Annotated in this window: 65 protein-coding genes, 1 tRNA gene and 2 pseudogenes (1 of these 68 only partly in view); 45 read left to right on the top strand and 23 right to left on the bottom strand. The window is 62.3% G+C overall.

What is annotated here, in order from left to right:
- The 3 genes and pseudogenes from ACOJSJ_RS16325 to ACOJSJ_RS16315 all read right to left on the bottom strand — a co-directional run.
- Window positions 1-244, bottom strand: partial view of a hypothetical protein gene (locus tag ACOJSJ_RS16325; protein WP_420146012.1) — the 5' portion only. Its footprint begins 212 nt before the window's first position; only the first 244 of its 456 coding nucleotides appear in the window; it begins with the start codon at window positions 242-244; its stop codon lies beyond the left edge, outside the window.
- 35 nt (window positions 245-279) lie between these two features.
- A pseudogene (locus ACOJSJ_RS16320) lies at window positions 280-660 on the bottom strand (IS5 family transposase); the annotation flags it as partial.
- Between the two features lie 222 nt (window positions 661-882).
- Complete coding sequence (locus tag ACOJSJ_RS16315; protein ID WP_420146011.1) at window positions 883-1,452, bottom strand: alpha-ketoglutarate-dependent dioxygenase AlkB; 570 nt, start codon at window positions 1,450-1,452, stop codon at window positions 883-885.
- A gap of 58 nt (window positions 1,453-1,510) precedes the next feature.
- On the opposite strand from ACOJSJ_RS16315, the gene ACOJSJ_RS16310 reads away from it, so the two are divergent.
- The 4 genes from ACOJSJ_RS16310 (at window position 1,511) to ACOJSJ_RS16295 (ending at window position 2,547) form a co-directional block, all read left to right on the top strand.
- Window positions 1,511-1,714, top strand: a complete 204-nt coding sequence (locus ACOJSJ_RS16310) for a hypothetical protein (protein ID WP_420146010.1) — start codon at window positions 1,511-1,513, stop codon at window positions 1,712-1,714.
- Between the two features lie 84 nt (window positions 1,715-1,798).
- A complete protein-coding gene (locus ACOJSJ_RS16305; RefSeq protein WP_420146018.1) occupies window positions 1,799-2,056 on the top strand; it encodes a hypothetical protein in 258 nt (85 codons plus the stop codon).
- 7 nt (window positions 2,057-2,063) lie between these two features.
- Window positions 2,064-2,249, top strand: coding sequence for a DUF2256 domain-containing protein (locus ACOJSJ_RS16300; RefSeq protein WP_420146009.1), 186 nt, complete (start codon window positions 2,064-2,066; stop codon window positions 2,247-2,249).
- Window positions 2,250-2,253: 4 nt separating this feature from the next.
- On the top strand, window positions 2,254-2,547 hold the full coding sequence (locus ACOJSJ_RS16295; RefSeq protein WP_420146008.1) for a DUF3253 domain-containing protein: 294 nt from the start codon (window positions 2,254-2,256) through the stop codon (window positions 2,545-2,547).
- A gap of 7 nt (window positions 2,548-2,554) precedes the next feature.
- Here ACOJSJ_RS16295 and ACOJSJ_RS16290 read toward each other — a convergent pair whose 3' ends face one another.
- Window positions 2,555-3,664 carry an alpha/beta hydrolase family esterase gene (locus ACOJSJ_RS16290; protein ID WP_420146007.1) on the bottom strand — a complete coding sequence of 370 codons (1,110 nt, stop codon included), beginning with the start codon at window positions 3,662-3,664 and terminating at the stop codon, window positions 2,555-2,557.
- A gap of 627 nt (window positions 3,665-4,291) precedes the next feature.
- On the bottom strand, window positions 4,292-4,624 hold the full coding sequence (locus tag ACOJSJ_RS16285) for a polyhydroxyalkanoic acid system family protein (protein ID WP_420146006.1): 333 nt from the start codon (window positions 4,622-4,624) through the stop codon (window positions 4,292-4,294).
- Between the two features lie 133 nt (window positions 4,625-4,757).
- On the opposite strand from ACOJSJ_RS16285, the gene ACOJSJ_RS16280 reads away from it, so the two are divergent.
- Both ACOJSJ_RS16280 and ACOJSJ_RS16275 read left to right on the top strand, forming a co-directional pair.
- Window positions 4,758-5,120: a PilZ domain-containing protein gene (locus ACOJSJ_RS16280; RefSeq protein ID WP_420146005.1), complete on the top strand. Its 363-nt coding sequence runs from the start codon at window positions 4,758-4,760 to the stop codon at window positions 5,118-5,120.
- Between the two features lie 419 nt (window positions 5,121-5,539).
- Window positions 5,540-6,091: an opacity protein gene (locus tag ACOJSJ_RS16275; protein WP_420146004.1), complete on the top strand. Its 552-nt coding sequence runs from the start codon at window positions 5,540-5,542 to the stop codon at window positions 6,089-6,091.
- Window positions 6,092-6,149: 58 nt separating this feature from the next.
- Here ACOJSJ_RS16275 and ACOJSJ_RS16270 read toward each other — a convergent pair whose 3' ends face one another.
- The 3 genes from ACOJSJ_RS16270 to ACOJSJ_RS16260 all read right to left on the bottom strand — a co-directional run bounded on the left by ACOJSJ_RS16270 (window position 6,150) and on the right by ACOJSJ_RS16260 (window position 8,075).
- The gene (locus ACOJSJ_RS16270) at window positions 6,150-6,353 is read right to left on the bottom strand and encodes a hypothetical protein (RefSeq protein WP_420146003.1); all 204 of its coding nucleotides are present in this window, start codon (window positions 6,351-6,353) and stop codon (window positions 6,150-6,152) included.
- A 172-nt stretch (window positions 6,354-6,525) separates the two neighbouring features.
- Entirely contained in the window at window positions 6,526-6,861 is a 336-nt protein-coding gene (locus ACOJSJ_RS16265) for a TfoX/Sxy family protein (RefSeq protein ID WP_420146002.1), read from the bottom strand.
- 308 nt (window positions 6,862-7,169) lie between these two features.
- Window positions 7,170-8,075: a LysR family transcriptional regulator gene (locus ACOJSJ_RS16260; protein WP_420146001.1), complete on the bottom strand. Its 906-nt coding sequence runs from the start codon at window positions 8,073-8,075 to the stop codon at window positions 7,170-7,172.
- Between the two features lie 96 nt (window positions 8,076-8,171).
- On the opposite strand from ACOJSJ_RS16260, the gene ACOJSJ_RS16255 reads away from it, so the two are divergent.
- Together ACOJSJ_RS16255 and ACOJSJ_RS16250 are read left to right on the top strand one after the other, a co-directional pair.
- Window positions 8,172-8,501 (top strand): nuclear transport factor 2 family protein, encoded by a 330-nt coding sequence (locus ACOJSJ_RS16255; protein WP_420146000.1) that lies wholly within the window; start codon window positions 8,172-8,174, stop codon window positions 8,499-8,501.
- The gene (locus ACOJSJ_RS16250; protein ID WP_420145999.1) at window positions 8,498-9,286 is read left to right on the top strand and encodes an SDR family oxidoreductase; all 789 of its coding nucleotides are present in this window, start codon (window positions 8,498-8,500) and stop codon (window positions 9,284-9,286) included. Before ACOJSJ_RS16255 ends, ACOJSJ_RS16250 begins: the two co-directional genes overlap by 4 nt.
- Before the next feature lie 422 nt (window positions 9,287-9,708).
- On the opposite strand, the gene ACOJSJ_RS16245 is transcribed toward ACOJSJ_RS16250, so the two are convergent.
- Window positions 9,709-11,064: an alginate export family protein gene (locus tag ACOJSJ_RS16245; protein WP_420145998.1), complete on the bottom strand. Its 1,356-nt coding sequence runs from the start codon at window positions 11,062-11,064 to the stop codon at window positions 9,709-9,711.
- A gap of 59 nt (window positions 11,065-11,123) precedes the next feature.
- Here ACOJSJ_RS16245 and ACOJSJ_RS16240 point away from each other — a divergent pair, with 59 nt between their 5' ends.
- Both ACOJSJ_RS16240 and ACOJSJ_RS16235 read left to right on the top strand, forming a co-directional pair.
- The gene (locus ACOJSJ_RS16240; RefSeq protein ID WP_420145997.1) at window positions 11,124-12,080 is read left to right on the top strand and encodes a chromate resistance protein ChrB domain-containing protein; all 957 of its coding nucleotides are present in this window, start codon (window positions 11,124-11,126) and stop codon (window positions 12,078-12,080) included.
- Window positions 12,077-12,311 (top strand): annotated as a pseudogene (locus tag ACOJSJ_RS16235) (chromate transporter); the annotation flags it as partial. The gene ACOJSJ_RS16240 and the pseudogene ACOJSJ_RS16235, both read left to right, overlap by 4 nt.
- Window positions 12,312-12,898: 587 nt before the next feature.
- On the opposite strand, the gene guaA reads toward ACOJSJ_RS16235, so the two are convergent.
- The 8 genes from guaA to rpsM all read right to left on the bottom strand — a co-directional run bounded on the left by guaA (window position 12,899) and on the right by rpsM (window position 21,594).
- Window positions 12,899-14,458: a glutamine-hydrolyzing GMP synthase gene (gene guaA / locus ACOJSJ_RS16230; protein WP_420145996.1), complete on the bottom strand. Its 1,560-nt coding sequence runs from the start codon at window positions 14,456-14,458 to the stop codon at window positions 12,899-12,901.
- A gap of 70 nt (window positions 14,459-14,528) precedes the next feature.
- Window positions 14,529-15,752, bottom strand: coding sequence for a TCR/Tet family MFS transporter (locus ACOJSJ_RS16225; protein ID WP_420145995.1), 1,224 nt, complete (start codon window positions 15,750-15,752; stop codon window positions 14,529-14,531).
- 259 nt (window positions 15,753-16,011) lie between these two features.
- Complete coding sequence (locus tag ACOJSJ_RS16220; RefSeq protein ID WP_420145994.1) at window positions 16,012-16,605, bottom strand: hypothetical protein; 594 nt, start codon at window positions 16,603-16,605, stop codon at window positions 16,012-16,014.
- An 88-nt stretch (window positions 16,606-16,693) separates the two neighbouring features.
- The gene (locus tag ACOJSJ_RS16215) at window positions 16,694-18,823 is read right to left on the bottom strand and encodes a prolyl oligopeptidase family serine peptidase (RefSeq protein WP_420146017.1); all 2,130 of its coding nucleotides are present in this window, start codon (window positions 18,821-18,823) and stop codon (window positions 16,694-16,696) included.
- A 159-nt stretch (window positions 18,824-18,982) separates the two neighbouring features.
- Complete coding sequence (gene rplQ, locus ACOJSJ_RS16210) at window positions 18,983-19,405, bottom strand: 50S ribosomal protein L17 (protein WP_420145993.1); 423 nt, start codon at window positions 19,403-19,405, stop codon at window positions 18,983-18,985.
- Window positions 19,406-19,578: 173 nt separating this feature from the next.
- Window positions 19,579-20,640 carry a DNA-directed RNA polymerase subunit alpha gene (locus tag ACOJSJ_RS16205; RefSeq protein ID WP_420145992.1) on the bottom strand — a complete coding sequence of 354 codons (1,062 nt, stop codon included), beginning with the start codon at window positions 20,638-20,640 and terminating at the stop codon, window positions 19,579-19,581.
- 119 nt (window positions 20,641-20,759) lie between these two features.
- Window positions 20,760-21,149, bottom strand: a complete 390-nt coding sequence (gene rpsK / locus ACOJSJ_RS16200; protein WP_004208752.1) for a 30S ribosomal protein S11 — start codon at window positions 21,147-21,149, stop codon at window positions 20,760-20,762.
- Between the two features lie 76 nt (window positions 21,150-21,225).
- Complete coding sequence (rpsM, locus tag ACOJSJ_RS16195) at window positions 21,226-21,594, bottom strand: 30S ribosomal protein S13 (protein ID WP_007707977.1); 369 nt, start codon at window positions 21,592-21,594, stop codon at window positions 21,226-21,228.
- Between the two features lie 314 nt (window positions 21,595-21,908).
- Here rpsM and ACOJSJ_RS16190 point away from each other — a divergent pair, with 314 nt between their 5' ends.
- Entirely contained in the window at window positions 21,909-22,469 is a 561-nt protein-coding gene (locus ACOJSJ_RS16190) for a hypothetical protein (RefSeq protein WP_420145991.1), read from the top strand.
- A gap of 422 nt (window positions 22,470-22,891) precedes the next feature.
- Window positions 22,892-23,356: a hypothetical protein gene (locus tag ACOJSJ_RS16185; RefSeq protein WP_420145990.1), complete on the top strand. Its 465-nt coding sequence runs from the start codon at window positions 22,892-22,894 to the stop codon at window positions 23,354-23,356.
- 165 nt (window positions 23,357-23,521) lie between these two features.
- Here the strand turns inward: ACOJSJ_RS16185 and ACOJSJ_RS16180 are convergent, their stop codons facing one another.
- Window positions 23,522-25,036, bottom strand: a complete 1,515-nt coding sequence (locus ACOJSJ_RS16180; protein WP_420145989.1) for an acetyl-CoA hydrolase/transferase family protein — start codon at window positions 25,034-25,036, stop codon at window positions 23,522-23,524.
- A gap of 113 nt (window positions 25,037-25,149) precedes the next feature.
- On the opposite strand from ACOJSJ_RS16180, the gene ACOJSJ_RS16175 reads away from it, so the two are divergent.
- Window positions 25,150-26,028 (top strand): LysR family transcriptional regulator, encoded by an 879-nt coding sequence (locus ACOJSJ_RS16175; protein ID WP_420145988.1) that lies wholly within the window; start codon window positions 25,150-25,152, stop codon window positions 26,026-26,028.
- 7 nt (window positions 26,029-26,035) lie between these two features.
- On the opposite strand, the gene ACOJSJ_RS16170 is transcribed toward ACOJSJ_RS16175, so the two are convergent.
- The 3 genes from ACOJSJ_RS16170 to ACOJSJ_RS16160 form a co-directional block, all read right to left on the bottom strand.
- Window positions 26,036-26,305, bottom strand: coding sequence for a 3TM-type holin (locus ACOJSJ_RS16170; protein WP_420145987.1), 270 nt, complete (start codon window positions 26,303-26,305; stop codon window positions 26,036-26,038).
- 13 nt (window positions 26,306-26,318) lie between these two features.
- Window positions 26,319-26,858: a glycoside hydrolase family 108 protein gene (locus tag ACOJSJ_RS16165; protein WP_420145986.1), complete on the bottom strand. Its 540-nt coding sequence runs from the start codon at window positions 26,856-26,858 to the stop codon at window positions 26,319-26,321.
- A 194-nt stretch (window positions 26,859-27,052) separates the two neighbouring features.
- A tRNA-Pro gene (locus ACOJSJ_RS16160) sits at window positions 27,053-27,129 on the bottom strand.
- Between the two features lie 185 nt (window positions 27,130-27,314).
- Here ACOJSJ_RS16160 and yajC point away from each other — a divergent pair.
- From yajC to ACOJSJ_RS16120, 8 genes are all read left to right on the top strand, one after another.
- Window positions 27,315-27,650 (top strand): preprotein translocase subunit YajC, encoded by a 336-nt coding sequence (yajC, locus tag ACOJSJ_RS16155; RefSeq protein WP_420145985.1) that lies wholly within the window; start codon window positions 27,315-27,317, stop codon window positions 27,648-27,650.
- A gap of 8 nt (window positions 27,651-27,658) precedes the next feature.
- Complete coding sequence (gene secD / locus ACOJSJ_RS16150) at window positions 27,659-29,257, top strand: protein translocase subunit SecD (RefSeq protein WP_420145984.1); 1,599 nt, start codon at window positions 27,659-27,661, stop codon at window positions 29,255-29,257.
- Between the two features lie 21 nt (window positions 29,258-29,278).
- Window positions 29,279-30,268, top strand: coding sequence for a protein translocase subunit SecF (gene secF / locus ACOJSJ_RS16145; RefSeq protein ID WP_420145983.1), 990 nt, complete (start codon window positions 29,279-29,281; stop codon window positions 30,266-30,268).
- A gap of 8 nt (window positions 30,269-30,276) precedes the next feature.
- Entirely contained in the window at window positions 30,277-30,669 is a 393-nt protein-coding gene (locus ACOJSJ_RS16140) for an MTH938/NDUFAF3 family protein (RefSeq protein WP_420145982.1), read from the top strand.
- Between the two features lie 156 nt (window positions 30,670-30,825).
- Window positions 30,826-32,250 carry a M20/M25/M40 family metallo-hydrolase gene (locus tag ACOJSJ_RS16135; protein WP_420145981.1) on the top strand — a complete coding sequence of 475 codons (1,425 nt, stop codon included), beginning with the start codon at window positions 30,826-30,828 and terminating at the stop codon, window positions 32,248-32,250.
- A 140-nt stretch (window positions 32,251-32,390) separates the two neighbouring features.
- The gene (locus ACOJSJ_RS16130; RefSeq protein ID WP_420146016.1) at window positions 32,391-33,512 is read left to right on the top strand and encodes a Ppx/GppA phosphatase family protein; all 1,122 of its coding nucleotides are present in this window, start codon (window positions 32,391-32,393) and stop codon (window positions 33,510-33,512) included.
- On the top strand, window positions 33,509-34,192 hold the full coding sequence (locus ACOJSJ_RS16125; RefSeq protein WP_420145980.1) for an RlmE family RNA methyltransferase: 684 nt from the start codon (window positions 33,509-33,511) through the stop codon (window positions 34,190-34,192). The genes ACOJSJ_RS16130 and ACOJSJ_RS16125 overlap by 4 nt, the downstream gene beginning before the upstream one ends.
- 20 nt (window positions 34,193-34,212) lie before the next feature.
- On the top strand, window positions 34,213-35,721 hold the full coding sequence (locus tag ACOJSJ_RS16120) for a YifB family Mg chelatase-like AAA ATPase (protein ID WP_420145979.1): 1,509 nt from the start codon (window positions 34,213-34,215) through the stop codon (window positions 35,719-35,721).
- A gap of 195 nt (window positions 35,722-35,916) precedes the next feature.
- Here the strand turns inward: ACOJSJ_RS16120 and ACOJSJ_RS16115 are convergent, their stop codons facing one another.
- Both ACOJSJ_RS16115 and ACOJSJ_RS16110 read right to left on the bottom strand, forming a co-directional pair.
- Window positions 35,917-36,294: a bactofilin family protein gene (locus ACOJSJ_RS16115; RefSeq protein ID WP_420145978.1), complete on the bottom strand. Its 378-nt coding sequence runs from the start codon at window positions 36,292-36,294 to the stop codon at window positions 35,917-35,919.
- On the bottom strand, window positions 36,275-37,459 hold the full coding sequence (locus tag ACOJSJ_RS16110; RefSeq protein WP_420145977.1) for a peptidoglycan DD-metalloendopeptidase family protein: 1,185 nt from the start codon (window positions 37,457-37,459) through the stop codon (window positions 36,275-36,277). The genes ACOJSJ_RS16115 and ACOJSJ_RS16110 overlap by 20 nt, the downstream gene beginning before the upstream one ends.
- 456 nt (window positions 37,460-37,915) lie before the next feature.
- On the opposite strand from ACOJSJ_RS16110, the gene rpsL reads away from it, so the two are divergent.
- The 24 genes from rpsL (at window position 37,916) to rpmD (ending at window position 52,073) form a co-directional block, all read left to right on the top strand.
- A complete protein-coding gene (gene rpsL, locus ACOJSJ_RS16105; protein ID WP_311269162.1) occupies window positions 37,916-38,287 on the top strand; it encodes a 30S ribosomal protein S12 in 372 nt (123 codons plus the stop codon).
- A gap of 15 nt (window positions 38,288-38,302) precedes the next feature.
- Window positions 38,303-38,773 carry a 30S ribosomal protein S7 gene (rpsG, locus tag ACOJSJ_RS16100; protein WP_420145976.1) on the top strand — a complete coding sequence of 157 codons (471 nt, stop codon included), beginning with the start codon at window positions 38,303-38,305 and terminating at the stop codon, window positions 38,771-38,773.
- Window positions 38,774-38,935: 162 nt separating this feature from the next.
- Window positions 38,936-41,008: an elongation factor G gene (gene fusA, locus ACOJSJ_RS16095; RefSeq protein WP_420145975.1), complete on the top strand. Its 2,073-nt coding sequence runs from the start codon at window positions 38,936-38,938 to the stop codon at window positions 41,006-41,008.
- 136 nt (window positions 41,009-41,144) lie between these two features.
- The gene (gene tuf, locus ACOJSJ_RS16090; RefSeq protein ID WP_420145974.1) at window positions 41,145-42,335 is read left to right on the top strand and encodes an elongation factor Tu; all 1,191 of its coding nucleotides are present in this window, start codon (window positions 41,145-41,147) and stop codon (window positions 42,333-42,335) included.
- 207 nt (window positions 42,336-42,542) lie between these two features.
- Window positions 42,543-42,851, top strand: coding sequence for a 30S ribosomal protein S10 (gene rpsJ, locus ACOJSJ_RS16085; protein WP_007686587.1), 309 nt, complete (start codon window positions 42,543-42,545; stop codon window positions 42,849-42,851).
- A gap of 287 nt (window positions 42,852-43,138) precedes the next feature.
- A complete protein-coding gene (gene rplC, locus ACOJSJ_RS16080) occupies window positions 43,139-43,891 on the top strand; it encodes a 50S ribosomal protein L3 (protein ID WP_420146015.1) in 753 nt (250 codons plus the stop codon).
- A 3-nt stretch (window positions 43,892-43,894) separates the two neighbouring features.
- On the top strand, window positions 43,895-44,518 hold the full coding sequence (rplD, locus tag ACOJSJ_RS16075) for a 50S ribosomal protein L4 (protein WP_420145973.1): 624 nt from the start codon (window positions 43,895-43,897) through the stop codon (window positions 44,516-44,518).
- Complete coding sequence (locus tag ACOJSJ_RS16070; RefSeq protein ID WP_420145972.1) at window positions 44,511-44,828, top strand: 50S ribosomal protein L23; 318 nt, start codon at window positions 44,511-44,513, stop codon at window positions 44,826-44,828. Before rplD ends, ACOJSJ_RS16070 begins: the two co-directional genes overlap by 8 nt.
- Window positions 44,829-44,830: 2 nt before the next feature.
- A complete protein-coding gene (gene rplB / locus ACOJSJ_RS16065) occupies window positions 44,831-45,667 on the top strand; it encodes a 50S ribosomal protein L2 (RefSeq protein ID WP_004208720.1) in 837 nt (278 codons plus the stop codon).
- A 5-nt stretch (window positions 45,668-45,672) separates the two neighbouring features.
- Window positions 45,673-45,951, top strand: a complete 279-nt coding sequence (rpsS, locus tag ACOJSJ_RS16060; protein ID WP_420145971.1) for a 30S ribosomal protein S19 — start codon at window positions 45,673-45,675, stop codon at window positions 45,949-45,951.
- The gene (rplV, locus tag ACOJSJ_RS16055) at window positions 45,951-46,337 is read left to right on the top strand and encodes a 50S ribosomal protein L22 (protein WP_224550565.1); all 387 of its coding nucleotides are present in this window, start codon (window positions 45,951-45,953) and stop codon (window positions 46,335-46,337) included. The genes rpsS and rplV overlap by 1 nt, the downstream gene beginning before the upstream one ends.
- 4 nt (window positions 46,338-46,341) lie before the next feature.
- Window positions 46,342-47,037: a 30S ribosomal protein S3 gene (gene rpsC, locus ACOJSJ_RS16050; RefSeq protein WP_420145970.1), complete on the top strand. Its 696-nt coding sequence runs from the start codon at window positions 46,342-46,344 to the stop codon at window positions 47,035-47,037.
- A gap of 21 nt (window positions 47,038-47,058) precedes the next feature.
- Window positions 47,059-47,490: a 50S ribosomal protein L16 gene (gene rplP, locus ACOJSJ_RS16045; RefSeq protein WP_007686573.1), complete on the top strand. Its 432-nt coding sequence runs from the start codon at window positions 47,059-47,061 to the stop codon at window positions 47,488-47,490.
- A gap of 3 nt (window positions 47,491-47,493) precedes the next feature.
- Window positions 47,494-47,697: a 50S ribosomal protein L29 gene (gene rpmC / locus ACOJSJ_RS16040; protein WP_007707894.1), complete on the top strand. Its 204-nt coding sequence runs from the start codon at window positions 47,494-47,496 to the stop codon at window positions 47,695-47,697.
- Between the two features lie 13 nt (window positions 47,698-47,710).
- The gene (gene rpsQ / locus ACOJSJ_RS16035) at window positions 47,711-47,974 is read left to right on the top strand and encodes a 30S ribosomal protein S17 (protein ID WP_009820639.1); all 264 of its coding nucleotides are present in this window, start codon (window positions 47,711-47,713) and stop codon (window positions 47,972-47,974) included.
- Between the two features lie 276 nt (window positions 47,975-48,250).
- Window positions 48,251-48,619: a 50S ribosomal protein L14 gene (rplN, locus tag ACOJSJ_RS16030; RefSeq protein ID WP_056691686.1), complete on the top strand. Its 369-nt coding sequence runs from the start codon at window positions 48,251-48,253 to the stop codon at window positions 48,617-48,619.
- On the top strand, window positions 48,619-48,930 hold the full coding sequence (gene rplX, locus ACOJSJ_RS16025) for a 50S ribosomal protein L24 (RefSeq protein ID WP_420145969.1): 312 nt from the start codon (window positions 48,619-48,621) through the stop codon (window positions 48,928-48,930). The genes rplN and rplX overlap by 1 nt, the downstream gene beginning before the upstream one ends.
- Window positions 48,930-49,502 (top strand): 50S ribosomal protein L5, encoded by a 573-nt coding sequence (gene rplE, locus ACOJSJ_RS16020; RefSeq protein ID WP_420145968.1) that lies wholly within the window; start codon window positions 48,930-48,932, stop codon window positions 49,500-49,502. The genes rplX and rplE overlap by 1 nt, the downstream gene beginning before the upstream one ends.
- A 53-nt stretch (window positions 49,503-49,555) precedes the next feature.
- Window positions 49,556-49,861 (top strand): 30S ribosomal protein S14, encoded by a 306-nt coding sequence (rpsN, locus tag ACOJSJ_RS16015; RefSeq protein ID WP_007707881.1) that lies wholly within the window; start codon window positions 49,556-49,558, stop codon window positions 49,859-49,861.
- A gap of 12 nt (window positions 49,862-49,873) precedes the next feature.
- Window positions 49,874-50,269: a 30S ribosomal protein S8 gene (gene rpsH, locus ACOJSJ_RS16010; RefSeq protein ID WP_420145967.1), complete on the top strand. Its 396-nt coding sequence runs from the start codon at window positions 49,874-49,876 to the stop codon at window positions 50,267-50,269.
- Window positions 50,269-50,802, top strand: coding sequence for a 50S ribosomal protein L6 (gene rplF, locus ACOJSJ_RS16005; RefSeq protein WP_420145966.1), 534 nt, complete (start codon window positions 50,269-50,271; stop codon window positions 50,800-50,802). Before rpsH ends, rplF begins: the two co-directional genes overlap by 1 nt.
- 1 nt (window position 50,803) lies before the next feature.
- Entirely contained in the window at window positions 50,804-51,169 is a 366-nt protein-coding gene (rplR, locus tag ACOJSJ_RS16000) for a 50S ribosomal protein L18 (RefSeq protein ID WP_420145965.1), read from the top strand.
- Between the two features lie 2 nt (window positions 51,170-51,171).
- Window positions 51,172-51,888: a 30S ribosomal protein S5 gene (rpsE, locus tag ACOJSJ_RS15995; protein WP_420145964.1), complete on the top strand. Its 717-nt coding sequence runs from the start codon at window positions 51,172-51,174 to the stop codon at window positions 51,886-51,888.
- A gap of 5 nt (window positions 51,889-51,893) precedes the next feature.
- Window positions 51,894-52,073, top strand: a complete 180-nt coding sequence (gene rpmD / locus ACOJSJ_RS15990) for a 50S ribosomal protein L30 (RefSeq protein WP_420145963.1) — start codon at window positions 51,894-51,896, stop codon at window positions 52,071-52,073.
- Window positions 52,074-52,161 lie beyond the last annotated feature (88 nt).

Genomic DNA, 52,161 nt, shown 5'->3' with positions numbered 1-52,161 from the left:
CAGTCGCATCTCGGGCGGCATTACGGCTGAAATGGGGATCGCCGAAATATTCCCCAGGGGAAAATGCCAAAACTGCGGCGACGAGGTTGGGATTATCTGCTGCGGCGCGTAAGCTGAGGGAAGCGGAATAGCTGCTGCCAAACAGGATGACCGGCGGTCCTTGTAGGCGGACCCGGTTTAATGCAGCCTCTATATCGGGAAGTGCATCGACGTAATTCTGATCCGATTTCCGGTATTTATTCACGGTACGGTTCGGACCGTAGGGGCAGGACTCATTGATCAGAGCCAGAAGATGACGGTCGCGGCGAGAGCTACGGCGGAGAAGAAGGCTTTCGGGCACCGATCGTAGCGTGTCGCGACCCGCCGCCAGTCTTTCAGGCGGCCGAGCATGATCTCGATGCGGTTGCGGCGTTTGTAGCGACGCTTGTCGTATTTGACGGTCTTGCTGCGTATTTCTCGGCCCGGGATGCAGGGCGTGATCCCCTTTTCCTGCAAGGCGTCGCGGAACCAGTCGGCATCATAACCTCGGTCGGCCAGCATCCACTGCGCTTTGGGCAGACTGTCGAGCAACGCCGCCGCGCCCGTGTAATCGCTGACCTGCCCGGCGGTCATGAAGAAGCTGATGGGACGACCGTTCGCATCGGTCACGGCATGCAGTTTCGCCCAGCGCCACCTTGACGCGATCGACCGCTTCATGCGCGGCTGTCTCTGCGGCATGATCTCCTTCGCGCTTGGCTGCGCCGACGGCACGGCGCGCTTTCATCAGTTCCTTGACCAGACGTTTGCGCACTCCCGGTCCTAGCGCCGGGTCGTTCGTGCGCCAGAGCCTCCCGCGCACCACGAAGTAGCGTCCGTCCGGTGTGGTTGGATAGGATCGGTCGCTCAAGCCATGCGGCCCTTGTCCGACAGGCTGCGAAAGGTGATCGACCAGCGCGGCACCTCCATAGGCGCGATGCTATGTTCCCAAGCATGGCGCACTTCGCCCGAGAGATGATAGATGGAGCGCGGCGGCAGCATGGCCTTGGCGCGCTCGAACCCGGCGGCATTCCGACGGCGCAGGCTCAGGATCGCCTCGCTGCCGAGCGAAATGCCCACGACATGCTCGAACACCGGCCTGTCCCTGTGCCAGCCGATGCCCGCACCCGGATCGTAGCGGATCAGTAGCGCCTGGACGAGATCGTCTGCTGCGACTCCTGCGAAGTCGGCCGCACGGTCTCGAAGGTCAAGAAGCCATTCCGGCATCGGCTCGGCGGGCGCGAAGCGGACATGCTCGAAGTCGTAGTTCCAGCCATAGGAATAGGTAAGCCGCTTTCCCGTCCATTGTTGGAAACGGAAGGGGGAGAGGTCGCTGGCATCGATATGCGCGATGAGCGCGGCTTCCTGCGCTTTCGTCAGCGCATCGTCGCGTAGCGCAAGGCCTGGAACAGCGGGTGTGTCGAAGAGGTCGAACATAAAGGCGGAACCTCAAGCGATGTCGCACGCTCCTTTGGTCTCAACAAAGGAGCAGGATATGATCACAGAAATTATCGGTGCGATCATAGGGTCCAGGCTGGACCAGCGGGACGGCGACAGCGGCGCGAAGGGGGCCATCATTGGCTATTTCACCCCCCGCATTGTCGGCGCAGTGGTGAAGGTCGGTCTGCTGGCTGCTGTCGGCTACGGCGTCGTGAAGGCAGTTCAGGGCCTCACTTCAGAAAGTAACGCAAACTATTGACAACCCGGCGACAGTGCCGCTCGCGCCAATCTTTGTGGTTGCACGTCTTCGAAGCACGGAATGTGAGATCTTCAAGTGGTGGTCATGGAAGAGTATTATGCGCGTGGCCGCCGGGATGGCCTGCGGCTGGCATTGTCGATCCTGGCAGCAGAAGAAGCGAAATGGGCAGTTCTGCTGGGCGAGAGCCGATCGTGGCGAACCAATGCCACGCGCGAGGTGCGGCATAAAACATTGCAGGTTGCGCAACAGCGGCTGCGCACCGCGCTCAATCGCCTGACGCCCAAAATCGCCCAGGCCAAGGATCCCGAGGTTGCCTTTGCACTCGAAGATATTGGCCTTTGATCGTGCCATGACCCACCACAAGCTGAAACTTCCTTCGAAGATCTGCCTTGGGTGCGGGCGCCCATTCATCTGGCGCAAGAAATGGGATCGGGATTGGGAGCAGGTCAAATATTGTTCGGAACGCTGCCGCAGGCACGGCGGCTCGGCCAAGCCTGGGGGCGGACGCCTCAATCCGGCAACCGTCCGGGGCTGATCCCATGACAGCTGACATTGCCGTTGGGCTGAGAGAGGAAGTGCGCAGCACCGTCTTGCAGTTGCTAGAGCGCCGTACCGACCAAGCTACAATCTGTCCAAGTGAGGTAGCAAGGACGGTTGCCGGTAAAACGGGCGCTGATCCGAAAGGGCCGTCGTGGCGCGCGGCGATGCCAGTCGTCCACGCAACGATCGACCAGCTGGTGGCCGACGGGTTGGTCGAGCTGAGTTGGAAGGGAAAGGTCATTGCGTCACGCCATGGTCCCTATCGGATCCGCCGCGTGCAACCCGCAAGGTGAGACACGCTCACCGCATGAAGCCCGCGGCGCGCAGCGCGTCGTGAATGACTTTTTCGACCCCTGCCTTCCCTGAAGTGGTCGAGCGTGCGGGTTTGGGCGGCCACGCTTCCAGCCGACTTATCCTTGGTACCGGCAGAGCCGGTGTCCCCTCCTGGGCTTTTTCGACCGGTTGCGCGCGTTTGCGCTCCGTCCCGATATGCAGCAGGCCCCAAGATGATGCGATCCGGCGCGTGGATGAGATACCCGCTTCGAGCATGTGCGGCATCGCCATGCCACAAGCATCCTGCCCGGTCGTGGCCAGCGGCGTGCCGTGGCCCATATTGGCAATGCGATAATCCTCGACAAGCGGGCGCCCGGCTGCATCGTTCCAGGCGCGCCGGCGGTGCCCGACAATCTGCTCTGAGGCGTCCGGCGTTGGCTTGAGACCATGGACTGCCAGCCACTGGGCAAGAATAGCATCCGCGTTGGTGCTACTGACCGTCGCATCGGCGCTGCCATGCCATATCGAGATGCGTGGCCAAGGGCCATCATGGCTCGACGCACGCCGGACCCGGTCACCCAGATCCCCTGCGCTGAAGGCTGCCGCTCCGCGCATGGCTTCAAGTGCCTGCGGGATATTGGATGCCGATCCATACGGCAGGCCGGCGATGATCGCACCGCCAGCGAACACCTCCGGGTAGCTGGCGAGCATGACAGAGGTCATCGCGCCGCCTGCGGACAGGCCGGTCACGAATATGCGGGACGGGTCGGCACCATGGGTATCCACCATCGCGCTGATCATCTGGCGGATCGATTGCGCCTCACCCCGGTCCCGGCCGTTGTCAGCGGGACAGAACCAATTGAAACATAGATTGGGATTGTTCGCGCGCTGCTGCTCGGGAAACAGCAGCAGGAAACCATGCTCATCCGCTAATTGCGACCAGCCCGAGCCGCGATCATAGCCTCGGGCGTTTTGCGTGCAGCCATGCAGCACGACGACCAGCGGCGGTTTTTCGGCAATCTGCTCGGGAACATAGATCTTGGCGTTCAACGCCCCGGGATTGGTCCCAAAATCATCCATGTCTGCCAACCGGCTTGGATCACCGGCGCCAGCTTGGGCCGGGTGGTTGGCGCGCATGGCTGCCAGTCGGGCGATTGTAGCGGATAATCTGGTCACACGAAGATTTCCTATCCTGCACCGAGAGCGATAGACGCTGCGATGATCCGTTTATGCTGCACTGCACAATATGGAGTGGTCCGGCCGGCTTACAAGGCAATGCTGTCGACTGTCGCAATTGTGAGGATTGGGGGGGGCGGCTTCACCAGTTTGGGACGATCCATGCTGTTGATGCCGAACGCATGCCGTGCCGATAGATACAGAGGGATGACAAAACGCGTGTCGGTGGTCGGAGCGCTGGCATCCATTCATTTTAAATATGTGTTGGAGAGCGATGTGGGCTGTAGGGCAACCGCATTGTCACCAGTTTGGCGCGCGCGGAGAATATATGCCCTTTCGGCCTTCAGCGCTGGCGGGTGCCTTAGGCCTTCAGCCCGTACATCCTGCGCCCCATTTCGCGAAGATATAGTCACAAGCGCCGTGGACCGAGCGAAGTGGAAATGAGCGGACTGACAGGATCACCGCTTCAACGAAGACCTAGCGTGCCGCCGTCGGATCGGGTCGGCCGCCATTGTCGCGGCGCGGCTTTAAGCTCGGCAACGAAAGGCCTGAGAGATCAAATGTGGCCTGGCGTGCGCCGCAGCGCTTTCAAACCGTGTGACTGGATTTTCCGTCGAGCAGCAATCGTTCGCCTTGCTGTTGGACAATGGCTTTGATCGGCCCTGACATGAGGCTGAGCATCGCAGGCAATAGCATTGTCACACGCAAGCGAGCATCCTCAGCGTCCACCGTGCATGGCACTTCCACGCCCATGGTCGCAACGGTCAAAGACATTTGATCCTGGCTTGGCCAGTCGTGGGTGACGGTCGCTGCGCCGCCTGGAATGTGTGACGCCAGTTTTGCCACACCGTTTGTCATGCGTCGCTTGGCCTCGTCACGGCCCAAGCTATGGGGAATGTCGATAATGATAGGTGTAGCCATGGGATCAGGACTCGCTGACACCTGTATCGTTCCGTCACGCGGACCCTCGGATTATCTCTGCCCGGAGGTGGAGGACAGTACCGGGAACTTTCGGTTTGCCCGTAGGTCTTTACCGTGGGGATGACAGGACGACATGATGCTCAATGCCCTTGCCCAATCTTCTGAACGTCGCTGCAGCCCGCGCGAGCCCGCGAATATTTCATGTACAGTCAGTTGGTCTGGACTGTACGAATTCGCCCTGATCAGAAACATGTCGATCTATGGGGCGCAGCTCGAAGGGTTCGACTTTCCGCCGGCCGGGACAGCTATAACGATCGTTGTCGATCGAGTTGAGATCTGCGCCTCGATCATCTGGGCGGACGGTGAAAGATGCGGCGTGCTGCTGGAGCATGGTGTCGATCCCGCGGCCTTCATTCGTGAGCACGCGATCCGGCCTCTAGGCCAGGCAGCGCCCGAAGTCGGTACGGTCGTCAAAATGGATGTGCTGCCCAACTAGCCGACCATAAAGGTTGCCCCGCGCCTTGGTTTACGGCTGAAAGCCGCGCGGGGCATCGACACTACGTACGCGTGACGCCAATGTTCCAAGGCTGATCAGGAGGGTGGACAAAGTCCATCGAAGTCGCAGTCCTTCATGACGATACTCGTCTACGCGCTTATATGCCTGGACGTGATGAAAGCTTCGCTACGTCACGTACTCATCACAAAATGGCCCACCTCCGGCGGACCGGAGATGGGCAGATATAAAGACTGCAAGGGGGCCGCCGCTTGCACCATCAATACGAAGGTTCGCGCCCTTTGTTCCATCTGGCGCGCCGTTGCATATATGCAACTGTCTCAGTTTAATGACTTTTCTGTGAAACCCCATCGCGATCCGGACGGTTCTAGCCCCACCTAATCGAAACAACAGGGGTTCGTATGAAGAAGTTTCTCGCCGCCGCTGCCGTCTTGGCCGCGGTTCCTGCCATCGCCTCCGCACAGGAAACCGCACCTGACGGCACCGATGCCTTTGGCGTCGAGCCTTATGTCGGCGTGCTTGGCGGCTACCATACCTTCGATCGTCGCTCCGAATTCGGCGCCATTCCCGGTGAAACCATCATGAACGGCGCTTTGATCAGCGGCATTGCTGGCGTCAACGTGCCGCTCGGTCCGGTGTTCGTCGGCGTGGAAGGCAATGCCACCAAGGGCTTTAGCGACATCGACTGGGAATATGGCGTCAAGGGTCGCTTTGGTGCCCGTGCGGGTGAAAGCGGCTTGATCTATGCTTCGGCCGGCTATCAGTGGGTTAATGGCAAGGGCGGCTGGCCCGACCGCAAGGACTGGATGTATGGAGCCGGCGTGGAGGTCGGTCCCAAGGAGATCGGCCTTGGGGGTATCACCGGCAACAGTGGCGTTCGCTTGCGCGTGCAGGTCGACACTTATGATTGGGACAGCTTCCGTCCCATGGCCGGCGTGATCTTCCACTTTTAAGCCCACGACGAACGAATTGACCCCGTCAGCGACAAGTCGCTGGTGGGGTCAATTGTGATCACCGTAAGCCGCCTTCCTTTTCCCACTTTTCTGCGGCTTTCTGCTGAGCATCTTCCAACTTGTCGGCGTCCTGGTCTTCCTGCTCGGCATCAACATCGACGTCGACATCCTCGTCGCTACCATCGGTTCCAGGCAGATCGTTCATCGATGTGCCCTTCATGTCAGCCTGGTCGTTCTCGCCCGGGATTTGTTCGGGGTACATGGCGCTCTCCTCTCAGCCGTGAACTTAGCTAACCGGCCGCAAGCGAGCATGTTCCCGCCCTCACTTGACGGTATCCGTACGTCATCAACCCTTCTCGGATGTTCAGGAATTCACTTGTACATTCCAAGAGCGGACATTCGTTTAGCTAACACGGGCTTCTGCAAGCGTTGCATCAACCTGATTTCCGCTTGGTCCTGGCCTTGGAAGCAGGCAATTCCCGGGATGTGATACGAACGATCTCGGCAAGCCACTCACGGTCGTCCCACTTTTCCGCGTCGACCAGGAGACAGGGCTTTGCACCGGGGTATGGAGGGGCTTCTTCCGCACCGACAGCGAATGCCCGCCCTTCAACCGTGGGCTTTACGAACAGGTGGTCGTCGCAGATCAATGCGATCATTTTCCTATCGCAATAAATGCCGAATTCGCCAAACATCGCCCTGGCTGAAACGGTGCCGCCGCCAGCCATCTGGTCGACAAGGAAATCAACGGTTTTACGATCGGACGCCATGGGGCGATATCGCCCGTCCTGATGGAAAGGTCGAGGGTCGATCGACCCTTTATCGACATTCAGGCGTCAATTCCACATTCCCAGGTGCGGTCCGTCCGCTAACCGGCAGGTCGCAACCAATTCGAGCCGTTCTGCGGATGAAGTTTGAGCGTATGCCTGCGACGACAATGGTCATTCGCAAGCAATCTTGGCCTCAGACCATCGAGCGCTAGGGGGCAACAGTTTCATTCCTGTTTTCGAGCGGATCATGCCCGAGCATCTCAACTTCGGACGAGTTCGATCTTGCCCGGCGCTTACCGATCGAGTGCTTATGCGAGGCGTCCAGCCGCAAAATCGCGCGCGAGGGCAATGAATGCCTGGAAGGCTGCAGAGGAATTACGCCGGTTTGAATAATAGAGGCACAGCGGCGCCAGCGGCGGCGTCCAGTCCTCCAGGATGCGAATGAGCCGACCTGTGGCGATGTCGTCGCGCACATCGGTCTCCATGAAATAGCCGATCCCAACGCCGCTCGTCACCGCGATCCGGGCAAGCGAGGCTTCGTCGAGGGTGACCGGACCCTCGACGTCCAGTTGCAATTCTTCGCCGTCCTTCTCGAACCGCCAACGGAACAGAGCGCCGTTGGGAAGTCGCACCCGCACGCAAGGATAGATGAGCAGGTCCTGCGGAGATTGCGGAATGGGCTTGTCTTCGAAGAAGGTAGGGGACGCGGCGACCGTCATGCGCCGGGTCTGTCCCAGCGGTATGGCGATCGCATCGCTCGGCACGAGGTCCGCACTACGCACGCCCAGATCGAAGCCGGCCGCCACGACGTCGATGAGCCGCCCCTCGGTGACGACGTCGACATGAACTTGGGGGTAGCGCTGCAGATAGGTCAGCACCAGCGGCGCCATGATCTCGCGCGCCGCTGTTGCGAACGCATTGATGCGCAACGTACCGGACGGCGTCTCCTGCTGGGAACGCGCGGTGTTCATCGCCTTCCGGATATCTTCAAGCGCCGATTTGATCTGCGCAACGAAGATCCGCCCCGCATAGGTGAGCGAGACGCTGCGCGTGGTGCGATTAAACAGCCTCACGCCAAGCTCCCGCTCAAGCTTGCCCACCGCGTTGCTGACGGCAGTGGTCGACATGCCAAGATCGAGCGCCGCGGCGCGGAACGAACCGCACCGAACGATGGCGAGCACTACCTCCAACTCGATCAGCGAATGGCGCATCATTGTCCCGTTATCCGTGACACTTCATGCCGATCTGTCACGATTATCAGGCAAGAAGTCTATCGCTAAATAAGGCTCATCACTGTTGAGGAGATGACCATGTCCATGAACCTACCCAAGCCGATCGCCGAGTTCATCGCGGCGAACGCCCGACTCGATATGGATGGCATGATGGAGCCCTTCCTTCCTGACGCCATCTTCATCGACAACGGCAAGCGCATCGAGGGACAGGCGGCGATCCGCCAGCTGTTCGAAGAAGAAGTGATGCCGGTGAATGCGATCTTCGAGCCCGACACCGTTCGGGAAGATGGTGGCGACATCATCCTTGAAGGTCCCGCCCACGGGGACTTCCCCGGCAGCCCCCTTCGCTTCACTTACCGGTTCACGCTCAGCGAAGGCGCCATCAAGATGCTGGAGACCACGGTATGAGCATCGCGGTCGATCCCACCGAGTTCGCCGGCAAGCGGGTGCTTGTCAGTGGCGGGACCAAAGGCTTAGGCCGCGCCACGGTCGAACGCTTCCTCGCCGGCGGGGCGCGCGTCATCACCGCCGCCCGCGCGATCAAGGATTCCCTTGCGAGCGTCGACTATGTGCAGGTGGACCTGACCACGGCGGAAGGGGGCGAAGCGCTGGCCGCGGCGGCGATTGAGCAGCTGGGTGGAGTCGACATCCTCGCCCATGTCGTGGGCGGCTCGCATGCACCCGCCGGGGGCTTTGTCGCGCTGACCGATGATGACTGGTTGGCTGCGCTCAATCTCAATCTGCTGGCGACGGTGCGGCTGGATCGCCTGCTGATCCCGCAAATGATCGAGCGGGGCCGAGGCGCCGTGGTCCACGTGACGTCGATCCAGTCCGTCCTGCCGCTCCCCGAGTCCACAACCGCTTACGCAGCAGCCAAGGCGGCTTTGCGGACGTACAGCAAGTCGATCTCGAAGGAGCTCGGGCCCAAGGGCGTGCGGGTCAACGCCGTCTCGCCAGGCTGGATCATGACAGAGGCCGCGGGTGCCTTCCTCGAAACGCTTCGGACGGCCAGAGGCGGCACGACCGAGGACGCGGGACAGTCCGTGCTCGACGCCCTGGGTGGGATATCGATCGGGCGCGGGGCCGAGCCGGATGAGGTCGCCGACCTGATCGCCTATCTCGCCGCCGATCGCGCCGCCGCGATCCATGGCGCCGAGTTCGTCATCGACGGCGGGACCATTAGTACCGTCTGATGCGCCGCCACCCTCCCGGCGAGCCCCGGGAGGTTCATCGACCGTGCTGGGGCTTTTCACGTCGCTAGAGCGAATATTGCTGACGCGCGATGTCCGCCCCCGCTCTCCGACGATCGCGCAAGGTGCCTGCTGGTTGCCCGTCGTCACCTTCGGTAGGATTTAACCGTCGGCGAGCCGCAGGTTCTCGATGCCATACACGGCGAGGGAGCCGTCCACGCCCGACCCATGCCGGACGCTCAGAGCCCGATTTTCCATCCCCAGCACCGGACGTTCCGCTATCCAGGCTGCGGCCGACAAGACACGGTTGTTCCCATCCGAGCCGGTGAACGTCTGGCTATGCGAGATGCGGTCGATTGGCAGCGAGGTTACGGCGTGGCGCTGACGCTCAAATTCTTCTGGGGCTAATTGTTGGCAGATAAATATCAGATGCTTCCAATCAGGTTGAAGGAAACATACCGCGTCCACTTACCCGCCGTGGCGTTTGGAGCGTCCCGGAGGAAGCGTCCCTTGGCGACCACTAGGCCGTCGAACTCGAATTGCAGCCGCTTCGGAATGAGCCAGTATCGCACGCGCCCCTCCAGTTGGTGGCCGGCGAAATCGCCTGATCGCCCGGAAGCGTCACGAACCCCGGTAGACGAGAAACTGTCTTGGCGGGCAGCAAGCCACATGGGCCGGTAGGCGGCGAACCAGTCGAGGCGCTTGCTCGGCTTAGCCTCGACCCTGATACCGACCGTTTCGATGTTGGTTCTCGCGAGGGCATTGTAGAGCCCGGCCGGTGCGAGATCTGCGCGGCGCATACCGAAGAGCGTGTCGAAGCGACTGAATTTGCCCCCGGGCTTGTCGCCGCTCGCCCGATCATATTCGACGGACAAACGCGGCGTCCAGGCGCTTGGGAAAGTGTAGCCCATGTCGGCATGGATAAAGCCTGCAGCCACGGTCTGGCGCTGGGCGGATGCAGCCGTTGACGTGCTCACCGTCCCGGTCTGATAAAATGCTTCGATCTCATAGTCGAAATTTGAAACCTTCGGCTCGACAATCAGGCGACCGCCCAAGGTGTCAAGCGAGCGGTCGCGGGTCGGTCGTCCTAGGGCATCGCGCTCTCCCAGATGAAAATAGGTGAGCTCCAGAGCAGCAAGGCCTATGGTCTTTGTGCGGCCAAGCTGGCCACCCCAAAGGACGAGATCGAAGCTTTCCCGATCGAGCTTCACTTTGGCTAAACGAACATCGTCCAACGTATCCGGCATGCGAACCTGCGGCAACGTGTAAATGAAGGTGCCCTTCCATCCGCCACAGGCAGCGAAATCGGCCTTCACGCCGGTATAGCCGTTGGTCGTGTTGCGGTAATCGTCGGCGGCGACCAGACGCCTCGATCCAAGGTTAAGCATCATACGCCCAGCGGTGACCGTGATCTTCGAGCCAGCGCCCAGCGGATCCTGAAAGGTTCCCGCGACATAGGCCTGAACTGGTTCAAACGCGTTGATCTCGTTGGTCGATACAGGCGTACCAACCCGATCACCCCAGACGCGGCTATCATAAAGTTCGACAGTGACCTCGATATCGGCCTTACGATATCGAGCCAACACATTGGTACGCAAGTTCAGCAAATCGTCACGTCTATTGAAGCCGACCCGTAGCTGCCCGTTGATAGCTTCGTAGCGCAGACGCATCGCACCGGAGATCGACAGGCCTTCCTGCCCGTCCTCCGCCAGGGCTGGTGTCGTAGTCGCAGCGCAAGCAGCCGCCATTCCTACCGCGTACCTAGAGAACCATCCTGCCATCACACGTTGCATTAGATATACCTATTTCCATAAAGTGTTTATTGAGATATGACTATATCATGATTCGAGCAACACCTCATTCCGAGTGGATCGCGCTGCTTCACCAGTTGCCCACGAAGCCGCCATATCTGCGGGTAAAAATCTGGCGTCGGCTTCAGGCGATCGGCGCCGTGGCGATCAAGAATGCTGTGCACGTTCTGCCCAAAGCGCCAGAACATGAAGCGACCTTTGTGGAACTGCTGAACGAGATCGTCGCAAATGGGGGAGAGGCGATCCTGATAGACCTCCGCCTTCTAGCCGGTATGACAGATGAGGATGTGCGGTCGCTGTTCGATAGCGCTCGGGATACTGATTACGACGAAATCACCCAGAGCGCCCGTCGCCTGCTGGAGACGGGGCCCGCCAGCGGAACCGAGATCGCGCGACTTCGAAAGCGGATGGGCGAGGTCACTGCGCTCGACTATTTCGGAGCACCAGGCCGACGGGACGCGGCAACGGCTCTAGCCGAGCTTGATCGCCAGCGCTACGATCATCCTGATGTCAGCCGCTCGCAACCCCTTGCCGAACAACCGCTCGACCTCAAATCCAAAGTCTGGGTGACGCGCAGCGGCGTTCACGTCGATCGGATAGCCTGCGCCTGGCTCATCCGCCGGTTCGTGGATCCCGAAGCCACCTTCAAGTTCGTGGACGCTCGCAGCTACCTGCCGGGACCGGGCGAGCTTCGCTTCGATATGGCCGAGGCGGAGTTTACCCATGAGGAGGACCGCTGTAGCTTCGAGACCATCGTGCTGCGCGCCGGTCTCACAGATGACCCTGCTCTGGTTGCCATAGGTGAGATTGTTCATGATCTCGACATCGCAGACGGCAAGTTCAGCCGTCCAGAAACGCCCGGCCTGGGCGCTATCCTTTCCGGTGTGTGCGCTTCGTCAGACGACGATATTCAGCGCATAGCTCAAGCCGGCGAAGCCCTTAACCAATTTCATGCATTCTTTAGCGCGAGGAATCCTGCACCATGACTAGTGTGGTCAGCACACCTGCTGAGTTGCCGTCGCAACGCGCCGGCGGTCATGGCATCCTGCTTGCCGAGGCGGCGGGAGTTTGGGCGCGCATCGCTGCCCTGAGTTTCGGCAGACCTGCTGGTCAGATCGCCGTCATGCATCGTATCTTGGTGGGAGAAGTAGAAATTCGGGGAGGAGCGTTTCCTCTACGCTTTCAACTACTGCCTGCTCCTCCCCCGACCCAAAGCATGCGTCAGCTCACCGGTTTTGAAGCGGCACCGTAGTTGGCAGAGCTAAGTCCCGCATTATAACGAAGCACCTACGGCGGGTGCCTGCTACTGATAAAACCGGCCGTTCAACACGCCATAAAAGAACGCAGCAAAATGTAACTGCCGAATACCGCTATCGACCCTTCTCGGATCCTCAACGGCTGAATTTCGTTCTCGCGGTGCAGGCCGTCCGGTCTTCGGGCAGGTGACGACCAAATTAGCCCGTCTGTCGGATGGGGGCATGAGCTGATCTCGAAAATCCGAGCGGAAGCTTTTTGGACAGGCGCCAAAGACGTTTGCCGAATTGGCATAATCTACGGGGCAGAATCGCCGGCACTTTCAGCGATCGGCCGGGCTACGGTCACCAGCGTCGTTAGCAGTTTGCCCGGTTCCTCGCTGGTGATGTCATGGCCTGATCGCTCGAACCAGATCAATCGTTTCGACGGCGCGCCTTCGCGAAGGCTTGCCACCGATTGTCTTCGAACGTAGCCGCAGAATAATTATTTTTTTATCAGGCACTTAGGTGGTAGAATAGCGTAGGTTTGAGAGCCATTAGAGGGCTCCGAATTATTCCCACTCGATGGTGCCGGGGGGCTTGCTGGTATAGTCGTAAACGACGCGGTTGATGCCCTTCACCTCATTGATGATGCGGGTCGCCACGCGGCTGAGGAAGGCGGCGTCGAACGGATAGATGTCCGCCGTCATGCCATCGGTGGAGGTGACGGCGCGCACCGCGCACACGCTGTCATAGGTGCGGTGATCGCCCATCACGCCCACGGTGCGGACCGGCAGCAGCACGGCGAAGGCCTGCCAGATCGCGTCGTAAAGGCCTGCGTTGCGGATTTCCTCCAGATAGATGAAGTCCGCCTTGCGCAGGATGTCGCAACGTTCCTTGGTCACTTCGCCGGGGATGCGGATGGCAAGGCCGGGGCCGGGGAAGGGGTGACGGCCGACGAAAATGTCGGGCAGGCCCAGTTCCTTGCCCAGCACACGCACTTCGTCCTTGAACAGTTCGCGCAGCGGTTCGACCAGCTTCATGTTCATGCGTTCGGGCAGGCCGCCGACATTATGGTGCGACTTGATGGTCACCGAAGGCCCGCCGGTGAAGCTGACGCTTTCGATGACGTCGGGATAGAGCGTGCCCTGCGCCAGGAAATCCGCGCCGCCGATCTTCGCGGCTTCTTCCTCGAACACGGCGACGAATTCGCCGCCGATGAACTTGCGCTTCTTTTCGGGGTCAGTGAGGCCCGCGAGACCGCCCAGGAAGCGTTCCTCCGCATTCACATGCACCAGCTTGATGCCATAATGTTCGCGGAACAGGCTGACGACCTGTTCGGCTTCGCCCAGACGCATCAGGCCATGGTCGACGAAGACGCAGGTCAGCTGGTCGCCGATCGCTTCGTGGATGAGAACGGCGGCAACGGCGGAGTCGACGCCGCCCGACAGGCCGCAGATGACCCGGCCTTCACCCACCTGTTCGCGGATTTCGGCGATCTTGGTCGCACGAAATTCCGCCATGGTCCAGTCGCCGGCGAGGCCGCAGACATGGCGCACGAAATTGGCGAGCAGCTTCGCGCCATCGGGGGTGTGGACGACTTCGGGGTGGAATTGCGTCGCGTAGAAACGCTTTTCCTCGTTCGCGGTGATGGCATAGGGCGCGCCTTCGCTGACCGCGACGACTTCGAAGCCGGGGGCGAGCTGGGTTACTTTGTCCCCATGGCTCATCCACACCTGATGTTTTTCGCCTTCGTTCCACAGGCCGTCGAACAGGGCGCAGCCCTTCTTCACCTCGATAAAGGCGCGGCCGAATTCGCCGCTTTCGCCGCCTTCGACATTGCCGCCCAGCTGCTGCATCATCGTCTGCTGGCCGTAGCAGATGCCAAGGATGGGAATGCCCGCGTCGAAAAAGGCCTGCGGCACGCGCGGGCTGTTTTCCCACATGACCGACGATGGGCCGCCCGACAGGATGATGCCCTTTGGCTTCAGCCGTTCAAAGGCTTCGGCAGCGGTATTGAAGGGGGCGATTTCGGAATAGACGCCCGCTTCACGGACGCGGCGGGCGATCAGCTGAGTCACCTGACTGCCGAAATCCACGATAAGGATGTTATCCTGAAGAGGCAGCGTCATCGAATCGCCTTTATGTCGAGCGTTGGAAGGGATTCGCGCCCGGTTAGTCGCACCTTGCCGTCCTGTCCAGTCAAGGCTTGAACTGGCGACCGGCGCGCCAGCCGATCAGGGCGGCCAGGGCAAGGATGGCGGCGGCGATCAGGAATGCGCTGCCGATATGGGGCAGAGCGGGCTTTGGCCCGACCGATACCGAATAGACCGCACCGAAAAACAGGGGCGATATGATTCCGGCGATCGCGCCCACGCTGTTGTTCGCGCCCTGCAACTGCCCCTGTTCGCTTTCGGACACATGCTGCGTCATCAGCGACTGGACCGTCGGCATGGCAAGGCCCCACAGCGCGTTGGGGAACATCGCCGCGACGAAGAAGAGGCCAGTGGGCGCCAGCCCCATGGCGGCCACGCCGATCGCGCCGAAGCACAGGCCCGTCACCATGGTCGCCCGGTCGCCCAGCCGTTTGACGACCGGGCCGACCAGCAGCCCCTGAACCCCCATGTCCAGCAGCCCGACCAGCGCCAGCAGAGCGCCGACCTGCCACGCGCCCCAGCCATAACGGTCGCCAGCGTAGAGGACGAAGATGGCCGAAAAAATATGGTGCGAGAAATAGAGCAGGAAATTGCCGACCGCCAGATTCGAGAGCTCGGGGTGAGAGCGCAGCAGGCGCAGCGCGCCGAAGGGGTTGGCCCGATGCCAGCTGAACGCCATGCGTTTGTCGGCGGCCAGCGATTCGGGCAGGACGAACAGACCGTAGAGAAAGGCGATGGTGGACAAAGCGGCTGCAACCCAGAAAGGCGCGCGATGCGAGATTTCGCCCAGCACCCCGCCGATCAGCGGCCCGGCGACGAAACCCGCACTGAACGCCGCGCCGATCAGGCCATAACCCTTGGCCCGGCCCTCTGGCGGGGTGATGTCCGCCATGTAGGCGAAGGTCGCGGTGAAGCTGGACGAGGTGATGCCCGCCAGCACCCGGCCCAGCGCCAGCCACCACAGGTTGGGCGCCAGCGCCATCAGCACATAGTCGATGGCAAGGCCCGCGACGGAAATGAGAATGACCGGCCGCCGCCCGAAGCGGTCAGACAGCGACCCGATGATGGGCGAGCAGATGAATTGCATCCCCGCCCACAGCGCCACGAACAGGCCGTTCCACATCCCCGCCGCCGCGTCGGACCCCGACAGCGTTTCGATCAGCCGCGGCAGCACCGGGATGACGATGCCCATCGACATGACGTCGAGCAGCGCCGTGATGAGGATGAAAATGATCGCGGCGTTGCGACGGGGGATGATCGGGGCGGACATGGAAGGCGGCGCTATAGCGATGCGCGCAGGATGCCAAGGGCATGGCGGGCGAAGTATAGGCCATTATCGGCTTTTGGCCTTGATGCGCCTGCGAAGCGTCCCCGAAGCGCTCGCAACGCGCCTGTGGCGCGCCACATGCGCGCCATGGGCGATCCTGTCGCCGGAAGGATTTCAGGGACGATCGGGATAGGGAACATGGCCGGAGATCCCTGTTTCATCGGAAGAATGAAACAGGGATCAGCGCCGTAGGACAGCCCGATCAGCGCGTGGCCATGTCCCGGCTGATATAGACCTGAGCAACGCGCCCGTTCTGCATCGCGCAGGTGAAGCGGCGCGACACGCCGTCATTGGCGCGATAGCTGCTGCGGGTTTCAACATAGCCGTCGATATTATAGCCGTTCGCCGTGGCGATGGGCGTTTCCATATGGCGGACTTCGGCATAGCCGCCTTGGCTGCCCTGCGCTTCGTCGCGCGCCGCCACGGCGCAGGCGTCGCTCATGGGGTCATCCTGTGCAGCGATGTCGGAAAAATCCGCGTCGTCGCGGACCGGCACACCGTCGCGGACATCCGTCCCATAATCGGTGCCATCGCTGGGCGGCGGTGAGTCATATTCGCCGCCGGTGTTCGGATCGCGGACTTTTCGATCCTTTGACATGGAGGATGCGACGATCGCCACCGCGCCGACCAGCGCCGCAACGCCGACAGCATCGCCAAAGCCGAAACCATTGCCGCGGCGATGATGCCCGTTCCAGCCGCCGCGATCCCAGCCACGATCATAACCGTAACGGGGGCGGGCTTCCGCCGCGCTGATGCTGCCCAGCAGCAGCCCCGCGCTTACCAGCGCTCCGGTCATCCAGCGTGTCTTCGTCCCTATCATCATACCATCTCCTGCGATGAGAGGAGCCTTAGCAGCGTTCGGCTGCATGGCGGCTGAACGAATGTCATTCGGGTTTCGGCCGGATCTTCAGCCCGGTGAACCATGCAGCGAAGCTGTAGCTGTCGGCATATTCCCCGATCAGCTTGTCCACCGGTTTGCCGGAGCCATGGCCAGCGCGGCTTTCCACGCGCAACAGGTGCGGTTTCGCGCCCAGATCCGCGGCCTGAAGCGCGGCGGCATATTTGAAACTGTGCGCGGGCACCACCCGGTCGTCGGTGTCGGCGGTGCTGACGAGGATCGCCGGATAATCTTTTCCGTCCAATATGTTGTGATAGGGGGAATAGCCGTAGAGCAGCGGGAAATCCTCTGCCTTGCCGGGCGATCCATAATCGTCGACCCAATAGCGTCCGGCGGTAAAACGGTCGAAACGCAGCATGTCCATCACGCCCACGGCGGGCAGGGCGGCGGAGAACAGATCAGGCCGCTGATTGACCACCGCGCCGACCAGCAGACCGCCGTTCGACCGGCCTTCGATCGCCAGCCCGTCGGGCGGGGTGAAGCCATTGGCCTTCAGATATTCGGCGGCCGCGATGAAATCGTCGAACACATTTTGCTTGTTCGCGCCGCGCCCGGCATCATGCCACGCCTTCCCATATTCCCCGCCGCCGCGCAGATTGGCGATGGCGTAGACGCCGCCCTGTTCCAGCCAGGCCATGCGCGTCGCCGAATAGCCCGGCGTCAGCGAAATATTGAAGCCGCCATAGCCGTACAGGATGGTGGGGGCCGCCTGCGCGCCGTCGGCCAGCGCCTTGCGCCGGATCACCGTCATCGGGATCGGCGTACCGTCCTTCGAGGGATAGAGCCGTTGTTCCACGCCGAAATCGTCGGGATTGAAGGGCAGGTCGGGCCGGGCGAACAATTCGCTTTTCAGGGTGGCGGTGTCGAAACGATAGATGCTGGTGGGCGTCACGAAGCCGGAGAAGCTGAAAAAGGTTTCCGGGTCGCCCGATCGCCCGCCAAAGCCCGCCGCCGTGCCCATGCCGGGCAAGGGCACGTCGCCCACCTTGCGCCCGTCCAGCTCGACCAGTTCGGCCATGGTCTGCGCGTCGGCCATATAGGCCAGGATCATGCGGTTGCCGATCAGCGACCCGCCTGCCAGCGTTTCGGCGCGTTCGCGCACGACTTCCTTGGGCGCGCGGCGTGGGCGAGCCGCGTCCAGCGTCACGATCCGCATATGCGGCGCGCGATTGTCGGTCAGGAAATAGAGCGCCCGGTCACGGCTGCCGATCAGGCGCCAGTCATTGACCGGCCCCCTGACCAGCAGGCGCGGTTTGATCGGCGCGCCGGTCAGTTCGGCGACATGCATTTCCTTGCGCGGATCGATCCCCTGAAAGGAGCTGATGACCAGCCAGCGCCCGTCCGCCGTCACCTGCGCCTGATGGCTCAGTTTCGGGCGGTCGGGCGTGTCGTAGATCAGCTGATCCTGCGCCTGATCCGTGCCGATCCGGTGATAATAAAGCTGCTGCCCTTCGCTGGCGGACTGATAGGCATCGCCCGCCTGCGGCGTCGGGAAACGGGAATAGAAAAAGCCTTCGCTGCGCCCGTCCCAGGCGATCTGCGAAAACTTCACCCATTCGACCGCGTCGTCCAGCGTCTTTCCGCTGTCCACATCCAGCAATCTGAGCGTCCGCCAGTCGCTGCCCGCATCCTGCACGGCATAGGCCAGCGTGCGCCCGTCGGGGGAGGGGAGCCATTCCGCCAGCGCGCTCGCGCCATCTTGCGCCCAGCGATTGGGGTCGAGCAACAGCCGCTGTTTGCCGCTCAGCCCTTCACGGACATAGAGCGGGGTTTGATTTTCCAGCCCCTTGTTATAGCCGTAGAAATAGCGTCCGCCCGCCTTGCGCGGCACGGTGTAGCGGCCATGGGACAGCAAGGCGGTGATGCGGTTTTTGAGCGCATCGCGTCCCGGCAGGCCGTCGATATAATGGCGGGTCAGGGCATTTTCGCGGTCGACCCAGTCCCGCACCGCGGGATCGGCGCGCAGATCATTTTCCAGCCAGCGATAGGGATCGGCGACCTTCACACCGAAATGATCTTCGACCAGATCGAGCCGCCGCGCGGCCGGATAGCGGAGCGCCGGGTCGCCCGCGTCGATGACGGCGCCGTCCGGCCCGGCATGGGCAGGCACGCTCATCAGCGGCTGTGGCGCCAGCAACAGCAGCGCCAATATCCGGGCAGCGATGCGCATCCTCGTCCGTTTCGACTCTTGTTTCATACGACAACAGGCCGTGGCTCCCTAAAGAGCCACGGCCTGTTGGTAAAGCGACGGTCCCGACAATCAGGACCGATTCGATCAGGCTTCTTCCAGCTCGTCTTCGGCGCTGAACACCGGACCGCTGTCCTGGCCCTTCGCATCGACGTCGCGGTCGACCAGTTCGATGATCGCGATCGGCGCAGCGTCCGAAGCGCGGAAACCGGCCTTGATCACGCGGGTGTAGCCACCGTTGCGATCCTTGTAACGCTCGGCCAGAACGTCGAACAGCTTGGCCAACTGCGCATCGTCCTTCAGGCGGGCGTCGGCCAGACGACGGTTGGACAGGCCACCCTTCTTCGCCAGCGTGATCAGCTTTTCGACGTAGGGACGCAGTTCCTTCGCCTTGGCGGTGCCGGTCAGGATCTGCTCATGCTTGATGAGCGAGGCAGCCAGGTTGCGGAGCAGGGCGGTACGGTGACCGGTGCTGCGCTGAAGCTTACGATGACCAACTTTATGACGCATATCTCATTCCTTCGTTCGTTAAGGGACCGTGTGAGGTATCCCAGACCAGGCGGTTTTGATGGGGACCGCCCTATGCCCCTGTAACCACATCCGTTCGCTTCGAGCCTGTCGGGAAGCGTTCTGCTTGCGCTTCTCGTTTCTCGACTTCGCTCGAAACGAACGGAGGTTGGCGGTTAGCCCAGAAGTTCCTGTTCGAGCTTCTTGGCCATTTCCTCGATATTTTCCGGCGGCCAGCCGGGGATGTCCATGCCCAGACGCAGGCCCATGGACGACAGCACTTCCTTGATTTCGTTCAGCGACTTGCGGCCGAAATTGGGGGTGCGCAGCATCTCGGCTTCGGTCTTCTGGACCAGATCGCCGATATAGATGATGTTGTCGTTCTTGAGGCAGTTGGCCGAGCGGACCGACAGTTCCAGTTCGTCCACCTTCTTGAGCAGATAGCGGTTGATCTGGTTGGCGTCGCTTTCGCCTTCCGAAGCGGTCGCGGCGGCGGCACCGGCTGCCGGAGCAGCGGCGGGCAGCGCGTCTTCGAAGTGGACGAACAGCTGAAGCTGGTCCTGAAGGATGCGGGCGGCATAGGCCACGGCATCTTCCGGGGTAACGGTGCCGTCGGTTTCGACGGTCAGCGACAGCTTGTCATAGTCCAGTTCCTGGCCGACGCGGGTGTTGTCCACCTTGTACGCGACCTGACGGACGGGCGAATAGAGCGCGTCGATCGGAATGAGACCGATCGGGGCGTCCGCCGGGCGGTTCGCGACGGCGGGAACATAGCCCTTGCCGACGTCTGCCGTCAGTTCCATGTTCAGGGTCGCGCCCTGATCGAGGTGGCAGATGACCAGATCGGGGTTCATCACTTCGATGTCGCCCACGACGCTGATGTCGCCAGCCTTCACCACGGCCGGACCGGTGGCGGACAACTGGAGACGCTTGGCGCCTTCGCCTTCCATCTTCAGCGCGACCTGCTTGATGTTCAGGACGATGTCGGTGACATCTTCCCGCACGCCGGCCAGCGACGAGAATTCATGCAGGACGTTCTCGATCTTGATCGAGGTGACCGCCGCGCCCTGAAGCGAGGACAGAAGAACCCGGCGCAACGCGTTGCCGAGCGTCAGGCCGAAACCACGCTCTAGCGGCTCGGCGACGAAGGTCGCCTTGCGCTTGCCATCGCTGGTCGGCTTGATTTCCAGCGTGTTGGGCTTCTTCAATTCCTGCCAGTTCTTCATGTTGACAGTCATGTATTTCCCCTGGGGATGGGCCGAAACGCTTTAAAATCCTGACCCGACAGGACGCTTCGGCGATGCAAACGGGAAAACGGGCGGCGCGTCCGCCGCCCGCCAGTCATGCGGCGTCGTGATCAGACGCGGCGACGCTTGGACGGACGCACGCCATTGTGCGGGATCGGCGTCACGTCGCGGATCGAGGTGATGTGGAAACCAACGGCCTGAAGGGCACGCAGAGCCGATTCACGGCCCGAACCCGGGCCCTTGACTTCGACTTCCAGGGTGCGGACGCCATGTTCCGCAGCCTTGCGGCCGGCGTCTTCGGCGCACACCTGAGCGGCGTACGGGGTCGACTTGCGGCTGCCCTTGAAGCCCATCATGCCGGCCGAGGACCAGGAAATCGCATTGCCCTGGGCGTCGGTGATGGTCACCATGGTGTTGTTGAAGCTGGCGTTGACGTGCGCGACGCCGGCCGAGATGTTCTTGCGTTCGCGGCGCTTAATGCGCTGGGGTTCGCGTGCCATGTTGCTGTAATCCTACAAAAATCGTTCAAAAGCAGAAGTCGCCGGAGGGCCTGTCCGATGGACCAGCCCTCAACGATTACTTCTTCTTGCCGGCGATCGGCTTCGCCTTGCCCTTGCGGGTGCGCGCGTTGGTGTGCGTGCGCTGGCCGCGGACCGGCAGGCCCTTACGGTGACGCAGGCCGCGATAGCAGGCCAGATCCATCAGACGCTTGATGTTCATCGCGGTTTCGCGACGCAGATCGCCTTCGACGGTCAGGTCGGCGTCGATGGCTTCGCGGATCTGCAGGACTTCGGCGTCCGACAGGTCCTGAACGCGGCGGCTGTGGTCGATGCCCAGCTTGTCGGCCAGGTCGACGGCGGTCTTGCGACCGATGCCGTGGATGTAGGTCAGCGCGATGATCACGCGCTTGTTGGTCGGGATGTTGACACCCGCAATACGTGCCATGGTATTAGTTACTCCTGCTCCACAGGATGGCTTTCGCCGTCCTATCTCAAAGCGTCCGAGCCGATTTTCCCTGGCGAGGAAAAAGGGCCAATTACATAATCCCTTAGACGCAAAAAAGACGGCCAGTGCCAAAAGCACCGCCGCTCGCCGCATGTAGGGGAAAGGGGCCTGTAGCGATTCGCCCGAAAATAGTCAATTCCCGTGCGTCCATGCGTGGGATGTGCCGACCAAAGCCCGCACGGCCGATCTCGCGCGATCGGCGCTTTGCCCTTTTCGGGTTGAGTGCCCGTTCGCGCTCCGGCATGGAGGGGGGCATGCGTGCCATTCCATCCTTCGCCGTCTTCCTGCCTTCGCTGGCGCTGCTTGCGTCCTGCGTCGCCCCGCCGCAACAGCGGCCGGTGGCGGCAGCCCCGCGCCCCGCGCCCGTCCCCGCGCGGCCTGCACCCACCCCGACGCCGATCCCTACGGCGCAGCCCGCGCCGGTTGCGACGGAATGGCAGTATCGCGCCGCGACGCCGGGCACATGGACCTATCGCGCGGAAGCGGCAGGGACCGTCGCTGTCTTTGGCGTCGGCCCGGCCAGCCCATTGCTGACGCTGCGTTGCGATCGCGCTGGCCGCCGGGTCAGCCTGACGCGAGCGGGCGTGGCGCAAAATGCCATCGTCGTGCGGACCAGCTATGGCGCGTCCAGCTGGCCAGCGACCCCATCCGCCGGTGCCGTTCAGACTGTCGCCGTCCGCGCGGCGTCGGACACGGTGCTGGACCAGATCGCCTACAGCCGCGGCAAATTCGCCGTGGAGGTCGCCGGGCAGGACGCGCTGATCGTGCCCGCATGGGCGGAGGTGGCGCGTGTGATAGAGGATTGCCGGGGCTGAAGCGGCGCGTTTGCGTTCCGGGCCTCAGGGTGGACGCGAAAGTATGATTCGAAAAAAGAAAAATACAAGTCTTGATCCTTCCCTCCGTCTGATTCACAGTCCGTCTCGTGGCCGATCAGAGGTTACATCGAAGTCGGTCACGCGGGCTTCAACATAGCGAAAGGAGGTGATCCGATGTCTCATGGTTCAGCAATGGGGTCGGTTCAGTCCATTCGGGAAACGCGCCGCTGAGCGACGCCTTTAGCGTCGATCCATCACTCGCCAGATTTTAAGCGCCGACACACGGGCCGTGTCTGCGGGTGATCGATAGCGCGACCAACCGTTTTCCTTCTGGCGGTGCTTCCGGCCGCTGACCATGTCAATGATGGGCCGTCGGGGCGCAAGCGTCCGGCGGCCCCTCTCATGCGTGAGAACAATGCGTGATGTCAGCCCTTTTGATTGCCGCTATGGCCTTGGCATCGCCGGACGCGAAGGCGGATGACGCGATGGGCGCTGCTTCCAATTGTTACGATGTGAAACTGATCGCGCGGCCCATCGAACAAATTCCCAGCGAAATTCCGGATTGTGGCAGCGACTGCATCATCATGTCGTGGCCCTGGTTCGTCGATTTGAAAGTTACGCGCGTGCTGGATGGGCAGGTGGCCGACAAGACCATAGGAATTCTCACCGTACAGCACACATATATGGTCCGGAAAGATGGGGTCTGGCTCCTGCGGATGAGCAGTACGGGCGGATATAATGCGCTTCGTTATACAGAAGAGCATGGGATTGAGCGCTGCCCGGCCGGTACGCCGCCTACACGCCCCTATATCGGAACAGGCGACCCGCACGCGCTCAATGCTTTGCGAGAGGCTGGAAAGGCGCGTTATGGCACGCACGCCCGGTGATGTGGGCACAATGAAATAGCCATCATAAAATGGCGGGCCTGCATGTGCGCCTGCAGGCCCGCCGGACATGATGCGGGATCGATGCGGCGGGGGCGCCGTCGCTCCGACTCCTTCGGTTTGCGCGATTTTCGATCCGCCGGATGTGCGTCCGGCGCGAAACCGCTCCTACCCCCGCATCGTGCCTGTCTCGATATAGCGCTGGTGCCAGGCGAGCGCTTCACCGGGCAGCATCGGTGATTGCAGGCCGAAGCTGCCCTTTTGCGCGCGCGCAAAATAGTCCGCCAGCATCGGGCGGAAATCGGGATGGGCGCAGTTGGCGATGATGACCTCTGCCCGCTGGCGCGGGGCGAGGCCGCGCAGGTCGGCCAGACCCTGCTCGGTCACGATCACCTGCACGTCCTGATTGATATGGTCGACATGGCTGCAATGCGGCACGATCGCCGAAATCGCGCCGCCCTTGGCGGTCGAGGGCGTCATGAAGATCGACAGATAGGCGTTGCGCGCAAAGTCGCCAGATCCGCCGATGCCGTTCTGAATGCGCGATCCCATCAGGTGCGTGCTGTTCACATTGCCATAGATGTCGGCTTCGATCAGGCCGTTCATTGCGATGCAGCCAAGGCGCCGGACGATTTCGGGATGGTTGCTGATTTCCTGCGGGCGCAGGATCATCTTGTCGCGATACCGCCCCATGTCCGCGTTGACGCGCGCCGCCGCATCGGGCGACAGGGAAAAGGCGGTGGCGCTCGCCATGCGCATCTTGCCCGAATCCAGCAGGTCCAGCATGCCGTCCTGAATAACTTCGGTATAGGCGACCATATTGTCGAACGGCGAATCGATCAGACCGGTCAGCACCGCATTGGCGATGTTGCCCACGCCTGATTGTAGCGGCAGCAACGACGCGGGCAGGCGGCCGCGGCGCACTTCATGGCTCAGAAATTCGAGCAGATGGCCCGCAATGGCGTGGGCGGTCGCATCGGGCGGCGTGAAGGGGGCGTTGCGGTCCGGCGCATCGGTTTCGACCACGGCGATGACTTTGGCAGGATCGCAGCGGAACGTGGGTTGCCCGATGCGCTGGTCGGCCAGCACCAGCGGGATGGACAGGCGGTGGGGCGGCAGGGCGGTGCCGTAATAGATGTCGTGCATCCCCTCCAGCGCGGGGTTCTGCCAGCGATTGACCTCCAAGATGATCTTCTTGGCGCGGTCGATCCAGGTCTTGTTGTTGCCAACCGATGCCGACGGGATCAGATCGCCGTCGGCGGTAATGCCGGTAACTTCCACGACGGCGACGTCCAGATCGCCCAGAAAGCCCTGCCACGCCATGGGCGCCACCTGGCTGAGATGCATGTCGAAATAATGCATCTCGCCCTTGTTGATGCGTTCGCGGGCGATGGGATCGCTATTATAGGGCAGGCGAAATTCGATGCCGTCGGCCTTGGCCAGCGCGCCGTCCAGTTCGGGACCAGTCGATGCGCCGGTCCAGATCTTGACGCGAAACGGGTCGCCCGCGGCATGCGCGTCGGTGATGCGTTCGGCCAGTGCCAGCGGCACGGCCTTGGGATAGCCGGAGCCGGTAAAGCCGCTCATCCCCACGGTCATGCCATCTTTGATCAGCGCGGCTGCCTCCTCGGCAGACCGGCTTTTGGCGGCCAGTCCTCCATGGGCGATACGGTTGGCGCTCATCCTCTCATCCTCCTTGCGCTCCCGTGCAGCGGAGCGTGGCGGTGCAGTTGTGGTTTTTTGGTTCCGGGGACAATAAGGATAGGCCGCACAATATCTGTGCAAGAGTCGTGTATATGTCGGATCTATTGATCGCCCTGCGGACATTCGTCCGCCTGGCCGAAGTGCCCAGCTTCTCCCGCGTGGGCAAGGAAATGCATGCCAGCCATACGACCATCGCGCGGCGGCTCGATCTGGTGGAGGCGCATTTTGGCGTCCGCCTGTTTCATCGCACCACGCGGCGGCTGGTGCCCACGGGCGAAGCGGATCAGTTGCTGATCCATGCGCGCACCATGCTCGACGCGCTGGATATGGCGGAGGCGGACTTTGGGCCTGAGCGGGATCTGCCGCACGGGCTGGTGCGGATCGGCGTGACGACCGCGCTCGGCCTTCATTATGTCGAGCGTCTGGGCGAACTGGGGCGCCTTTATCCCGGCCTGCACATCGATTGCGCGATGACCGACTGGCAGCGCGACGTGGTGGAGGACCGGCTGGATCTGGCGGTGCGGGTCGGGCCGATCGGCGACGACAGCCTGGTCGTTCATCGGCTGGGACCACTGGCGCGCTGTCTGGTCGCGCATCCCGACTATCTGCTCCGTCATGGCAGGCCGGGATCGGTCGATGCGCTGGCCCGGCATCAATGCATCGCCTATGCCTATGGCGACATGCCCACACGATGGACGATCGACGGGCAGGAATGTCTGGTGAACGGCCTGTTCCGGTCGGACAATAGCGAAGCGGTGCATCGCGCCGCGCTCAATGGGCTTGGCATCGCCATGCTGCCGACGATCCGCGTGGAGGCGGACATGGCGGCGGGGCGACTGTTGCCGGTCTTGCCCGACAGCGAAATCGCCCCGCTCGACATTTTTGCGGTTCACCCTTCGCGCCGTCGCCTGCCGCCCCGTGCGCGCATCGTGCTGAATTTCATCAAGGCGCATTTCCCGGCGGCGGATTGATGGCGGGCTATCGCTCCAGCCCTTTGGCCTTCCCCCATGCCCGCGCCGCCGTATAGCCCAGATAGCCCGTGCCAAACAGGGCATAGAGCGGTTCGGGCAGCGCGTTCAGATAGGCGCGCATGCCGTTGATGATGGCGGCAGCCACATCGGCGCGCACGCCCGCGATCAATCCCATCGGCACCGACCAGAGCAGAAGCGCGTACATCACATAGAGGAAGGCCGGTCGTGCGCGCCGGGTCCACGGATCGTTGGGTTCGCCGTCCATATCCTGGTGCATGACCTGTTCCATTCTAACCGATCCGGTTGGCAAGCCAGCCATATAGAAAGGCCTCGTTCGCCGGGCGCTGTTCGGCCAGAGCGACATAGCGTTCGCCCTGCAACGCGTTGAGCGTTCTGATCAGCACCTTGTCCCCCGCCGATCCGCGCAGCATGCGGAACGCGCGGAGCGCCGCCAGGGTGTGCGCGCCGATCAGCCGGTCCACCGTCAGGTCGGGATAATCCTTCTGGTTGCGGTTGAGTGCATTGAGCGCGCGCTGAAGAAAGCCGTTGGCGGTCGCCGGTCCCATATTCACGGCGGTATCGAACAGTTCCGCAGCGACAGGCCAGCTCATTTCGGCGACGAAGGCATAGCCCGGCCGTTCCCAGTAAAGGCGCCGATAGATGGTTTCGGCAAAGCTGCGCGGCATTTCCTTCATGATGCCGGCATAGCCATTGGCGCGCGCAACCGCTTCGGTGATGCCCATATTGGTGGGGCCGCCGCGATCGGCGGGATGGTGGGTATAGCCGCCCTCGCGGGCGATGACCTCTTCGATCAGGTCGTGAATATCCATGGGGTCGCCTCCAGTTCAGGAAAGAGGCGAATCATTTATCCCATATGGTTCGCTGTAGGACAGCCGCCTGACCGCCGAATCGCGCGCACATGGGAGCATGTAAGGATGGATTTGCGGGAAAAATGCATCCCGCGCCTGCCTTAGGAAATTTTTCGGGCAGCTGTCCTGCGGACAGCCGCTTGGTCCGAAAATTTTGGTCGGGACGAGAGGATTCGAACCTCCGACCCCCACACCCCCAGTGTGATGCGCTACCAGGCTGCGCTACGTCCCGACCGGAGGGCGCCCTTTAGAAGCCCCGAATGGAAAGCGCAAGCGCACAATCGCATAATATCGCACAGCCTGCCTCAATCCCTAATCATATTGCCTCCTGCCCCCATATCATGTTAGCCGCGCGCCCTTGATCCGTGCGTGCCGAACCGGCGTGCGCGACCGACAGAAAATAAGGCAGTCCCACCCATGTTCATTACTCCAGCCTTTGCCCAGACCGCGGGCGGGCAAGCGTCCGGCGCCGGCATATTGGTGCAGATGGCGCCGCTGGTCCTGATTTTCGTGGTCTTCTATTTCCTGCTGATCCGTCCGCAGCAAAAGAAGATGAAGGAGCATAAGGCCAAGATCGACGCCGTGAAGAAGGGCGATCAGGTCATCACCGGCGGCGGCCTCGTCGGCAAGGTTTCGCGCGTCGATGACATTTATGCCGACATCGAACTGGCGCCGGGCATGAAGGTCAAGGCGGTCAAGTCGACCCTGACCGAAGTGATCGACCCGACCGCCGCCAAACCCGCGAACGACTGAGCCATCCCATGCTGAACTTTTCGCGCTGGGCGATCGCCGCGATCATCCTGCCGTTGCTGATCGGCGCCCTGTGCGCCGTGCCCAGCTTCCTGCCCGATTCCGCCGTGGCGCAACTGCCCGGTTTCATGCGTACGCGCGTCAACCTCGGCCTCGACCTGTCGGGCGGCAGCCACCTGCTGCTCGAAGCGTCGACGCAGGATGTGGCCAAGCAGCGCCTGACCAATATGGAAGAGCAGGTTCGCACCGAACTGCGTCGTGCCGATCCCCGGATCGCCATCGGCGACATTTCGAGCCGCGACGGAAAGCTCAGCTTCATGGTTCGCGAACCGAGCCAGGTCGATGCCGCCGTCGAGCGCATCCGTCCGCTGACGCAGGGCGCGGGCCTGACCGGCCAGCGCGATTTCAATGTGGAAGTTGTCAACAGCTCCACCATCGTCATCACGCCGACCGATGCGGGCATCAAGAGCGCGGTGAAGAGCGCAATGGAAGTCGCGACCGAAGTCATCCGCAAGCGCATCGACGAAATGGGCACGCGCGAACCCACGATCCAGCAGCAGGGCGACAACCGCATCGTCGTGCAGGTGCCGGGCCTGCAAAATCCCAAGGCGCTGAAGGATCTGCTGGGCCAGACCGCGAAGCTGGAATTCAAGCTGGTCGATACGACCGCCAATCCGTCCGAAGTGGCGCAGGGCCGCGCGCCCGTGGGCAGCGAAGTGCTGCCCTATGCCGCGAACCCGGCCGGTATCCCCTTCATCGCGGTGAAGCGTCAGGTGATGGTGTCGGGTGAAGACCTGACCGACGCGACGCAGGGCTATGACCAGAGTAATCAGCCGATCGTCAACATCCGCTTCAACAGTTCGGGTGGCCGCAAATTCGGGCAGGTGACGTCGCAGAATGTCAATCGCCCCTTCGCCATCATCTTGGATGGCAGGGTGCTGTCGGCCCCGAACATCAACGAACCGATTCTGGGCGGCAGTGCACAGGTCAGCGGCAGCTTCACCGTCGAAAGCGCCAACCAGCTTGCCATCGCGCTGCGTTCGGGCAAGCTGCCCGTCGCGCTGACCGTGGTGGAGGAACGCACCGTCGGGCCGGGCCTGGGCGCCGATTCGATCCGGGCGGGCCTGATCGCGTCGATCGTCGCGGTGGTTGCGGTCGCGACCTTCATGTTCATGAGCTACGGCCGGTTCGGCCTGTACGCGAACCTGGCCGTCACCATCAACGTGCTGGTCATTCTGGGCGTCATGGGCATCCTTGGCGCCACGCTGACGCTGCCGGGCATCGCCGGTTTCGTGCTGACCATCGGTACGGCGGTGGACGCCAACGTGCTGATCTACGAACGCATTCGTGAAGAACGGCGGCGCGGGCGCAACGTCGTGGCGTCGATCGAACATGGTTACAAGGAAGCCAGCCGCACCATTTTCGAAGCGAACGTGACGCACGCCATTGCAGGCGGCATCATGCTGGCGCTCGGTTCCGGTCCGGTGAAGGGCTTTGCCATCGTTCTGCTGATCGGCATCGCGACCAGCGTGTTCACCGCCGTCACCTTTACCCGTCTGATCGTGTCGAACTGGGTGCGTCGCACCCGTCCGACCGACATCCATATTTAAGAGGGGCGGGAGGAAAAACCCATGAAACTTCTCAAGCTCGTCCCCGACAACACCAATATCGGCTTCGTCGCCGTGCGGAAATGGGCGTTCGCGCTCACCGCTTTGCTGACGGTGCTGGCGATCGGCGCGACCGTTCACAAGGGCCTGAATCTGGGCGTCGATTTCGTCGGCGGCCTGATGATCGAGGCGAAGTTCCCGCAGGCGGTCGATACCGACAAGGTGCGCAGCACCATCGCCCGTCTGGATGTGGGCGAAAGCTCGCTTCAGCAGTTCGGCGATGCCAATACGGTGCAGATCCGCCTGCCCCTGCCCGAACAGGGCGGCGCAGGCGCAGCCAATGCTCTGGTGGAAAAGACCCGCAAGGGCATGGTTGCCGAATTCCCCGGCGTTACCTTCTCCCGCTACGATACGGTGTCTAGCAAGGTATCAGGCGAACTGATCCAGAATGGCGTGCTGGCCGTCGTGCTGGCCATCGTCGGGATCGCGGTGTTCAGCTGGTTCCGTTACGAATGGCAGTTCGGCGTATCGACCTTTGTCGCGATCGTCCACGACGTGCTGATGACGCTGGGCTTCTTTGCGATCACCCAGCTGGAATTCGACCTCAACATCATTGCCGCCGTGCTGACGATCGTGGGTTATTCCATCAACGACAAGATGGTGATTGACGACCGTATTCGCGAAAATATGCGCAAATATCGCAAGATGGACATGAAGGCGCTGATCGACCTGTCCGTCAACGAAACCTTGCCGCGTACGGTGATGACGTCGGTCACTATCCTGCTGGCGCTGGGTGCGCTGCTGCTGCTGGGCGGCCATGTGCTGCGCGGCTTCACCGCCGCCATGATGCTGGGCATTATCGTGGGCACCTATTCGTCGGTCTATGTGTCGTCTTCGCTGCTGATCTCGCTGGGCCTCAGCCCGCAGACGTCGGAAAAGAAGGCGGCCAAGAAGGGCGATTATGCCGGGACCGCCGAACGTGTTGGACCGCGTGATGATGGGGCCAGGCCCTGACAGGCGCCATGAGCGATACGGGCATCAAGCTGCGCCGGGACGATGACGGTCAGGGACCGATCGTCACCGGCTTTCAGGGGCGGGGCTTTCGGGTGCGCGACGACGTGTTCCCGGACGGCCTGCTGCTCAGCCCGGTGCGTGCGATGGCGTGGATCGACGCGCCGACCATCGACACGCTGACGGTCACGGCGCTGGGCAACCTGTTCGACACCGATCCCCGTCCTGAATTTCTGCTGCTGGGCACCGGCGTTGGTCTGCGTCAGCCGCCACGCCCCTTCGTCCGCGCTGTGGAGGCGTTGGGCATCGGCGTGGAGGCGATGGACAGCCGCGCCGCCGCCCGCGCGTGGGGCGTGTTGCGCGCCGAGGAGCGGCAGATCGTGGCGGCGCTGCTGCCGTTATAAAGCCATTACCACCGGTCGGTTCGAACGTGCCGAGAAACGTAAAGGCCCGCGCCAGCCGCTTTTCGACAGGCTCGAAGCGAACGGACGTTCATGACTTGCCGTCCCGTCTCGCTTTGGCCAAAGTCGCCCCCTTGCCGAACCCAAGGGGGCTTTTTCATGTCGTTGCGCTATCCTGCCGCTGGCCTTCTGGCCGCGCTGCTCGTCTCCACCAGCGTTCATGCCGCAACCCCCGATGCACAGGCGCGCGGGGACGAACCGGCCTTTCGGGCGCTTTACAAGGAACTGGTGGAAACCGATTCGAGCTGGCCGGACGGTAGTTGCACGCTGGCGGCGGAGCGCATGGGGGCACGGCTGAAGGCAGCGGGCTATGCCGATGCCGACATCGCGATCGTCACCGATCCGGCACACCCCAGGGAAGGCAATCTGACCACCATCCTGCGCGGCCGCAACGCAAAGCTGCCCGCCGTCCTGCTGCTCGCCCATATTGATGTGGTGGCGGCCAAGCGGGCCGACTGGGAACGCGATCCCTTCACCCTGATAGAGGAAGGCGGCTATTTCTACGGGCGCGGGACATCGGATGACAAGGCGATGGCGGCGGCCTTCACCGACCAGATGATCCGGTACAAGGCTGAAGGGTATAGGCCCAAGCGCACGATCAAGCTGGCGCTGACCTGTGGCGAAGAAACGGAAAAGGCGCTGAACGGCGTTGAATATCTGCTCAAGAACCGGCCCGATGCGCTGAAGGCCGGATGGGCGCTGAATGAAGGCGGCGGCGGATCGCTGGACGAAAATGGCAAGCCGGTCAGTCAGGGCGTGCAGGCGGGGGAGAAAGTCTATCAGGACTTCACCCTGACGGCGACCGCGCCCGGCGGCCACAGTTCGCGCCAGACGCCCCGCGTCAACGCGATCGGATGGATGGCGGCGGCGCTGTCGCGGATCAACGATTATGATTTCCCGGTGAACCTGACCCCGGCGGCCAAAGCCTATTTCGGGGCGTCGGCGCCGCTCTATCCGGCCAAGGTGTCGGCGGCGATGGCGGCAATCGGTTCGGGCAAGGCCAGCGAGGCCGACTATGCTACGGTGTCGGCGGAAAGCGCCAGCTGGAACGCGACGTTGCGCACCACCTGCATCCCGACGCTGATCAGTGGCGGCCACGCCCCCAATGCCCAGCCGCAGTCGGTGAGCGCGAACGTCAATTGCCGCATCATTCCGGGCGAAAGCGTGGACGCGGTGCTGGCGCGCCTGTCCGAAGTCGCCGCCGACCCGAAGGTCAAGGTCACTCTGGCCGATCCGCCCCAGCCCAAATCCTCCGCGCCCGAACTGACGCCGCAGATCATGGGGCCGATCGAAACGCTGACGAAGGAAATGTGGCCGGGCGTGCCGGTCATCCCGCGCCTCGCCACCGGGGCGACCGACGGACGTTTCACCAATGCGGCGGGCATCCCGACCTATGGCGTGTCGGGCATGTTCGCCGATCCGGACGGGCAGGGGGTTCATGGCCTGAACGAACGCATCCGTGTCAAATCGCTGATGGATGGCCGCGCCTTTCTCTACCGTCTGGTGAAACTCTATACGCAATGAGATGGGGAGAGGGGGCATCCGGTCGGGTGCCCCCGGCCCGGCGACCGGCACCGCTTGCGCATATCGGCATATCTGCTTAAGCATGGAGGCAAGTTCCGGTCCCGCATTGGGGACTGGCGATTGTGGAAGTGAGTTACGGCATGGTGCAGCAAAGCCGCCCATCGCCGCAGAGTTCCGGTTCGACCGGCCGTTATGCGGGCAAGCGCGCCCGTTCCGGTTCGGGCCAAGGGAGCAAGGCTGCGGCCCTTACGCCGCCCCCGATACAGCGGGGGCTTTCGCCGCATGGCGCGCGCGACCGGCGTTCCTATGCCGCGATTGACCTTGGCACCAATAATTGCCGTCTGCTGATCGCCAAACCTTCCGCCGACGGCTTCATCGTCGTGGATGCCTTTTCCCGCATCGTGCGTCTGGGCGAAGGGCTGGCGTCGACCGGCCGGATCAGCGACGCGGCGATCGACCGGGCCATCGCCGCCCTGTCCGTCTGCGCGGACAAGCTGCGCCGCCGCCATGTCACGCTGGCGCGATCGGTCGCGACCGAAGCATGCCGCCGCGCGTCCAATGGCGCGGAATTCATCCAGCGCGTCTATAAGGAAACCGGCATCGTCCTCGACATCATCAGCGCGCAGGAAGAAGCGCGGCTGGCGGTGCTGGGATGCCATGCGCTGCTGGAACCGGGCGATGGCCCCGCGCTGATCTTCGACATTGGTGGCGGATCGACCGAACTGGTGCTGGTCGATTCGCATGGCTCATCGGGTGCGCCGCGCATCGTCGACTGGGTCAGCGCGCCTTGGGGCGTCGTATCGCTGACCGAAAGCGAAGCCTTCGACCATGGCAATATGACGGATCGGCTGGCAGCCTATGAACGCATGCGCGGGCGGGTCAGCGAAGCCTTTGCCCCGCTCGCCCGCCGCCTACCCAAGGGGGCGCAGGACATCCGCCTGCTTGGCACGTCCGGCACGGTGACGACATTGGCCAGCCTGCACCTCAACCTGCCGCGCTATGACCGGCAGGCGATCGATGGCCTCATCGTTCCCTGCGAAGCGATGCGCGCCATTTCGGAACGGCTGTCGGGCATGGCGCTGGCCGAACGGCAAAAATTGCCTTGTATCGGCACGGAACGGGCGGATCTGGTGGTCGCGGGCTGCGCGATCCTCGAATCGATATTGGACATATGGCCCGCCGCACGGCTGGGCGTGGCGGATCGCGGTATCCGCGAAGGCATATTGCGCGGCCTGATGGACCGCGACGGGAGGGTGATGTGAGAGGCTCCGGCGCCGGCAAGGTGCGCGTCAAATCGGCCAAGGGACGTACCGCGCAATCGGTGCGCTGGCTCGAACGGCATCTGAACGACCCCTATGTCCGCAAGGCGAAGCAGGAAGGGTGGCGCAGTCGCGCCGCCTTCAAGCTGATCGAACTGGATGAGAAATTCCACTTCGTCAAAGGATCGCGCGCGGTCGTGGACCTTGGCGTCGCGCCGGGCGGCTGGGCGCAGGTCGTGCGCAAGATGGCGCCCAAGGCGGCGGTGGTGGGGATCGACCTGCTCCCGACCGATCCCATTCCCGGCGTTACCCTGTTCGAAATGGATTTCATGGACGACAAGGCGCCCGACCTGCTGCGCGACGCATTGGGGCAGGAACCGGACCTGATCATTTCCGACATGGCGGCCAATACGGTCGGCCATGCCCAGACCGATCACCTGCGCACCATGGGCCTGGTCGAGGCGGCGGCCCTGTTCGCGGTGGAAAATCTGCGTAAGGGCGGGACGTTCGTGGCGAAGGTTTTCGCCGGGGGCACGGACGGCGACCTGTTGGTGATGCTCAAGAAGAATTTCACGACGATCAAACATGCAAAGCCCCCTGCCAGTCGCAAGGGCAGCGTCGAATGGTATGTCGTGGCGCAGGGGTTCAAGGGGCGGCCGGACGAAGGGGCCGACCCGACCTGATTTAGCATATTGGGGGGAAAGTGGTCGCAACGGTTTCGACGGTCGCCTATCTGGGGCTGGAAGCGCGTGCCGTTCAGGTACAGTGCCAGCTGGTGCCGGGCCTCCCCAATTTCATCCTCGTCGGCCTGCCCGACAAGGCGGTGGCCGAAAGTCGGGAGCGGGTGCGCAACGCCATTGCCGCCATCGGCCTGTCCCTGCCGCCAAAGCGCATCACGGTCAATCTGTCGCCTGCCGATCTGCCCAAGGAAGGATCGCATTTCGACCTGCCCATCGCATTGGCCCTGCTGGGGGCGATGGGCGTGATCGATGCGGAAACGCTGGCAGGTTATGTGGTGGTGGGCGAATTGGGGCTGGACGGGCGCACCGCTCCGTCGCCCGGCGTGCTGCTGGCCGCGCTGCACGCGGGCGGGCAGGATATGGGCCTTGTCTGCCCCGCCGCGCAGGGGGCGGAGGCCGCCTGGGCGGGGCAGGTGGAGGTCGTCGCCGCGCCCGATCTGCTCAGCCTGCTCAACCATTTCAAGGGAACGGCCGCCCTGTCGCCGCCGCAACCCGGCGCGGTCGAACCGCCGCTCCGCACCGCCGACCTCAAACAGGTGAAGGGGCAGGAAGTCGCCAAGCGTGCGCTGGAGATCGCGGCGGCGGGTGGCCATAACCTGCTGATGGTCGGGCCGCCGGGTGCGGGCAAATCCTTGATGGCCAGCTGCCTGCCCGGAATCCTGCCCGACATGACCCCGTCCGAAGCGCTTGAAAGTTCGATGGTGGCCAGCGTCGCGGGCACGCTGGAAGGTGGGCGGATCAGTCGCGCGCGGCCATTTCGCCATCCGCATCACAGCGCGTCGATGGCGGCGCTGGTCGGGGGCGGGCTGAAGGCACGGCCCGGCGAAGTCAGCATGGCGCATCTGGGCGTGCTGTTCCTGGACGAACTGCCGGAATTTCAGCGCACGGTGCTCGATTCGCTGCGCCAGCCGCTGGAAACGGGGGAGGTGACGGTGGCGCGGGCCAATGCGCATGTGACCTTTCCGGCGCGGGTGCAATTGATCGCGGCGATGAATCCCTGTCGTTGCGGGCATCTGGGCGATCCGGCGCTGGCCTGTTCCCGCGCGCCGCGCTGCGCGTCGGATTATCAGGCGAAGGTTTCCGGGCCGCTGCTCGACCGCATCGACCTGCATGTCGATGTGCAGGCGGTGACCGCCGCCGATCTGGTGCTGCCGCCGCCGACCGAAGGTTCGGCCGAAGTCGCCGCCCGTGTTGCGGCCGCGCGCGGACTGCAAACGGCGCGCTACGCGGGCAGTAGCGTGCGAACCAATGCGGAAGTGGATGGCGAGCGACTGGAAGATGTTGCCGGACCGGACGAAGCAGGGCGACAATTATTGGCGCAGGCGGCGGCCGCGATGAAGATGTCGGCGCGGGGTTATACGCGGGTGTTGCGGGTGGCGCGGACGATCGCCGATCTGGCAGGCGCCGACCGGGTCGGTCGGGTGCATGTGGCGGAGGCGCTCAGCTATCGGCGGCGGCCTCCCGTGAACTGATTGGGCGGCTGCTTTGGGCATTTCCCGCCACTATATGTCATCCCAGCGACCCGAAGGACGGCGAAGCCAAGGCTGGAATCTCAGGCCATGACACGCCGGACCCACAGAGATGCCAGCCTTTGCTGGCATGACGACCAAGGTTTGAAATCGAAAAGCTGTCGTCTGCTCCCTACCCAAATCCGCCGCGATGCCCGCTCAGTTGTCGCTGGCGATCAGTTTCACTTCGGCGACCGGCATGTCGCTGTTCTTGGGGCGGAACCGCCCTTCGACGCGGCTGCCCGGTTCGATGGTGATGCGTTCATAGACCACGTCGCCGGTCACCCGCGCGCTGCTTTCCACGATCAGCTCGCCCGCCGTGATGGAGCCATCCACCAGCCCCGCCAGTCGTGCGCTCTGCGCCGTGACATGGCCGGTGATGCGGCTGTCCGGTCCCTGTACCAGTGCGGCGCAGCTGATGTCGCCATCGATCACGCCGTCGACATGCAGGTCAACGGACGCAGACAGGTTGCCGCTGATCGTCACATCGCCGCCGATCAGCGAGAAGGGAATGGATTTACCCCCGGTCGCGGACATCGGCGAAGCGGGCCGTGGCGACTTGCTGGATTTGGAGAACATCTTTGCGGGCCTCCAGAAAGGGGCGGGGATTGACGGCCTGACCGTTCAGCCGGACCTCGAAATGCAGATGCGTGCCGGTCGAACGACCGGTCGAACCCATGCGGCCGATCGTGTCGCCGCGCGCAACCTTTTGTCCCACCTTGCTGGCGAAGCGGGACAGGTGGGCATAGCGGGTCATGATGCCGTTGCCATGTTCGACTTCCACGACATTGCCATAGCCCTGACGCTGGCCGACATAGCTGACCTTGCCATCGGCCGCCGCGTTGATCGGCTGGCCATAGCGGCCGGGGAAATCGAGCCCCGCATGAAAGGCGGCATGGCCATTGAACGGATCGCGGCGATAACCGTAGGAACTGGTCAACATCGGCGATCCGGTCGGCTGGCCCGATGGGATGGTCAGCAGGCTGCGTTCCAGAAATTCCATGCGCGACATGGCGTCGGCCAGATCTTCCAGTTCATGCGTCAGCGCGCCCTTGTCGCCCTTCCATGGCACGAAAGGACCACCCTGTGCGCGGGCGGCGGTGCGGGCCAGCTTGTCGGGGTTGAGGCCGAAACTGCGGATGGCGGCGGCGGCCTTGTCGGCGCGGCGCTCGACCGCATGGGTTAGAAGTAGGGCGAAACGGCGCTGCCGTTCCTCCAGCTTGACCAGCGGCGCGGCTTCGGGCGCCATGCTGATCTTCGCGTCCTTCTTATCGCCCTTGCTGTCCTGGGCGTCGCCGCCGACCAGATCGGCCCCGGCATCCTTGCCACCCTCTGCGCCGAAATGCGTTTTGTAGAGGTCGTCCATGAAGTCCTGTCGGGCTTCCAGATCCTGCGCCAGATCCTCGACCGACTGGCGATAACCTTCGACCTTGCTGGCGGCGCTGGCGACGGACTTGCCCTGCTGGAGCAGGGCGGCGCGTTGCTGGTCGACCGACGCGCTGCTGGCGACCATGGATATGGTAACGCCCGCCCAGCCGATCAGCGCGGCGGACACCAGTCCGCCTACGGCCAATTGCGCGCGGCGCGAAATTCGGATGAATCTGACCTGGCCACCGGAGCGCAGGAAAATCTCCCGCTCAGGGCAGAGGGCGTGCAGCCGTTCCTTCAGGACGGCCAGTCCCTTCTTCTTCTGATGCGACAATGCGACCCCGCGACTCTTTGTTAAGCTTCTTTTCCCCGCGGGGCCGGTAGCAAAGCTTTGCCTTTCGCGCGAATCCGCCGATGCGGACTCGTGACGAGTCGAAGGTGCAATGGGGCGAAATGAGTATTCGTCGCTTTGGTTCCCGGCTCATGACGATATTTTTCACTTTTCGGGTTGGCCGTCGCGCCGGTTTTGCCGCGACGGCTGCGCACTCCGGCTCGCTTGACCCTTTGCCCGACCATCGCTATAGGCCCGCTGCCCGGCGGACTGCCTTGCTGAGTCTCGTCTCCTCAAGGTCGATCATCCGGGTCTTTTAGAGCTGAACATTACCGGGTGTTCTTGCGGCTCCAGGGGGCTTTTGCCCACCGGGGCCTTTGCTGTTTGGTCGAATCGTCGCCCGAACGGCACGGAAAGCGGGAATGCACAGGTAAAGTAACTGAAAAGGTGAAGGGCTTCATGCCAACTATCAACCAGCTGGTCCGCAAGGGCCGCGAACTGCAGAAGGCCAAGAGCAAGGTCCCTGCAATGGATGCGAACCCGCAAAAGCGCGGCGTTTGCACCCGCGTCTACACGACGACCCCGAAGAAGCCGAACTCGGCTCTGCGTAAGGTGGCGAAGGTGCGTCTGGTCAACCAGCGCGAAGTCATCACCTACATTCCGGGTGAAGGCCACAACCTTCAGGAGCACAGCGTTGTGCTGATCCGTGGCGGCCGCGTACGCGACCTTCCCGGTGTGCGTTACCACGTGCTGCGCGGCGTTCTGGATACCCAGGGCGTCAAGGATCGTAAGCAGAGCCGTTCGAAGTACGGCGCGAAGCGTCCGAAGTAAGGGGAGACCAGTAATATGTCACGTCGTCGTCGCCCCGAAAAGCGCGTCATCCTGCCGGATCCCAAGTTCGGTGATGTCGTGCTGTCGAAGTTCATGAACAGCATCATGCAGGACGGCAAGAAGGCCGTTGCCGAACAGATCGTCTATGGCGCTCTCGACACTGTCGAAACGCGTTCCAAGAAGGACCCGATCGGCATGTTCCATGATGCCCTGAACAATGTAAAGCCCGGTATCGAAGTTCGCAGCCGCCGTGTCGGTGGTGCGACCTATCAGGTCCCGGTCGAAGTGCGTCCCGAACGCGCCCAGGCGCTGGCCATCCGCTGGCTGATCACCGCCGCGCGCAACCGCAGCGAAACCACCATGGCAGCCCGTCTGTCGGGTGAGCTGCTGGACGCCGCCAACAACCGCGGCAATGCCGTGAAGAAGCGCGAAGACACGCACCGCATGGCGGAAGCGAACCGCGCCTTCTCGCACTACCGCTGGTAATAAGGCAGGCGGGCGCCATCATGGTGCCCGTTTCGTCATTCGGCATCCGAAATCGGTCCGTTCGCCACGGGTGGCTACCCATGGCGAACGGATTGGTTTAGGGGCCACGCGCAGAATAAACGAATCCCCTCACCGCCGGCGCGCCGGCAACGGAGAAGCATCATGGCCCGCAGCCATCCGCTCGAACGCTATCGCAATTTCGGTATCATGGCGCATATCGACGCCGGCAAGACCACCACGACCGAGCGTATCCTCTACTACACCGGCAAGTCCTACAAGATCGGCGAAGTCCATGACGGCGCCGCGACCATGGACTGGATGGAGCAGGAGCAGGAACGTGGTATCACGATCACCTCGGCTGCAACGACCTGCATCTGGAACGATCACCGCCTGAACATCATCGACACCCCCGGCCACGTTGACTTCACCATCGAAGTCGAACGTTCGCTGCGCGTGCTCGACGGTGCGGTCGCCGCTTTCGACGGCGTGGCCGGTGTCGAGCCGCAGTCGGAAACCGTGTGGCGTCAGGCGGACAAGTACAAGGTTCCGCGGATGTGCTTCATCAACAAGCTCGACCGCACCGGCGCCAATTTCTATTATTGCGTTCAGACGATCATCGACCGTCTGGGCGCCGTCCCGGCCGTCCTGTATCTGCCCATCGGCGCAGAAGCGGACTTCAAGGGTCTGGTCGACCTCGTCGAAAACCGCGCCATCATCTGGAAGGATGAAAGCCTGGGCGCCGAATTCTTCTATGAAGAAATTCCGGCCGACCTGGCTGACAAGGCTGCCGAATATCGCGAAAAGCTGATCGAACTCGCCGTCGAACAGGACGACGAGGCGATGGAAGCCTATCTGGAAGGCAATGAACCCGACGTCGCGACCCTCAAGAAGCTGATCCGCAAGGGTACGCTGGGTCACGCCTTCGTGCCGGTGCTGTGCGGTTCGGCGTTCAAGAACAAGGGCGTTCAGCCGCTGCTCGACGCCGTCGTCGACTATCTGCCTTCGCCGCTCGACATCGAAGACGTCCAGGGCGTCAAGATGGACGGCGAAACGCCTGACAGCCGTGCGACCGCCGATGACGCGCCGTTCTCCGGCCTGGCGTTCAAGATCATGAACGACCCGTTCGTCGGCTCGCTCACCTTCCTGCGCGTCTATTCGGGTACGCTCACCAAGGGCACCTACCTGAACTCGGTGAAGGACAAGAAGGAAAAGATCGGTCGTATGCTCCTGATGCATGCGAACAGCCGTGAAGACATCGATACCGCCTATGCGGGCGACATCGTCGCGCTGGCCGGCATGAAGGAAACGACCACCGGCGACACGCTGTGCGCCGAACGTCAGCCGATCATTCTGGAACGCATGGAATTCCCCGAACCGGTCATCGAACTGTCGGTGGAACCCAAGACCAAGGCCGACCAGGAAAAGATGGGTGTCGCGCTCAATCGCCTGGCTGCCGAAGATCCTTCGTTCCGCGTATCGACCGATCACGAATCGGGCCAGACCATCATCAAGGGCATGGGCGAACTTCACCTCGAAATCCTGGTCGACCGCATGAAGCGCGAGTTCAAGGTCGAGGCGAACGTCGGTGCGCCGCAGGTGGCCTATCGCGAATATCTCAAGAAGCCGGTCGACATCGACTACACCCACAAGAAGCAGTCGGGTGGTACGGGTCAGTTCGGCCGCATCAAGGTGAAACTGACGCCGGGCGAACGCGGCGCGGGCATCATCTTCAAGGACGAAATCAAGGGCGGTAATATTCCCAAGGAATATATCCCCGCCATTGAAAAGGGTATGCGCGAAACGGCGGCCACTGGCTCGCTCATCGGCTTCCCGATCATCGACTTCGAAATCCTGCTCTATGACGGCGCCTATCACGACGTCGACTCGTCGGCGCTGGCGTTCGAAATCACGGGTCGCGCCGCCATGCGCGAAGCGGCCCAGAAGTCGGGCATCACCCTGCTCGAACCCGTCATGAAGGTCGAAGTCGTGACCCCGGAAGAATATCTGGGCGACGTCATCGGCGACATGAACAGCCGCCGTGGCCAGATCCAGGGCACCGACACCCGCGGTAACGCACAGGTCGTCGAAGCCATGGTTCCGCTGGCGAACATGTTCGGCTACGTGAACTCGCTGCGCTCCTTCACCCAGGGGCGTGCGAATTACTCGATGATCTTCTCGCACTATGACGAAGTGCCGCAGAATGTGGCGGACGAAGTCAAGGCGAAGATGGCCTGATGATTTTCCTGGGCCGAGCCGTGCGAACGGCTCGGTTTGGGGCTGGTAATCTCTAAATTTGCTGCTATGGACGCGCCTTCGCGAGGCGCGGCCGAGCGGTCAGACCAAAGCTGATTTGATTAGAAGGTAGGATATAATGGCTAAGGCTAAGTTTGAGCGGAACAAGCCGCACTGCAACATCGGCACCATCGGTCACGTTGACCATGGCAAGACCTCGCTGACCGCAGCGATCACCAAGGTGCTGGCCGAAACCGGCGGCGCGACCTTCGTTGACTATGCCAACATCGACAAGGCTCCCGAAGAGCGCGAACGCGGCATCACCATTTCGACCGCGCACGTCGAATATGAAACCGAACAGCGCCACTATGCGCACGTCGACTGCCCGGGTCACGCTGACTACGTCAAGAACATGATCACCGGTGCCGCCCAGATGGACGGCGCGATCCTGGTCGTTTCGGCCACCGACGGCCCGATGCCCCAGACCCGCGAGCACATCCTGCTTGCCCGTCAGGTCGGCGTGCCGCAGCTCGTCGTGTTCATGAACAAGGTTGACCTTGTCGACGACGCCGAAATTCTGGAACTGGTCGAACTCGAAATCCGTGAACTGCTCAGCAGCTACGACTTCGACGGCGACAACATTCCCGTCATCGCCGGTTCGGCTGTTGCCGCCCTTCAGGACAAGACCCCTGAAATCGGCCATGACGCCGTTCTGAAGCTGATGGCTGCCGTTGACAGCTTCATCCCGCAGCCGGAACGTCCGATCGACAAGGCATTCCTGATGCCGATCGAAGACGTGTTCTCGATCTCGGGCCGTGGTACGGTTGTGACCGGCCGCGTCGAAACCGGCATCATCAAGGTTGGTGAAGAAGTCGAAATCGTTGGCCTGAAGGCCACCGCCAAGACCACCGTCACCGGCGTGGAAATGTTCCGCAAGCTGCTCGACGAAGGTCGTGCAGGCGACAACATCGGCGCCCTGGTGCGCGGCACGAAGCGTGAAGAAGTTGAGCGTGGCCAGGTTCTGGCCAAGCCCGGCACCATCACCCCGCACACCGAATTCGACGCGGAAGTCTACGTCCTGTCGAAGGAAGAAGGTGGCCGTCACACCCCGTTCTTCGCGAACTATCGTCCGCAGTTCTACTTCCGCACCACCGACGTGACCGGCGAAGTGATCCTGCCCGAAGGCACCGAGATGGTCATGCCCGGCGACAACGTGAAGCTCGGCGTGAAGCTGATCGCCCCGATCGCCATGGATCCGGGTCTGCGCTTCGCCATCCGTGAAGGCGGTCGTACCGTCGGCGCAGGGGTTGTCGGCACGATCTCGAAGTAATATAGGACCGCAGCGGCGCGAATCGCCTGATTCGCGCCGCTGAGGATTTTAACCGCCCCGGATCGCCTTTCTCCGGCTCGCATGAGCTAGAAGGGCAGTTTGCGGGGCGGATATTTTTTGGTTGGCGCATTTTTGCAAATCATCGGCTGCTCCGGCTGATTTTAAAAATGCGCTGCGTTTTGGCTCTTTCGCATCGGTACAGGAATTATGGACAGCAACATCCGCATTCGTCTCAAGGCGTTCGATCATCGCGTGCTCGATCAGGCGACCGGCGACATCGCCGACACCGCCCGCCGCACCGGCGCCCTTATCCGCGGTCCCATTCCCCTTCCGACGCGCATCGAAAAGTTCACGGTCAACCGTGGCCCGCACATCGACAAGAAGTCGCGCGAGCAGTTCGAAGTCCGCACCTACAAGCGTATGCTTGACATTGTGCAGCCGACGCCGCAGACGGTCGACGCGCTGATGAAGCTGGACCTCGCGGCTGGCGTCAACGTCGAAATCAAGCTGGCCTAAGCCGGCAAGTCCCTGCCTCCTTCGGGTTGGCAGGGTATCGGGTATTCCGCCGCTCCTTCTCTGGAGCGCGGAAGCTCAAACGGACACAAGGGATACCGCACGGCCCCATCCGGTAAACCGGAACGGCGCGTGGTTCTGGTCCCCCGTCGTCTTTCCCGATGAGGGGAGGGCATCCAACCCGGACGGGGTGATTTGTAATTGGGTTGGGCCGCGAAGCAGAGATGCCGAGCGGTTTTTTCGTTGGATACGCCCGCTGCTAAGGCGGGCCTCTATGGGAGTAACAAGTGATGCGCACAGGCGTGATCGCTAAGAAAGTCGGGATGACCCGTCTGTTCCAAGAGGACGGACGTCATATTCCTGTTACGGTTCTTGCCCTCGAGGGCAATCAGGTCGTGGCTCGCAAGGAAGTCGATCGAGACGGTTACGTCGCGGTTCAGCTCGGTGCGGGCGTCGCGAAGGTCAAGAATGTCGCCAAACCGCAGCGCGGTCACTTCGCCAAGGCGGAAGTCGAGCCGAAGCAGCGTCTGGTCGAATTCCGTGTCGCCGAGGATGCGCTCCTCGATGTCGGCGCCGAAATCGCGGCCGATCACTTCATCGCCGGCCAGCTGGTCGATGTCGCTGGTCATACCCAGGGTAAGGGCTTTGCCGGTGCCATGAAGCGCTGGGGCTTCGGCGGTATGCGCGCCACCCACGGTGTGTCGATCAGCCACCGTGCCCATGGTTCGACGGGTAACCGTCAGGATCCGGGTCGCGTCTTCAAGAACAAGAAGATGGCGGGCCACATGGGTGACCGCGAGCGCACGCAGCAGAACCTCGAAATCGTCCGCACGGACGTCGAGCGTGGCCTGCTGTTCGTCAAGGGTTCGGTTCCGGGCGCCAAGGGCACCTGGCTGACCGTCAGCGACGCCGTCAAGGTGAAGCGCCCCGCCGACGTTCCGTATCCCGCCAGCCTGAAGGCTGCCGCGAACAGCAACACCGCCGCGGAAACGCCTGCTCAAGAAGCAGTCGCGCCCGAAGCGACCGAAGGCCAGGAGGGCTAAATCATGAAGGTCAATGTACAGACCCTCGACGCAGCAGCCGCCGGCGAACTGGAGCTGAATGACGACGTGTTCGGTCTTGAACCGCGCGCCGACATTCTGCACCGCGTCGTCACCTGGCAGCTCGAAAAGCGTCGTGGCACCGCCCGCGGCACCCGCGAGCGTTCGGACGTCGCCCGTACCGGCAAAAAGTTCGGTCGCCAGAAGGGCGGCGGTACCGCTCGTCACGGCGATCGCCGCGCACCCGTCTTCATCGGCGGTGGTAAGGCTCACGGTGCCCGCGTCCGTGACTTCAACCCCTCGCTGAACAAGAAGGTTCGCGCGCTGGGTCTGAAGATGGCGCTGTCGTCGAAGGTCAAGAGCGGCTCGCTCACCATCCTCGACAATCTGGACGTGGCTGAAGGCAAAACCAAGGCGCTGGTCGCCAACCTTGCCAAGCTGAACCTGAACAAGGTGCTGTTCATCGACGGCGACGCCGTGAACGTCAGCTTTGCTAAGGCTTCGGCGAACATCGTCGGCGTGAACCTGCTGCCGGCCGTTGGCGCCAACGTCTACGACATCCTGAAGGCCGACTCGCTGGTGCTCACCCGCGCCGCGGTCGAAAAGCTGGAGGCCCGTTTCAATGGCTAAGAAGCAAGCCGGGACCGTCGACAACCGTCATTACGACGTTGTTGTCGCCCCCCACATCACCGAGAAGTCGACCCTTCTCAGCGAAAATAACGCCGTGGTTTTCAAGGTTGCAGGCAACGCCTCCAAGCCGGAAATCAAGGCCGCTGTGGAAGCGATCTGGGGCGTTGACGTCAAGAGCGTCAACACGCTGGTCGTCAAGGGCAAGACGAAGCGCTGGAAGGGCAAGCCCTACACGCGCAGCGACGTGAAGAAGGCGATCGTCCGTCTGGCCGATGGTCAGTCGATCGACATCACCGAGGGAGTCCGTTAAAAATGGCTCTTAAGCATTATAACCCGACCAGCCCCGCCCAGCGCGGCCTGATCCTGGTCGACAAGTCCAGCCTGCACAAGGGCAAGCCCGTCAAGGCTCTGACCGAAGGCAAGCGCAAGACCGGTGGCCGCAACAACAAGGGTCATGTGACCTCGCGCGGTATCGGTGGCGGTCACAAGCAGCGTTATCGTATCATCGATTTCAAGCGCCGCCTGTGGGACGTCGAAGGCACGGTCGAGCGTCTGGAATATGACCCCAACCGCACCGCCTTCATCGCGCTGGTGAACTATCCCGACGGCACGCAGGCGTACATCATCGCGCCGCAGCGTCTGGCCCCCGGTGACAAGGTCATCGCTGGCAAGAAGACCGACGTGAAGCCGGGCAATGCGATGGAACTGGGTCAGATGCCGGTCGGCACGATCATCCACAACATCGAAATGAAGCCGGGCAAGGGCGCGCAGCTCTGCCGTTCGGCAGGCACCTATGCCCAGCTGGTCGGTCGCGACCGTGGCATGGTCATGGTGCGTCTGTCGTCGGGTGAACAGCGTTACATCCGTTCGGACTGCATGGGCACCGTTGGCGCCGTGTCGAACCCCGACAATGGCAACACCAACCTTGCCAAGGCTGGCCGCAACCGTTGGAACGGCATCCGTCCTCTGACGCGCGGTGTTGCGAAGAACCCGGTCGACCACCCGCATGGTGGTGGTGAAGGCCGGACCTCCGGTGGCCGTCATCCGGTGACGCCGTGGGGCAAGCCGACCAAGGGTGCACGCACCCGTCACAACAAGGCGACGGACAAGTTCATCATCCGTAGCCGCCACGCGAAGAAGAAGAGGTAAGCGAGATGGCTCGTTCCGTCTGGAAAGGTCCGTTCGTGGACCTCAGCCTTCTGAAGAAGGCGGAAACGGCGCAGGACGCCGGTGGCCGTGGTGGCCCGATCAAGACCTGGTCGCGCCGCTCCACCATCCTGCCGCAGTTCGTTGGCCTGACGTTCAACGTCTATAACGGCCGCAAGCATGTTCCGGTTCTCGTGAACGAGGAAATGGTTGGTCACAAGCTGGGCGAATTCGCCCCGACCCGCTACTTCCCCGGCCACGCCGCCGACAAGAAGGGCAAGCGCTAATGAGCAAGGAAAAGGCTCCCCGTCGCGTCGCCGACAATGAAGCGCTTGCCGTGGGCACGCAGATCCGTGGTTCGGCGCAGAAGTTGAACCTGGTTGCCACGCTCATCCGCGGCCGCAAGGTCGAAGACGCGCTGAACATCCTCGCCTTCTCGAAGAAGGCGATGGCTGTCGACGTGCGCAAGGTGCTGGCTTCGGCCATCGCCAACGCGGAAAACAACCACAATCTCGACGTCGATTCGCTGGTCGTCGCGGAAGCATCGGTGGGCAAGAGCTTCACCCTGAAGCGCTTCCACGCTCGCGGCCGCGGCAAGTCGACCCGGATCCTCAAGCCCTTCAGCCGCGTGCGCATCGTCGTGCGTGAAGCTGGCGAAGAAGCGGAGGCGTAAGCACATGGGTCACAAGAGCAATCCGATCGGTCTGCGTCTTCAGATCAACCGTACCTGGGACAGCCGCTGGTTCGCCGAAGGCGCCGACTATGGCCGCCTGCTGCTGGAAGATCTCAAGATCCGCCAGTATATTTTCAAGAACCTGCCGCAGGCAGCGATCTCGAAGGTGGTTATCGAGCGTCCGGCCAAGCTGTGCCGCGTGTCGATCTATGCCGCCCGTCCGGGCGTCATCATCGGCAAGAAGGGCGCGGACATTGAAAAGCTGCGTCGTAAGCTCGGCGCGCTGACCTCGTCCGACGTGTCGCTGAACATCGTCGAAATCCGCAAGCCGGAAATCGATTCGAAGCTCGTCGCACAGGGCATCGCCGATCAGCTGGAACGCCGCGTGGCTTTCCGCCGTGCGATGAAGCGTGCGGTGCAGTCGGCCCTGCGTCTGGGTGCCGAAGGCATCAAGATCACCTGCGGCGGCCGTCTGGGCGGCGCGGAAATCGCGCGCGTCGAATGGTATCGCGAAGGTCGCGTTCCGCTGCATACCCTGCGTGCGAACGTGGACTATGCCGAAGCCGAAGCCCACACCGCCTATGGCGTGTGCGGCATCAAGGTCTGGATCTTCAAGGGCGAAATCCTTGGTCACGATCCGATGGCCACCGACCGGCTGATGCTGGAGGCTCAGACCTCCGGCGTGCGCCCGGCGCGCTGAAGATAAGAAGGTAATAGCGTCATGCTGCAACCGAAGAAAATGAAGTTCCGCAAGACCTTCAAGGGTCGGATCAAGGGCGATGCCAAGGGTGGCTCGGCTCTGAATTTCGGCGCTTACGGTCTTAAGGCTCTGGAACCTGAGCGCGTCACCGCCCGTCAGATCGAAGCGGCCCGCCGCGCGATCCAGCGTCACCTTCGCCGTCAGGGCCGTCTGTGGATCCGCGTGTTCCCCGACGTTCCGGTTTCGAAGAAGCCCGCCGAAGTCCGTCAGGGTAAGGGTAAGGGTTCGGTCGAATATTGGGCAGCTCGCGTCAAGCCGGGCCGCATCCTGTTCGAACTGGACGGCGTTCCCGGCCCGCTCGCAGCAGAGGCCTTCTCGCGCGCCGCGATGAAGCTGCCCATCAAGACCAAGGTCGTTGCCCGCCTCGGCGACACCTCGCACCTGGAGGGTTAAGCCGTGGCGAACGTCGCAGACCTCAAGACCAAGACGGACGACGAACTGTCGACCGAACTCAACAACCTGAAGCGTGAGCAGTTCAATCTGCGCTTCCAGGCGGCCACCAACCAGCTGGAAAAGCCCAGCCGCGTGAAGGAAGTCCGTCGGTCGATCGCTCAGATCAAGACCCTGCAGACCGAGCGTAACCGCTCGGCTGCGAAGTAAAGGAAACTACACGATGCCCAAGCGCGTGCTGACGGGAACGGTGGTTTCCGACAAGACCGACAAGACGGTGGTGGTTCGCGTAGAGCGCAAGGTTAAGCATGCGCTCTACGGCAAGATCATCCGCCTGTCGAAGAAGTACCATGCCCATGATGAGGGCAATGTCTACAAGGAAGGCGAAACGGTCCGCATCGAAGAGACCGCTCCGATTTCCAAGCTCAAGACCTGGAAGGTCATCGAGCGCGTGGACACCCATAAGTCGCCGGAAACGGCTGCTTGATAGCGATTTCGAGGCGGTCGGTCACGATCGCCGTTTAAGAAATCGCGGTTAGGGAGACACTGAAGCGGCACGCGTTCGATCAGATCGCAAGCCGTTTCAGCGAGGCTCTAACAAAGCCTTTGGTAAAAAATGCGGCGCGGGGCTGGCCTTTTCCTTCGGGAACAGGTACAGGCCCGCGCTTCGCGTAGAGTCAAAGGCTCGCATGAGTCTCTATGCACGTGAATTCGGAACCGCCGGGAATTGCCCCGGTAGGCCAAATAAGAAGGAACCGGATCAATGATCCAGATGCAATCCAATCTTGACGTCGCTGACAACAGCGGCGCCAAGCGCGTCCAGTGCATCAAGGTGCTGGGCGGCTCGAAGCGTCGCTTCGCTGGCGTGGGCGACATCATCGTCGTCTCGATCAAGGAAGCTGCGCCTCGTGGCAAGGTGAAGAAGGGTGACGTGCATCGTGCCGTCATCGTGCGCACGGCGAAGGACATTCGTCGCGCCGACGGCAGCGTCATCCGTTTCGATGGCAACGCCGCTGTGCTGATCAACAAGAACGAGGAGCCGATCGGCACCCGTATCTTTGGCCCGGTCGTTCGCGAACTGCGCGCCAAGAAGCACATGAAGATCATCAGCCTTGCTCCTGAGGTGCTGTAATGAGCGCTGCTAAGATCAAGAAGGGCGACAAGGTCGTCATCCTGGCTGGCAAGGACAAGGGCCGTACCGGCGCCGTCCTCCAGGTCCTGCCCAAGGCGGACAAGGTTCTAGTGGAAGGCGTGAACGTTCACGCCAAGCACCGCAAGCCCGACCAGGCGAACCCGCAGGGTGGCATCGAGCGCAAGCCTGCGCCGCTCCACATTTCCAACGTCGCTGTCGCCGACAAGGACGGCAAGCCGACCCGCGTTCGTTTCGAGGAACGCGACGGCAAGAAGGTCCGCGTCGCCGTCAAGTCCGGTGAGGTGCTGTAATGAGCGACAAGTACACCCCGCGTTCGAAGTCGGTCTATGATGCCGAAATCGTCAAGGCGATGACCGAAAAGTTCGGTTACAAGAACGTCATGGAAATTCCCCGGATCGAAAAGATCACGCTCAACATGGGCGTCGGTGAAGCCACCCAGGACAAGAAGAAGGTCACGTCGGCCGCCGAGGAAATGGAACTGATCGCCGGTCAGAAGCCGGTCATCACCAAGGCGAAGAAGTCGATCGCGCAGTTCAAGCTGCGTGAAGGCATGCCGATCGGTGCCAAGGTCACGCTGCGTCGTGAACGCATGTATGAATTTCTGGATCGTCTGATCAACATCGCGCTCCCCCGCGTGCGCGACTTCCGGGGCCTGAACCCGAAGAGCTTCGATGGCCGTGGCAACTATGCCTTCGGTATCAAGGAGCAGATCATCTTCCCGGAAATCAGCTATGATCGTGTCGACAAGGTACGCGGCATGGACATCATCGTGACCACCACGGCGAAGACGGACGACGAAGCGCGCGAACTGCTGCGCCTCTTCGGTTTCCCCTTCCCGATCGAAGAGAAGCAGGCGGCCTAATCTAGGCCCCGCTTCTCTCCCAAACGCTTAAGCTAAGGAAGAGAACTTAAGTCATGGCGAAACTGAGTTCGATCAACAAGAACGAGCGCCGCAAGAAGCTGGTGAAGAAGTACGCTGGCCGTTATGCGAAGCTCAAGGCGATCGCGAATGATACCGCGGCCGACGACAGCGATCGTCTGATCGCGCGTCTGAAGATGGCGGAGATCCCCCGCAACGGCAACCCGACCCGCGTTCGGAACCGCTGCGAACTGACGGGGCGTCCCCGCGCTTATTACCGCAAATTCCGCCTCTGCCGCGTGCAGCTGCGTGATCTGGCCAACAAGGGCCTGATCCCCGGCGTCACCAAGTCGAGCTGGTAAGGATCATTTGAGATGGCATTGACCGATCCCCTGGGTGATATGCTCACCCGCATCCGCAACGGGCAGCAGGCGAAGAAGGACAGCGTGATGTCCCCCGCTTCCAAGCTGCGCGCCCGCGTGCTCGACGTTCTCCAGCGCGAAGGCTATATCCGCGGTTATTCCGAGGAAGCTCTTGGCAACCATGCTGGTCTGCGCATCGAGCTCAAATATTTCGAAGGACAGCCCGCGATCAAGCATGTCGCCCGCGTGTCCAAGCCTGGCCGCCGCGTCTATTCGGGTTCGAAAGAACTGCCGATCGTGCGCAACGGCCTGGGCATCACCATCGTATCGACGCCTCGCGGCGTTCTGTCCGACGCGGAAGCGCGCGAACAGAATGTCGGCGGCGAAGTGCTGGCGGAGGTGTTCTGATGAGCCGTACTGGTAAGAAGCCGGTTGCCGTCCCTGCGGGCGTCACCGCGTCGATCGCCGATGGCGAGCTGTCGGTGAAGGGCCCCAAGGGCACCTTGTCGATCCCGCTGGCCAACGAAGTCACCTACAGCATCGAAGACGGTGTGATCGCGGTGAAGCCTGCCAACGACGGTAAGCGCGCTCGCGCTTTCTGGGGCATGCAGCGTACCCTGATCGCCAACCTGATCACTGGCGTGACCGAAGGTTACACCAAGAAGCTGCTGATCACCGGCGTCGGTTATCGTGCGGATGCCAAGGGCAAGGTTCTGAACCTGAAGCTTGGCTACTCGCATGACGTCGACTTCGACGTGCCCGAAGGTATCGAGATCAAGACCCCGGATAACACCACGGTCGAAATCAGCGGTATCGACAAGCAGAAGGTGGGTCAGGTAGCCGCCGAGATCCGCCGCTGGCGCAAGCCCGAACCCTATAAGGGCAAGGGTATCAAGTACGCCGGCGAGTTCATCTTCCGCAAGGAAGGGAAGAAGAAGTAAGATGGCAAAGCTTTCCCTCTTCGCGCGGCGTCGTCGCCGCGTTCGCACCGCGCTCAAGGCTGTTTCGGGCACGCGCCCGCGCCTCAGCGTCCATCGTTCGGGCCGTCACATCTATGCCCAGGTCATCGACGACGTCGCGGGTAAGACCGTTGCCGCCGCTTCGACCCTGGACAAGGACGTGGGTTCGAAGGCTCTGGGCAAGACCGGCGCCTCCTCCGAAGCTGCTGCCGATGTCGGCAAGCGCGTCGCCGCTGCGGCGGCCGCTGCCGGTGTTACCAAGGTCGTTTTCGACCGTGGTGGCTTCCTGTTCCATGGCCGCGTCAAGGCGCTGGCCGATGCCGCCCGTGAAGGCGGGCTGGAGTTCTGATCATGGCTGACGAAAACACCAACGAAGTCGTCGCGCCCGTCGAGGGTGCTGAGGCTCAGACCGAAGGTCGTGGTCCCGGCCGTGGCCGTGGCAACCGTGGCGGTGGCGATCGCAACCGTGGCGAACGCGGTGGCCGTGGCCGTCGCGACGATCGTCGCGGTGGCAACCGTGACGAGGAACAGGGTGAAGAGCTGATCGAGAAGCTGGTTCACATCAACCGCGTCTCGAAGACCGTCAAGGGCGGTAAGCGCTTCGGCTTCGCTGCTCTCGTCGTTGTCGGCGATGGCAAGGGCCGTGCGGGCTTCGGCCATGGCAAGGCGCGCGAAGTGCCTGAAGCCATCAGCAAGGCGACCGCCGCTGCCAAGAAGGCAATGGTTCGCGTTCCGCTGAAGGAAGGCCGCACCCTGCACCATGACGGCCTCGGCCACTTCGGCGCTGGCAAGGTGACCGTGCGTTCGGCGCCTGCCGGTACGGGTATCATCGCCGGTGGTCCGATGCGCGCCGTGTTCGAAAGCCTCGGCGTCGCTGACGTCGTGACCAAGTCGAACGGCACGTCGAACCCCTACAACATGATCCGTGCGACCTTCGCGGCTCTGGTCGAACAGACCAGCCCGAAGTCGGTGGCGCAGCGTCGTGGCAAGAAGGTCGCCGACCTTCTGCGTCGCGGTGGTGCCTCTGCCGACGTCGCGCAGGCTGATGCCGAAGCGATTGCGGAGTAACTGACATGGCGAAGATCAAGATCAAGCAGATCGGTTCGCCGATCCGTCGCCCCGAAGCCCAGAAGAAAATTCTGGTCGGCCTGGGCCTTGGCAAGATGAACCGCGTGGTGGAACTGGAAGACACGGCGGAAGTCCGCGGTGCCATCAAGAAGCTGCCCCACATGGTGGAAGTGGTCGAAGGCTAAGCCTTCCGACTTCTAAGAAACGGAAAAGGGGCGGGTAGCCGTCGCGCACAGGGCCGGTGGGTTTTTAAGGTGGGGGGGGGGGGGCGCT

This window comes from Sphingobium sp., assembly GCF_048594625.1.
Taxonomy (GTDB): Bacteria; Pseudomonadota; Alphaproteobacteria; order Sphingomonadales; family Sphingomonadaceae; genus Sphingobium.
The sequence above is the reverse complement of the archived record's forward strand: the minus strand, read 5'-3'. Positions and strand labels throughout refer to the sequence as shown.

Excerpts from the sequence above, each read along its gene's own strand:
- ACOJSJ_RS16315 (WP_420146011.1), bottom strand. The coding sequence starts at position 1,452 with ATGTTCGACCTCTTCGACACACCCGCTGTTCCAGGCCTTGCGCTACGC.
- ACOJSJ_RS16310 (WP_420146010.1), top strand. The coding sequence starts at position 1,511 with ATGATCACAGAAATTATCGGTGCGATCATAGGGTCCAGGCTGGACCAG.
- ACOJSJ_RS16305 (WP_420146018.1), top strand. The coding sequence starts at position 1,799 with ATGGAAGAGTATTATGCGCGTGGCCGCCGGGATGGCCTGCGGCTGGCA.
- ACOJSJ_RS16300 (WP_420146009.1), top strand. The coding sequence starts at position 2,064 with ATGACCCACCACAAGCTGAAACTTCCTTCGAAGATCTGCCTTGGGTGC.
- ACOJSJ_RS16295 (WP_420146008.1), top strand. The coding sequence starts at position 2,254 with ATGACAGCTGACATTGCCGTTGGGCTGAGAGAGGAAGTGCGCAGCACC.
- ACOJSJ_RS16290 (WP_420146007.1), bottom strand. The coding sequence starts at position 3,664 with ATGCGCGCCAACCACCCGGCCCAAGCTGGCGCCGGTGATCCAAGCCGG.
- ACOJSJ_RS16285 (WP_420146006.1), bottom strand. The coding sequence starts at position 4,624 with ATGGCTACACCTATCATTATCGACATTCCCCATAGCTTGGGCCGTGAC.
- ACOJSJ_RS16280 (WP_420146005.1), top strand. The coding sequence starts at position 4,758 with ATGATGCTCAATGCCCTTGCCCAATCTTCTGAACGTCGCTGCAGCCCG.
- ACOJSJ_RS16275 (WP_420146004.1), top strand. The coding sequence starts at position 5,540 with ATGAAGAAGTTTCTCGCCGCCGCTGCCGTCTTGGCCGCGGTTCCTGCC.
- ACOJSJ_RS16270 (WP_420146003.1), bottom strand. The coding sequence starts at position 6,353 with ATGTACCCCGAACAAATCCCGGGCGAGAACGACCAGGCTGACATGAAG.
- ACOJSJ_RS16265 (WP_420146002.1), bottom strand. The coding sequence starts at position 6,861 with ATGGCGTCCGATCGTAAAACCGTTGATTTCCTTGTCGACCAGATGGCT.
- ACOJSJ_RS16260 (WP_420146001.1), bottom strand. The coding sequence starts at position 8,075 with ATGATGCGCCATTCGCTGATCGAGTTGGAGGTAGTGCTCGCCATCGTT.
- ACOJSJ_RS16255 (WP_420146000.1), top strand. The coding sequence starts at position 8,172 with ATGTCCATGAACCTACCCAAGCCGATCGCCGAGTTCATCGCGGCGAAC.
- ACOJSJ_RS16250 (WP_420145999.1), top strand. The coding sequence starts at position 8,498 with ATGAGCATCGCGGTCGATCCCACCGAGTTCGCCGGCAAGCGGGTGCTT.
- ACOJSJ_RS16245 (WP_420145998.1), bottom strand. The coding sequence starts at position 11,064 with ATGGCAGGATGGTTCTCTAGGTACGCGGTAGGAATGGCGGCTGCTTGC.
- ACOJSJ_RS16240 (WP_420145997.1), top strand. The coding sequence starts at position 11,124 with ATGATTCGAGCAACACCTCATTCCGAGTGGATCGCGCTGCTTCACCAG.
- guaA (WP_420145996.1), bottom strand. The coding sequence starts at position 14,458 with ATGACGCTGCCTCTTCAGGATAACATCCTTATCGTGGATTTCGGCAGT.
- ACOJSJ_RS16225 (WP_420145995.1), bottom strand. The coding sequence starts at position 15,752 with ATGTCCGCCCCGATCATCCCCCGTCGCAACGCCGCGATCATTTTCATC.
- ACOJSJ_RS16220 (WP_420145994.1), bottom strand. The coding sequence starts at position 16,605 with ATGACCGGAGCGCTGGTAAGCGCGGGGCTGCTGCTGGGCAGCATCAGC.
- ACOJSJ_RS16215 (WP_420146017.1), bottom strand. The coding sequence starts at position 18,823 with ATGAGCGTGCCTGCCCATGCCGGGCCGGACGGCGCCGTCATCGACGCG.
- rplQ (WP_420145993.1), bottom strand. The coding sequence starts at position 19,405 with ATGCGTCATAAAGTTGGTCATCGTAAGCTTCAGCGCAGCACCGGTCAC.
- ACOJSJ_RS16205 (WP_420145992.1), bottom strand. The coding sequence starts at position 20,640 with ATGACTGTCAACATGAAGAACTGGCAGGAATTGAAGAAGCCCAACACG.
- rpsK (WP_004208752.1), bottom strand. The coding sequence starts at position 21,149 with ATGGCACGCGAACCCCAGCGCATTAAGCGCCGCGAACGCAAGAACATC.
- rpsM (WP_007707977.1), bottom strand. The coding sequence starts at position 21,594 with ATGGCACGTATTGCGGGTGTCAACATCCCGACCAACAAGCGCGTGATC.
- ACOJSJ_RS16190 (WP_420145991.1), top strand. The coding sequence starts at position 21,909 with ATGCGTGCCATTCCATCCTTCGCCGTCTTCCTGCCTTCGCTGGCGCTG.
- ACOJSJ_RS16185 (WP_420145990.1), top strand. The coding sequence starts at position 22,892 with ATGTCAGCCCTTTTGATTGCCGCTATGGCCTTGGCATCGCCGGACGCG.
- ACOJSJ_RS16180 (WP_420145989.1), bottom strand. The coding sequence starts at position 25,036 with ATGAGCGCCAACCGTATCGCCCATGGAGGACTGGCCGCCAAAAGCCGG.
- ACOJSJ_RS16175 (WP_420145988.1), top strand. The coding sequence starts at position 25,150 with ATGTCGGATCTATTGATCGCCCTGCGGACATTCGTCCGCCTGGCCGAA.
- ACOJSJ_RS16170 (WP_420145987.1), bottom strand. The coding sequence starts at position 26,305 with ATGCACCAGGATATGGACGGCGAACCCAACGATCCGTGGACCCGGCGC.
- ACOJSJ_RS16165 (WP_420145986.1), bottom strand. The coding sequence starts at position 26,858 with ATGGATATTCACGACCTGATCGAAGAGGTCATCGCCCGCGAGGGCGGC.
- yajC (WP_420145985.1), top strand. The coding sequence starts at position 27,315 with ATGTTCATTACTCCAGCCTTTGCCCAGACCGCGGGCGGGCAAGCGTCC.
- secD (WP_420145984.1), top strand. The coding sequence starts at position 27,659 with ATGCTGAACTTTTCGCGCTGGGCGATCGCCGCGATCATCCTGCCGTTG.
- secF (WP_420145983.1), top strand. The coding sequence starts at position 29,279 with ATGAAACTTCTCAAGCTCGTCCCCGACAACACCAATATCGGCTTCGTC.
- ACOJSJ_RS16140 (WP_420145982.1), top strand. The coding sequence starts at position 30,277 with ATGAGCGATACGGGCATCAAGCTGCGCCGGGACGATGACGGTCAGGGA.
- ACOJSJ_RS16135 (WP_420145981.1), top strand. The coding sequence starts at position 30,826 with ATGTCGTTGCGCTATCCTGCCGCTGGCCTTCTGGCCGCGCTGCTCGTC.
- ACOJSJ_RS16130 (WP_420146016.1), top strand. The coding sequence starts at position 32,391 with ATGGTGCAGCAAAGCCGCCCATCGCCGCAGAGTTCCGGTTCGACCGGC.
- ACOJSJ_RS16115 (WP_420145978.1), bottom strand. The coding sequence starts at position 36,294 with ATGTCCGCGACCGGGGGTAAATCCATTCCCTTCTCGCTGATCGGCGGC.
- rpsL (WP_311269162.1), top strand. The coding sequence starts at position 37,916 with ATGCCAACTATCAACCAGCTGGTCCGCAAGGGCCGCGAACTGCAGAAG.
- rpsG (WP_420145976.1), top strand. The coding sequence starts at position 38,303 with ATGTCACGTCGTCGTCGCCCCGAAAAGCGCGTCATCCTGCCGGATCCC.
- fusA (WP_420145975.1), top strand. The coding sequence starts at position 38,936 with ATGGCCCGCAGCCATCCGCTCGAACGCTATCGCAATTTCGGTATCATG.
- tuf (WP_420145974.1), top strand. The coding sequence starts at position 41,145 with ATGGCTAAGGCTAAGTTTGAGCGGAACAAGCCGCACTGCAACATCGGC.
- rpsJ (WP_007686587.1), top strand. The coding sequence starts at position 42,543 with ATGGACAGCAACATCCGCATTCGTCTCAAGGCGTTCGATCATCGCGTG.
- rplC (WP_420146015.1), top strand. The coding sequence starts at position 43,139 with ATGCGCACAGGCGTGATCGCTAAGAAAGTCGGGATGACCCGTCTGTTC.
- rplD (WP_420145973.1), top strand. The coding sequence starts at position 43,895 with ATGAAGGTCAATGTACAGACCCTCGACGCAGCAGCCGCCGGCGAACTG.
- ACOJSJ_RS16070 (WP_420145972.1), top strand. The coding sequence starts at position 44,511 with ATGGCTAAGAAGCAAGCCGGGACCGTCGACAACCGTCATTACGACGTT.
- rplB (WP_004208720.1), top strand. The coding sequence starts at position 44,831 with ATGGCTCTTAAGCATTATAACCCGACCAGCCCCGCCCAGCGCGGCCTG.
- rpsS (WP_420145971.1), top strand. The coding sequence starts at position 45,673 with ATGGCTCGTTCCGTCTGGAAAGGTCCGTTCGTGGACCTCAGCCTTCTG.
- rplV (WP_224550565.1), top strand. The coding sequence starts at position 45,951 with ATGAGCAAGGAAAAGGCTCCCCGTCGCGTCGCCGACAATGAAGCGCTT.
- rpsC (WP_420145970.1), top strand. The coding sequence starts at position 46,342 with ATGGGTCACAAGAGCAATCCGATCGGTCTGCGTCTTCAGATCAACCGT.
- rplP (WP_007686573.1), top strand. The coding sequence starts at position 47,059 with ATGCTGCAACCGAAGAAAATGAAGTTCCGCAAGACCTTCAAGGGTCGG.
- rpsQ (WP_009820639.1), top strand. The coding sequence starts at position 47,711 with ATGCCCAAGCGCGTGCTGACGGGAACGGTGGTTTCCGACAAGACCGAC.
- rplN (WP_056691686.1), top strand. The coding sequence starts at position 48,251 with ATGATCCAGATGCAATCCAATCTTGACGTCGCTGACAACAGCGGCGCC.
- rplX (WP_420145969.1), top strand. The coding sequence starts at position 48,619 with ATGAGCGCTGCTAAGATCAAGAAGGGCGACAAGGTCGTCATCCTGGCT.
- rplE (WP_420145968.1), top strand. The coding sequence starts at position 48,930 with ATGAGCGACAAGTACACCCCGCGTTCGAAGTCGGTCTATGATGCCGAA.
- rpsN (WP_007707881.1), top strand. The coding sequence starts at position 49,556 with ATGGCGAAACTGAGTTCGATCAACAAGAACGAGCGCCGCAAGAAGCTG.
- rpsH (WP_420145967.1), top strand. The coding sequence starts at position 49,874 with ATGGCATTGACCGATCCCCTGGGTGATATGCTCACCCGCATCCGCAAC.
- rplF (WP_420145966.1), top strand. The coding sequence starts at position 50,269 with ATGAGCCGTACTGGTAAGAAGCCGGTTGCCGTCCCTGCGGGCGTCACC.
- rplR (WP_420145965.1), top strand. The coding sequence starts at position 50,804 with ATGGCAAAGCTTTCCCTCTTCGCGCGGCGTCGTCGCCGCGTTCGCACC.
- rpsE (WP_420145964.1), top strand. The coding sequence starts at position 51,172 with ATGGCTGACGAAAACACCAACGAAGTCGTCGCGCCCGTCGAGGGTGCT.
- rpmD (WP_420145963.1), top strand. The coding sequence starts at position 51,894 with ATGGCGAAGATCAAGATCAAGCAGATCGGTTCGCCGATCCGTCGCCCC.